This window comes from Burkholderia sp. LK4 (genome assembly GCF_001043615.1).
GTDB lineage: Bacteria > Pseudomonadota > Gammaproteobacteria > Burkholderiales > Burkholderiaceae > Burkholderia > Burkholderia cepacia.
Genome location: NZ_LDUL01000073.1, coordinates 1 through 56,339, shown reverse-complemented (window position 1 = coordinate 56,339; position 56,339 = coordinate 1). Strand labels below are relative to the sequence as shown.

Sequence of the window (56,339 nt, the reverse complement as noted above, 5' to 3'; positions counted from 1 at the left end):
CGCCGGTGGCCGCGATCCTACCACTTCTCGATGAACTGATCGAGATCACAAATAATGATGCGCTTGACGTTGAGTTCGCGATGGATGAAGCAGGAGTCGTGCTCCTGCAGGTCCGGCCGATGACGACCGTAAAATCCAGCCCGGCGCCGCGACTCCATGCCGCCTACATTCTCGAACAAATCAATTCGACCTTGCCGACGGTTAGCGCACGAAAGCACAACACGTTCAGCGTGATGTCGGACTGGAATCCGGCTGAAATGATCGGCATCAAGCCTCGATCGCTTGCATATTCTCTTTACCGCGAACTGATCACGCGGATGAACTGGGCCTCTGCTCGCTTTCGGTATGGGTATCGTGATCTTCGGCATCGCGAATTGATGATCTGTCTCGGTGGTAGTCCCTATATCGACGTGGCGTCTAGTGTCGAATCATTCATTCCAGCCGGCGTTCCAGCGGACGTTGCGCATCGCATCGTTGAACACTGTTCCCGATACGTCTCGGATCACCCGGCTTTGCACGACAAGCTCGAGTTTGCGGTTATCCCTACCTGTTACGTTCCGCACCTCAACGTCGACTTTTCCTCCTATCCCCACTTGGCCGACGCGCTGTCCCACATCGAACGAAAGGTATATCTCGACCAACTTAAGTCGCTGACCGAGCAGATCGTAGCACCAGGCAGCGTGTTTTATCGCGATCTCGATCTTTTGCCACTGCACGCCCGAAAACTTGCACGTTACAAAGCAGATCGAAGCGACACCGCTATCTCATTCTGGCAGTGCATCTCCGACGCAAGCGTGGTCGCCGAGACATTTTCCGGTCTCGCTCGAGCAGCATTCATCGCGACTGCATTGTTGAAGGACCTCGAACATGCCGACGAGCGACTTACTGGGTTGACTGATCAAGTGACGGCTAGCGTTCGTACGATAGGCAAGCAAATCGCGGATGACTATGCAGACCTGGAACTTCATGCGTTCTTGGAGCAACACGGACACGTCCGCCCCGGCACCTACGACGTCACTATCGAGCGTTACGATGAAGCTCCGGATCGATACTTCAAGCGGACGGAGGCGCGAAAGGACCCAAGCAGTCCCATCGCCGACGTAAGTCAATTCATCTCAAACATTACTACGCAGCTCCGCGCTTGCGAGTTGGGCTTCGACGCATTTCAACTGATCACTTTCGCGAAAGCCGCCATTCACGCGAGAGAACAGTCGAAGTATGTCTACGCCGGCTTAGTCTCTGAAGCGCTTTCCCGCCTCACTGAATGGGGTGCTGCCCGTGGGATAAACCGCAACTGCCTGAGTCATCTATCCCTCAATGATCTCCGTGTCGCAATGGAATCGTACGGCCGAGACGTCGACCTTCTGGCCAAGGGGCGGAAAAACGAGGATGTATGGGCGAGGGATTTGAGCGTGCGAACGCCCGCCGTGTTCAACCATTCCGACAATTTCTTCGCATTCGAGATAAGCGGAACGAAGCCAAACTACATCACCAGCAAGACAATCTCGGCCGCACCTATCGTGCTTACCGGCAGCGAATCAACAGACGCAGACCTGAACGGAAAGATCGTGCTCATAGAGAGTGCCGATCCAGGTTACGATTGGATTTTCACCCACCCGATTGACGGTTTTGTCACAGCATTCGGTGGAGAAAACTCCCATATGAGTATCCGCGCTCGTGAATTCGGCATCCCCGCCGCTATTGGGGTCGGCCCGGAGGTATTCCGAGCGCTGGCGCGTGCGAGCAATATCATACTGAGCTGCAAAGACCAGCGAATTCATTCTGCTTGACGAGAAGAAGCGCCCGAGAAGCCCTACCAAAAAAAATTAAATAAATAAGCAATCCTATGGAAAAGATATTTATTCTGATCGAGAGCAGCTCGACCGGCACTGGTCTCGCGATGATCAAGAAGCTCTGCGAACAAGGGTACTCACCGTGGGTGATCAGCAATAATCCGGGTCGATTCGACTTTCCCGATATCCCTCAGCTTCGGCTTCTTCATGTCGACACGAACGACGAAAGCCGATTGATCGAGTTTCTTCTTCAGCATGAGCGGCGCGATGAGTTCGTCGGCGTGTCAACCGTATACGATTTCTACGTTCCTGCGGTGGCCGGAGTTGCACGTGCACTGGCTCTGCCCGGCCCGCATGTCGACTCCGCGAGAAGAGCGAGACATAAACATAATCAGCGAACCGTCTTCGCTCATCACGGCCTTCCCCAGCCGAAGTTTGCCGTCTGTAGTACGGTGGATGAAGCACTTTCTGCTTCACGAGAAATCGGATATCCGCTTGTCTGCAAGCCCGTCAGCGGTGCTGGTAGCGTGGGTGTCAAGTACATCACGTCTGACGACGAACTGAATGTACACGCTGGAACCTGGCTGTCCCGTACAGAGACCCATAGAGGCGTACCGATCCAACAAAAGGTCCTGCTCGAGGACTTCGTCTGTGCCCCCGAAGTATCGGTTGAAGTCTTCGATGGCATGGCCGTGGCGGTCTGCGATAAATTCGTTAGCCCATTACCGGTTTTCCTTGAAGTTGGACACGAAGTGCCATCCGCCCTTCCAAGCGATCTTGCGCAATCGGCATGCAAACTCGCGGAAGACGCCGTCAAGGCGCTCGGTTTGGATTGGGGGTGCTGCCACGTGGAGCTCCATGTGACCCGCGATGGCCTCTCCGTGATCGAAGTGAATCAGCGGATCGCTGGTGATCTGATTCCCCTGTTGGTAGAAGAAGCCACTGGTGTTGACTTACTGTCGGCGGCAATTCTCAAGGCGGTCGGAGTAACTCCAAGTCTGAACGGAACGCGCAACCGAGTCAGCCGTATTGCATTCCTCGTTTCGGGTGAAATACCGTCCGCGATACGCGATACCTTCGAGACGATAGTTTCTGAAGGTGGTGCGCTGGATGCGCACCTTGGGATGGATCACGGTAAAGGCCTCCACTATGGCGACTCTCGCGATCGTATTGGTCATCTTATTGTGAGCGGGCCTAGTCGGTCGTCCGTCCGAGATAACCTCAACAAACTGCTTGTGAAGTTGTCCGGGAAAGAGCGTGTCTTAGCCTCCCCATCCCATAGCGACCAACCTCGGTACGCATCTGCATGCAACGTCAGCTGAGCACACTCTCCGGACATATCAACCTGACGACCATGGTTGAGCGCTGGGACCTGAAAATCCCATTTGTCACCGCGCGCGGCTCTCGCACTGAGGTGGAAGTGATAGTTGTCGAGATCGCTGCCGATGGACATACCGGCCGCGGCGAAGCAACCCCGAGCCGGAGCCTCGGTGAAAGCGCCAGCTCGTGTCTCGGTGAGATTGCAAAGGCCTTTGGTACCGGGGTGTTGACGGCCACCGACGTTGGGTGCCGCGTCGCGATGATGCCGTCGGGCGCAGCGCGAAGCGCGCTCGATAGCGCGATCTGGGACCTTGCTGCAAAACATTGTGGGACCCGTGCGTGGACTATGGCGTCAATGCAAACACCGACTACAAGGAAGACGATCCAAACAATCAGTGCTGGACCGCCCGACGAGATGGTGAGCCAAGCGCTGATGTTCGGCTCAGCCGAAGTGCTGAAGTTAAAGCTGAATGGGAGAGATGATGACCGAAAAGTTCGTGCGGTAAGACTCGCCCTACCGAACGCACGGCTTATTGTCGATGCCAACGAGTCGTGGACGATGAATCAACTCGCGACGTGGTCCGTGACGATGAGGGAGCTCGGGGTTGAGCTGATAGAGCAGCCCCTTCCCGCAGGATCGGATACTGCGCTATCGCACTTCAATCGCATCGTGCCGATCTGCGCTGACGAAAGTTTTACGGACCCGAATGACCTCTCGGCTATCGCCTCGCGTTATGACTTCGTCAACATCAAACTCGACAAGCTCGGGGGGCTTTCGTCCGCACTGGTAGCGGCAACGATCGCAGAGTCGCACGGTCTTGGGATCATGCTCGGATGCATGATTGGCACGTCACTCGGCATGGCACCATCAACGATGTTGTTCGATCGGGCCACGTACATCGATGTCGACGGACCGTCATTCCTCGCATCGGATCGCGAGCCGACTCTCTGGTGCGATGGCGTGGTATCCGCCCCGCGTCCGGCGCTCTGGGGCTGATCCGCATTTCGCCATACCACCACCTGAACTTACTGTCATCACCGCATCAATATGGACCCGCAACACCTGCAATCCCGATTTGCCGTTCGAGCGAACTTGACGTCGATTTTTCTTTTCGCCCTTGGAAATTATGTCTTGATCCCGTATTACGCCGTGTACACAAGCAAGAACCTCGGCTACGGAGTCGCATTTGCCGGCATACTTGTTTCGGTGAGAATGTTTTCCCAACGTGGCCTTACGCTATTCGGCGGAGTGCTAACTGATTATTTTGGGGCCCAGCTCATTAGTCAAGTCGGAATACTGCTCAGAGCAACTTCATTCCTGATTCTGTTCTTCGACCGCAGCCCGTCAAGCTTCGTAATCTCCGCCTTTGCAAATGGGACGAGTAGCTCCCTATTTAATATGGCTATTCGAAAGATGCTGTTTTTCGCCGTGCGAGAAGACGATTCACGTCTGACAGCAGTCATCAGCCTGCGAAGCGCGTTGCTCAATCTTGGGGCCGCAATTGGCCCACTTCTCGGCACATTCTTTCTGTACTGGGATTTCAGTTTGACGTGCCTTTGCGTAACCGTGATGTTCGTCGGCTTAGGTACAATTGTATGGGTTTCAAACCGAACGTTCGAAGCCGCGCGAATCTCTACAATCCGTCCGGCGGACTTTCTTCGAGTCATCCGACTTCCCGGCATTCAGCGGGTCATGTTGCTGCAGTTCATTTATTTCTATTTCTATTCTAATCTTGAATATTTACTTCCGATCTTCAGTACGGAGCAAGGTCATCAGGGATTGGTCGGAATACTTTTCACGACCAATGCGGTTGTTGTTGCTGGCGTGCAATTCACAAGCGCCCGTCGCATCGCCAATGCGGGCGTCAACCTTGGATTCTGGTGCTTCCTCGCGTTCTTTCTCCTACTTGGCTCGATTGCATACTTTTCTCCGGGCGTTGGCGTGTCAGTGCTCCTCGTGTTGGCCGTAGCACTATTCACTATCGCGGAAATTGTCGTCTCCTTCAGAGTCGAATACCTGTCGACAAAGCTCGGCGACAAATCGCTCGGCGGAACAACGTACGGATTGGTTTCGGTCGTCGGTGCAATTGGCATGTTGGCCGCCAACGCGCTGAACGAGCAACTATATCGGTGGCTTGGCCCGGCTAGCACGTGGAGTATCAATGCCCTGCTTGTTGTGGCTGCAATCGCCTATCTGTGGCGGATAAGGACTCCTTTGTTAGATCGCTTGCCGTCACCAGCAAAAGCTACTCCCTAGAGCACAGCGAACTCACGTCAAGCGATCATTTACTGTTCGCTCGTTGGCGCCAGCACAGTGTGACCCTGCCTCGATTCCACGTACAGCAGGAAGTTTGATAACTTTTCGCCCGTGAGCGGCTATTCGCATCGAAGCGGCTGGACGATCGGTGTCTGCCGCGTGCGCGATAAGTGGACCGTCGAGCTGTGGGATGGAACGTCTCTCATGCCGTCGTCGACTCGCCGGTTGCGGCGGTCAGGCTTCATCGCGAGTTGGTGACGGAGTCTGAGCCAGGCAGCTCTCCTGATCTCGAAGGGCAGCACGAGTTGTCGAGCTGACCCGGCCAAGCGATCGGTACGGCCGGCCCGGCCTGCGCCGCAATCCCCGCCGTAGGTGAGATCGTGCCAGCGTTGCGACGTCTGGCCACCCGACCCGAGCTGGCCGCGCGGCAGTCGCAAGATGACGATCTTGTGCGCGTGCGTCGCGCACAAGATCGCCCCAACTACGCGGCTCTTTCAGATAAGACAAGAAATGAGCTGACAAACCGCATGTCGCCTGATGCCCGTGCCGGGCAATCGGGATACCGTCATCTGTCATGGGCGCATCGTCTTCCTCGATGAAGTTCGGCGACACCTCGGGATGCTGCGGGCACGAAACACGATCGCCTTTGCGAGCGACAAAGCGGCCATCGAAACGCATTGTGCTGGAACCTGTTTCGACCTTGCCGCCATGGTCGGTCTCGTCACCGATGCGATTCAAGTTCATCATGATTTACGCCGTGACAATGCGCCCATAATTCAATTGCCTTGATTGACCAGGCTCAGGCTGCTGTCGATCCAGAACGGGCCTCGGCCTCGAGGTCGCTTTCCGCGCGTCTTGCTGGAGCGCTGGTTGCTACTTCGTGATCCGACGCATTTCCCGTCGGCGCACGGCGCCGCCCTCGGCTCCAGTTTCCCGGCGTCGCCACCGGCACGCCCAGCCGCCGGGCCGCTTCGTGTTGCCCTAGTCTCCGCAAGTTTCACCGCCTCGGACTTGAATTCTTCCGTGTACTGCCTTCTCGGCACTCCAGTTTCCGGCATCCCATCCTCCGTACATGCATCAAACTATTCAACTTTATGCTGTACGTGACACTTGGGCAGGATCATTCGACAGCATCGTAGAGATCGCAGACAATCTCTGGGATATGCAGGGCTGGCCTTGGCCGGTGCCACGAAACCGTGAAGCAAATTTCTCTTTCCGCGAAGGACTCCAGGTGTGATAAAAGCCATTTTTTTTGATTACGACGGGGTGCTGACGACTGATAGAACGGGTTCGCTCACTACGAACAGATATCTGAGTACAGTAACCGGTGTTGAGTATGAGACTGTTCGCAAGGCATTCGCAAAACACAACCCAGACCTGCTTGTCGGAAAGGTCACACATGCCGAAATCTGGGATGCAGTTTGCGCGGAGATACGTTGCAAAGTCGATTTTTCATTGCTCGAAGAGGCATTTCAAAGCACGCCGAAAAATGACGCAATGTTTGCTCTGGCGCGCAGCCTGAAGCCCGAGTATTCCCTCGGCATCATCACGGACAACAAGCGGGATCGGATCGATTCACTGAAGAAATCGCAAGGTCTCGATGTCCTGTTCAACCCGATAATTGTGTCAGCCGAGTTCGGCTCGGGAAAGGACGGTTCTGCTGTTTTTGAACATGCTTTACGATGTGTCGGAATAAGGCCTGACGAGAGTATCTTCATCGACAACAATCGAGGGAATCTGATTGCACCAAGAGCGCTCGGCATGGGCACGGTCTTCCATGACGATGAAAAAAACGATGTCGAGAAACTGATCGCAACCCTCAGGAACGAGTTCCACGTCTTGGAACGGTCGTGAGACGCAGCGCCATTTCGTGAGGCGCGAAGGAGCGTCCGAATGGCCGCTGTTTGGCGAGCTGATGGGCCGTTGAGGGTCGGCAACCGTCGGCCGCATCCGTCGGTTGGCGGCCAGGAGCAGCCACTCGCCACGCTCACTGAGATTGCCCGATCTGGCAGGAGCGGGTTCAATGGAGGCCGGCGGCCCTACTAGTCGGTAGTAGGGTAGGATGGCCGAGAGTCGCACCTCATCCCTACCTTTGAAAGGGAGCATCATGTGAGCGCAGCGGATAGATCTGAAATCCTTCGGCTGGTTGACGGCGGCCACGCGTTGGACCTTGTGGACTTGCTTCTTGGCGACTCCTCGTACCGGGTTTCCCCGACGATAGAATATTTTCCGAGCGACGATGCGCGCAACGCTTACGTAATGACGATTGAGCACCTTCGTTTCGTGAGCGCCCATGGCAAGCAAGACGGTTTCGTCAAGGTTGGCCAGCGTGTGCATTTCGCTTACCCGGAATATTTTCGCAACTGGCTGGACTGGGGAACCCGGACTTGACACAAGAAGACCTGCTCAACTATTTGAGAGGGAAAAGCATTACCAGCCAGCGCAGTCTGCTGCCGGCCAAGTGCGGTCACTGATATGCTTCGCAGACAAGAAACTCATACTGGGATTCTGGAAAACTCGGAGAACAATAGAGCATGCCCGATTTGGAGATCGCGGAGATCTATTACGAGAACGGTGACATCAAATATCGTTACTCTCGGTACCTCAATTCCGACGGCAGTCGGTGGATTAGGCATGGTCTCTTTGTCGCATATAGCGAGAATGGCACCGTAGTTTCCGAGGGAAACTATGATCACGGCGTCGAACATGGTCCATGGAAGGACTTCCATCCTAACGGCAGCATTGCTGCGTCCGGTAACTATGATCGGGGAACCGAGGTTGGAGTCTGGGAGTATTGGAATGCAGATGGTCAGCCCCAGACATAGCGCAAGCCTGCCCGGCAGCAACGGCCGTTGTGGGTGGTGGATTCAACCGGATGCAGTCCGTTCGACGCCGGCATCCGACAACGGCTCACCGTCGGGCTGCAGTCGGCCACTTTCAGACATCCGGCATCACCACCTAGATCGTCATCAATCGGGCTTCGGTCAGCTTCTCGAATAGTTGGCGCGATCGCTCCGATCAAGATGCCACCAAGGTGCCATCGTCGCCAACCCATATCACTGCGGGGATGCTGTAGAAGTAATCGAGCAGTAACAGATCGTGCTCATGGCATGCAGCCTCCGGCCACCTGTCTCGGAGGTAGGAGATGATCTCGTCAGGCGAAGCGTGCCACTGCGCTTGGTGATCGTTGATCGTAAATCGAGGATTCGGATGTTCGGGCGAGACATAGCAATCCGCTCCCGGGGCAATGAACTTGATCCTTCCCGTCTGAAGTAGATGCTCGACGACTCGAAAGAATGCATCTCTATGGCTATGGAAGGCCATACCCGGTGAATTGCCGCCGATCGCGCTGAAAAGACCCGTAATCCAAAGGCCAAACGAATCTTCCACGATTTTGTCGATTTGAGCGGAGTCATCCATGACAAAGCGGGCTCGAAAGAAAGCTCGATAGGGGAAGGTAAATCAAAGGCCAAGTGTAATGTTGAATGCCTGCTTCCGGCAAACCGGACCGTCTCTTCAGGTTCGACCACGGTCAACCAGCTCCGACCAGCCGCCCACGACCAATCGCTCGACGCCACGTGCCAGTCTGTTGATAATCAGGACATGATCCGCCGACGCAAGGCGTCAGTGGTAACCCAAACAATCGCGATCGACACGTCTTTTTCGCAATTCTTGCCGGAGTTACTTGTGTACATCGATGTCCCCCGCGGTCTCGTGTTCTTTGACCCAACTGACGCTTTCCTTCCCGAGCCGGCGTTAGTGCAATACGACCGTGATTCGAAAACGATTACATCGGTCGCGGGCGCGCAGACGGACGATACGGTGTGTGATGTATCGCGCGACGGCCGTCGCCTTGCATTGGCATCGGCGTCGTGGATAGTCGCACGCAATACCAACCGTAGCCGCTTGACCGTGGTTGCCGATGGCGCCGTCCTGCATCAGACCGACAAGTTTCTGTCGTTCTGGACGCGCCTGGATCCTTCCGGGCGCTATGCGCTGGTAAGCGTCTTCAAGAGCAATGACAAAGGCCGTCCGGTGGTGATCGATCTGGACACAGGCGAGCTTGGCGATCCTGTCGCGCGCGATTTCGATGCACGTTTCGGCGACGTGGATCCGGTCGACGGACTCCTGTGGGCTCCAGACGAACGAACCAGGAATTCGGTGCTGACCGTGAATTGCCGCAGCGGCGAGATCAACACGGTCAATCTCCCGGCGGGCGGCAAGGTCAAGCGCCTGCGCTTTGCGCGCGATGGGTCAGTCATGTTCGTCGCGAGCGACACCAATCAATTGCTGTGCTGTGACCGGAATGGCTCGGTGGTATGGTCGCGCGATATTGGCGAATTTGGCGAGGTTCTCTCGGCCAACATCCTGTTCAACGAGAGTGGCAGCCATTTGTGCTTACCCTTGCCGGAAACGGCACGCTGCAATTGGGGCGAGGATCTGGTGATCGACGCACATACCGGTGCGGTCGAACATGCCATTCAACGTCACCGTGGGCCGCCCGCGCGACTGGCAGCAGATTGGTTCGGCGACCGGCTGCTGACGCATGGCGGTGAAATCATCGATTTTTATACCGGCAAGGTGACGGACATGCTGTCGTTCAAAAACGGCAGTAGCGCGATCGCGGGGAACCTCGGCGGCTGACATATTGACACCCGACCGCCTCACTCGGTCAGCAATTCAACACCGCGACGCAACGAGATCCCGGCCAGCTGTTCAGCAGGCTGCGGTCGCGCGAACAGAAATCCCTGCACCTGGTGGCAGCCGATTTCCTGCAGGAACGCCAGCTGCTTCTCCGTCTCGACGCCCTCCATCACGACATCGAGCCCCAGTGCGCGCCCCATCGCAACGATCGCGCGCACGATTGCATCATCCGTGCTGCCCGAACCGCAGTCCGTCAGGAACGACCGATCGATCTTCAGCGTATCGACGGGCAGATCCTTCAGGTACACCAGCGACGAATAGCCCGTACCGAAATCGTCGATCGCCAGGCTGATCCCCCGTGTCGCCAGTTCGCGCAGCAGGATGCCGATTTCCTCGCGGGTGTTCATCGCCATGCTTTCGAGCAACTCGAGCTGCAGGCATTCGGCCGGCAGCGCGGTTTCGCTGAGGATGGTCGTCAGGTCGCTGAGGAAATGGTCGGTAAAGCACTGCCGCGCCGACACGTTCACCGACACCCGCCCGAACTCGAAACCCTCGTCGAGCCAGCGGCGCGCCTGCCGGCAGGCTTCGCGCAGCACCCACCGGCCGATCGGGACGATCAGCGCCGACCGCTCCGCCAGCCCGATGAAGTCGCCCGGCGGCACCAGACCCTTGCGCGGATGCAGCCAGCGCAGCAGCGCCTCCACGCCGACGATCCGGCCGCTGGCCAGATCGTATTGCGGCTGGTAGAACAGCCGGAATTCGTTCTGCTCGAGCGCGCGGTGCAGCTCGCCGAGCGTCTCCAGCTGCTCCATCGCCGACGATGTCATCTTGCTCTCGAAGAACTGGAACACGTTCCTGCCGCGGCTTTTCGCGCCGTACATCGCCTGGTCCGCGAGCAGGATCAGGTGTTCCGCCTCGGTGCCGTCGTCCGGATAGATGCTGATGCCGATGCTCGGCGTCACGAAGATCTCGCGACCGCCGACATCGATCGCCCGCGCCACTTCGTCCAGCAGCTTGCGTGCAACGCGCCCGACGTCGCGGACATCGTCGAATTCCTCGAGCACGAGCGCGAATTCGTCACCGCCCATGCGCGCCACCGTGTCGTTCGAGCGCACCGACGCGACGATGCGCTCCGCAACCTGCTTCAGCACCTCGTCGCCGGCGTTGTGGCCGAGCGTGTCGTTGACCAGCTTGAAGCGGTCGAGATCGAGGTACATCACCGCGACCTTGTGACCGAGCCGCTTCGCGTGAGCGATCGCGTGCGCGAGCCGCTCCTCGAACAGCGCCCGGTTCGCGAGATCGGTGAGCACGTCGTGCGTGGCGAGATAACCCAGCCGCTCCTCCGCCTGACGCCGCTGCGTGATGTCGGAGAAGATCGCCGCATAGTGCGAGATCTCGTCGTCGTTGTCGCGAATGCTGGTGATCGTCAGGTATTCCAGAAACAGCTCGCCGGTCTTGCGGCGATTCCAGATTTCGCCTTGCCAGTGGCCATCGGTCGTCAGCGAATGCCACAGCTGCTTGTAGAAATCCGGCGTCTGGCGCCCGGAACTCAGCAGGCCCGGGTTGCGCCCGATCACTTCGTCCGCGGTGTACCCGGTCAGGCGCGTGAAGGCCTGGTTGACGCGCTCGATCCTCGCGTGCCGATCGGTGACCATGATGCCTTCGAGCGCCGATTCGAACACCCGATCCGCCATGCGCAGGTTGAAGCGCGCGAGTCCCAGCGCTTCGTCGCGCTCGCGCACGGCGCTGCGCAACTCGTTCGCGTATTCATGCTCGATGCTCTGCAGCACGTCCGCGAAACAAAGCAGCCCGGTCAGCCTGCCCGCCTCGTCCCGAATGCCGACGTGCCGCATATTGTGCTCGGTCATGAAGCGCTGTGCTGTATACAGGCTCTGCTTCGCGCTCAGCATCTGCAGCGGCTTGCTCGCGTAGGCCCCGACCGCGCCCTGGGACGTGCCTTCCGCCAGGAGCCGGACGATGTCCCGCTCGGTCAGGATGCCGTGCTCACCGTCGTCGTAGCCGACCAGGATCGCATCGAGTCGTTGCGTGCGCATCCGTGCGATGACGTCGTGCAGCGCGACCTGCTCGGACACCACGACGGGCGGATGGATGCGGATCGATTCGATCGGCTTCAGGTGCAGGAAGAACTCCGGCCCCTGGTTCACGACGACGTCGGTCTGCGTCAGCACGCCGATCGGGGCGCTATCGCGGACCACCACGAAGTGCCGGACGCCCGACTGCTTGAACTTCATCGCGGCCTCACCCAGCGGCGTGTTGGCCTCGAGCGTCAGCACCGGATGGCTCATTACCTCGCTGACCGGCCGATCGAGCCCGTGCGGATCATCGCCGGCCGATAGTGCATCGCGCTCGGTCCAGATCCCGACGACCTGTTCATCCTCCATCACGACGATCGAGCTGCAACGCTCGATGAACATGCGTCGCGCGACCTCCCGCACCGACGTGGCGGGCGTGCAGGACAGAATCTGACGCGCGACGAGGCGCGCAATCGGAACATCGTAGCTGCTCGGATACATTCTCTAACCAAGACGAAAAGCCCTCGCCGGCGCGCTTCGATCCGGCAACCTTCAGGCTCGCCCGCCGCGACAGGCACGGTGCGATATCGCTTGCCTCGAATGGTTGCGTACTCATCGAACTCGCAGACGGGGCATTGACCCATCGCGTGAGGCGTCGCGGCGGCGGGCGTGGCACATGGGCCGCGACGTCGCATTTGACGATCCCTTGTCCGGCGGGTTCAGACGCCGGAGCGCCGCCCACTCGGAGGCAGCCGCCCTGAGTTAACGACAGATTCGTGGAAGAGTTGAGTGCCGTGACGACATTCGTGCTGCGCGCCGGCAAGTCGAGCGGCTGCGCGATCGATGAGCCGTCAATGCGGCCGAGACACCGCCGGCTTCAGCAGGCCTTTTTGCTACACGCGGGCGACAAGGCGTCGCATGGACCGGCGGCGGCGCTCATGGAGGAATGGAAGCCGGTCGCGGCTGCCGTGAAGTCCGGGCGATTCGTCGATCGAGACTCGAGATCGGGCGGCCAGCTGCGCCCCGGCCGTTTGCGGCCCGTTTGCAGCCCCGCTTGCAGCCGTCTGACACGAGCGCTCGAATCGTTGACGATCCGAGCGCTCATGGTCATGTGGAACCACCAGAATGCTGCAAGCCCGACGTATTGCACCCACAACGCCGGGCTTCCTGGCCTGCAATTTGAGGATCAGAAGCTATGGTGCATGCCGATGTTGACTTGAACCTGGTTACCGCCCGACGAGGTGTTGCCAAAGTCGGCAGCCGAAGCCTGAGCGCCCTGGGCATGGACGTAGGCACCGACGGCGTAAACCGACGTGCGCTTCGACAGTGCGTACATGGCACCGAGCGACGCCTGGTTGATCGAAGCCATCGTGCGGCCTTCGGCAGCCTGGCTGGGCGTGGCTGCGGAACCGTAGACATACGTGTACCCGGTGGCCAGCGACAATGCCGGGGTGACCTGGTACTGCAGGAGCGCGCCCAGCACGTTGAAGTGGATCGACGGCTGGCCGTTGTTGCCCTGGTACTGCGCGTTCGAGTACCGCAAGCCCGCCGTGTACGGACCGATCTGGTATTGGGTAGCGACCTGGGCGATGCCCGCGCTCTTGAACGCGTTGCCACCGTTATAACCCGAGCTTGGATAGCCCAACGCGGTACCGAAACCCGGTTGTGCCGTTGCGTTCTGCCACCCGTTCTCACCCTGGTTGGTCGCGCGGAAGTAACCGCCGGCGACGGTCAGGCCGCCTTGAGCGTAGTTCGCCGCCACCGACCACGATTGCCCCGAACCCATCGCACCGGCAACACCGCCGAATGAGTACGCGCCTTCAGCCTGGAAGCCGTTGATGACCGGCGAAATGTACTTCACGGCGCTGTTCTGGTTCGTCGTGTTGTCGTTGTTGTCGACGTCGCCCGGCGTCGAGAACGTCGATGCTGAAATGGCGTCGCCCGTCAGGCCCTGCACCATTTCCGTCACGGCGTCGAGCTGGCGCCCCATGCGCAGGGTACCGTACCGATCGGAAGCAATGCCGACGTAGGCCTGGCGGTTGAACAGCGAACGCGTGGAACCAATCGGCCCCTGGCCGTTTATCCCGCCTGTACCGATGTTGAAACCGTTTTCGATCTTGAATACCGCCTTGAGGCCGCCGCCGAGGTCTTCGTCCCCCTTGAGGCCCCACTTGTTAGAACCTACGGCACCGCCGTCGAGGCCGAACCGCTTGTGGCCATTGATGTTCGAGGTGTAGCCGATACCCGAATCGAGCATGCCGTACAGGGTGACCGACGACTGCGCCATTGCTGCCGAAGATGCGGCGAATGCGGCAACAGCGATAACGCTGACGTTGATGTTTTTGTTTTTCATCTGTATTTCACAGTCAGGAGTGGTTTTGGGATTGTTTGAAACGGGTTGTGTCGTATTCGAATGCAGATGACGGCGCACGGCCTGCGCGTCGTCTCGGCCGCAACGGCCAGCGTCATATTCGCCAGATCGGCATAATCAAATCAATCATTTCGTCATCCTCAAAATTGCATGCGGAGAGGTACCACGCATCTCGACCTGTCCGGCACGCTTTCGATCAGAACAATCGCGGCATCCCGATCTGGATCAAAGCCGCTTCCTTGCTTCCGTTGTCGCTCCGGCCATATGGCACCGTGAATCGAGAATGTGCCGGGTCGCCTGTTTGCCGCATCGATACCTTGCCTTCCAGCTCCGGCGAAACTTCACCGTCGATCACGCGAAGAAACTTGCCCCCTGCGCGGTGATTTCCGGGTACGCCTTGACCACGAGCGCGCACTAGAGGATTCATTCGAACTGACATCCTCCCGCCGTATTCATGATCCGGCGAACCGATGTACCGAGTCCGCGAAGCCGGACGACTCGAGCCGATCACCGCGCTCAGCCGAACTTTCCCCGATGGCATTTCGGAGCAGTCCGGCGTCGTCACGTCCAGCGCCCGTGCAATGCCCGCGAGCAAGGCCGGCGATGACGAAACCGGACCACGCTCCACCTGCTACAAAAGACCGTCTGGAAGTACCGGCCGCCATTGCAGGCTGCTTGAGCGTCCGGTTCAACCGCTGGCGAAGTACGCGAACCTATTCGCCGGGCACCAACGTGGCCGGATCGCGCTTAGCGAGTGCGAAAGACCATATCAGGAACATAATTTTGCGTCAAAAATTGTTTGATATAAGTTAATCTGGTTTGATGGCGTTGCGCCATGCCGGACTTACCCTTATAGGAACTGGCCCAAGGACACCGCGTCAGCAAGATCCGCGCCGTGACGTTGATCGACGATCAGACGAAAAACCGTTGTGGAACGGGAGCGCTTATGCGCTGACGGCAGACGCTCCCTATCCGACGTCGGGCCGAGGTCAAAATGGCAACGGAAAGCGAGGTATCCTGGCTCGCATCGCAGGGCACTACCCCGTTGAGACAGAAGCAGCGCGCCGTTCTCTCGAAGTGCTCGTTGCCATCGAGGTTTCCGTCGCTTCGGCATCCGCCGCCCGGGCCTTGATGATTCCGTGACCGCGTACGACGCCTTTCGAGAAATGCGCCTGACTGCGTCCGGTACCTGAATGAATTCATGCCCCCGTTCGACTCCGTGAACACGTACCGTCCGACATCGAGCGATTTTGCGAATTGCAGATGAGCTCGCAAGTGGCTCGCCATGTGTCGTGGCTCCCGCGCACGAGAGCGCAATGTCAACATGCGTTGGCAGACGCGGTCGCACAGCAACGATCCGCGACTCGGTTTCGGCTGATAGCCACGACAGGTGACCGATACGCCTTCGAAATCCACAAGGAAGAAGGCAATCGCCACAGCGTGAGGATGCGAACCTCTTGGGGACTTCGTAACCGCCAATAACGTGGCATCCGTGCTTACGTTGAAATATCAAATATTTCCACAGTCGATTGATATTGATGCCGCATGCAATGAATTTATTAACTCCTACCCGGCAGTCAAGGGGGAAATTTTTATTTTCAAACGTTGCTAATTGAATAATCTCCCCGAAAAGAGCCGGTATAATTTTTTGTCAAGCCATGACAACCCTCTTATCAAAGCAGCGATCTTCTCTGTACACATGGTCCACTTCACATTTGGTCTTTTGAGGGCGACATGGATGGAATAACCAAGGCACTTGTACTGGCCGTGAGGTACATCGATCAGCGGAGCAACTTGCACGCCGAGGACGACGACGTCAACGCGCTTGAGGAGATCGCAGCGGCACTTGCAGTTGCATCGACAACAGAGCAGGATGCCTTTGCCAGGATGGCAACGTCGCTTGGCTTCCCTGAGCTAGTGGAGCAACTCGGCCTGGATTCGCCACGATGACCGCCTTGCAAGCCCGCATTTCCTCTGAGTCAACGTCAAGGGCTGCGTGGTGCAGCGCATCGGGCGGCAGCCGGCCAAAAAGCGACAGCCGACCATTGTGTCAAGATTGATAACACTGCGAACCATTCCAACAAAGGCAAAACAATGATGACTTCCGGCGACGGCCTGACCAGTCCCGCGCGGCTCCTGCGACTCGCCTCATGGGTAATCGCGATCATCTTCGCCGTCTTTCTGAACATGCTCGGCAGCCTCGTGATCCGCGACATGGCGTTTGCCCCGACGGGCGGCCCACCCGCCATCGAGCAATTCGCCGATGCGCCGACGAAAGCGCGGCTGGACGCAGCGCGACGCAATCTGCAGGCGCAGCACAACGCGCTTGCCGACAAGGCCGACACCATGGAGGTCGCGCGCAGCCGCGCCGCGAAGGAGTATGCGGCCGAGAAGGAAAGCTTCCGCAACTGGCTGGCAACGCGCTCGGTGACCGGCGACAGTGCGAGGGACCCCGACATTCTGGCGAGAACTCGCAAGCTGGATTCGCTCCAGGCCGTGGTGGTCAACTGGCAGCATCAGATCGATGCGATCAACGACCAGCAACGGGCGCTGGCATCGCAGCAGACTCAAGTGGACACGCAGATCGCCGAAGCGGACGCGGCAGCCGAACGGCGCTTCGACGAAGCGACACGGCACTACGAGCTGCAAGTATTCGGGCTGCGGCTTGCGCTGACGCTGCCGATACTCCTGGTTGCGATCTGGTTGTTCATACGCTATCGCAAGATGCGCTACTGGCCTTTCATGTACGGTTTTGGCCTGTTTGCACTGAGCGCGTTCTTCATCGAACTGGTTCCGTACTTGCCGAATTTCGGCGGTTATGTCCGGGTCCTGGTGGGCATTGCGCTCACGGTGTTCGCCGGCCTTTACATGATGAAGGCCTTTCAGCGCTATACCGAACGCAAGCGGCTCGAATTGCAGCAGGATCAGGGAGAACGCGCGCGCACGATCGGCTACGAAAAAGCCGTTCGTTCGCTCGAAAAGAAGCGCTGCCCGTCATGCGACAAACAATGGAATCTCGGCGGCGACGACTCCACGTTCTGCGTGCATTGCGGATTACGACTCTTCAATGTCTGCGAATGCGGCGGCCGGAATTTCTTCTTCTTCCCGCATTGCCATCAATGCGGTGCGGCTCAGGGAAATGAGGTGCCGGCGTCGTCCGACTGACAGTCGGCGTGTTTTCAACACGCACCGGTGTCGACAGCCTTTAGCGGATCGGGTCACGTCAGTCGCGGATTGTCGAAGCAGGCAGTGACCGGGTTCGGCGGCGGATTCAATCGGTCGTTTGGCACGAGCCGCTCGATCGTTCACAATCCTCGGCCCGTCGCCCCCGGCGCGTCGAATCCGCAACCATCCGCGAACGCCGCCGATGCCGTCACGCGAGCGTTTCAGCAACAGCTTCGCCCGGCTTCACTGCCATTCACCGGGATGACAGACCACCCAGCCCGGATGATAGCTGTCCATGTCCGTGTGCCCCCAGCACCAGCCGTGCTGGCGAATGGTTTTCATCATCAACTCGCGTTGTGCGCACGCACTGCCCGGAGCATATTGCCCGTCAGGCAAGAGTTTCGGTGCCGCGCCGTTCCTGCATTGGCCATCGACCACTTCTTCCTGACGCATCAACGCCTGGACAGCGGGTGGAACGGTGCGGGCCAGCGTGTCCTTGTATTCGATGCAGGCGGCCGCCTTGGGGTCGTTGGACTTGCCGGCACATCGGGACTGGAGCTTGTCGATGTTTCTCGACACTTCTGGCGGATACGTTTCGGCGTGCGCCGCGGCAATACATCCCGCCAGCAACAGGCAGGCGGCGGCAAGAGATCTGAACAAAATCATTTCGTGAAGGACACGATGCGTCGGATAGCCCAGGAACCGGCGAATTATGGCACGTGTGCGTTTTCAACGACTCGCCGGGCAACGGTGTCCGGACATCCACCGGCGCCGCAACGGCACACTCACGAACCCGGCCGGCGCCCCACGGATTGCTCCAGTCGCGCGAGGTAAGCATCGCCCCATTGCTTCATCGCGTCGAGCACCGGGGCGAGCGTTCTGCCGAATTCGGTCAACGTGTATTCGACGCGGGGCGGAACCTCGGCGAAAACCGTCCGGGTCACGATGCCATCCGATTCGAGCTCGCGAAGCTGCAACGTCAACGAGCGCTGGGTCACCGCTCCGATCAAGCCGCGCAACTCGCCGAACCTTTTGGTACCGCCCAGCAGATAGTGCACGATCAGCGGCTTCCATTTCCCTCCCGCGACATCGACCGTCGCGGCGACCGAGCACGGATACGTGCTAACCGAAGATGTCATGCCGGCTCCCAATAGGATAATTTCTTTCCCTATATATCAAAGACGTGCCTTCTTGTGCAAAAGCGGCCGACCGCCGATAGTCCCGGCATCGTTACATCGGCCGCCGATAACCGGCGACCGGACTCATTCAAGGGATCAGATCGATGAAGGCCGCTTATTACGAACGTCAGGGCAACGCTTCGGAAGTATTGAGGCTCGGAGATTTTCCGGTTCCGCAACCGGGTCCGGGCGAAGTCCGCGTGCGCATCCACGCATCGGGCCTGAATCCCAGCGATATCAAGGCGCGTACCGGCTTCTCCGGCCCTTCCGCATTCCCGATGGTCATTCCGCATCAAGACGGCGCTGGCGTGATCGACGCGGTCGGTGCCGGCGTTGCGCCGACTCGGACAGGCGAACGGGTGTGGCTGTTCGAAGCCCAATATCGCCGCCCCTTCGGCACGGCCGCGGAATATGCGGTCGTGCCGGAAGCACAGGCCGTTCCCTTGCCCGACAACGTTTCGTTCGAGGTCGGCGCCTGCCTGGGCATTCCGGCACTCACGGCCCATCGCTGCCTCTTCTCCGACGGCGACATCAAGGGTTGCGCGATACTCGTCCAGGGCGGCGCGGGAGCAGTCGGAACCGCGGCAATCCTGCTCGCAAAATGGGCTGGCGCGTGGGTCGCGACAACCGTTTCAACGCCCGGACAGGCGGACGCCGCACGGCGTGCGGGTGCCGACCTCGTGATCAATCGACGGCTGCAGGATGTGGTCGCGATCGTGAAGTCGGCAACACGGCAGCGGGGAGTCGATCGTATCGTGGAAGTCAGTCTGCAAGACAACCTCGCCATCGATATGCGTTGCCTCGCCAACGGCGGCATCATCAGTTCGTACGCCGTAGGATCCGCTGCCGATCAGGTGCCGCTTCCCCTGCTCGACGCCATGATCGCCGGCTGCTCATTCCGGTTCGTCTACATTTACACCGTCCCGGCAGCCGCCAAGTCCGCAGCCGTTTCGGCGATCAGCCAATGCCTCGCGGACGGCGCCTATGCGCCGACCATAGGCATGCAAGTCGCGCTCGACGCCATCGTCGAAGCCCACGAGGCGCAAGAATCTGGCCAGGTTATCGGCAAGATCATCGTCAGGCCGTCGCTCGTCCGGTCGCATGGGCCGGGGGACATTCAGCCGAATGATTGATCACCGCGAGGACGTGTCGGCAAACCAGCGTCCCCGCATTCGCAAGCCGGGCACCTCCGGCGAAGGACGGCCGCGATTCATGAGCCCCCCCTGCCGCGAAATCGAACCGAAGACGCTCATGTTGGAACGTGTCGTGATCAGCGTCATGAAGCCCCCTCGAGAATGACGAAGGTCCCGGTTGCCGCCCCGGCGCGGAGCGCCTTGGCCGTCTGGTATTCGGGGCTCTCATAGAAACGCCTGGCCTCGGCGAACGAATCGAACTCGAGGACCACATGCCGCTCATGGGCCTCGCCTTCGAGGTTTTCATACTGCCCCCAGGCCGCAATGACCTTGGGGCCGAAAGCCTTGATTGCATCGCCCGCGGCTTCTGCATAAGCAGCATAGGCGACGGGGTCCGAAACGCTGACATGTGCGATTAGATAACCTTTTGGCATGTCGATCTCTCTTGGGTAGCAGGAACACGCAATTCAATGCGGGGGGCGATCTTCAACGACTTGCTTCGACCGGATTGAGGTGCATTAGCCGGTTCTATTCCGACGCGACGCGCCGGAAAGGTTGAGGGCGCCTGCCCGCCTCCTGACGCTCGATCATCCAGCCGGGATAGCAGGCCGGCAAAGCACTCTCGGCATCGAGACGCGCAAGCTCGGCCTCGGTCAGGACGACATCGACCGCGCCGAGATTGTCTTCAAGCTGTTCGATCCGTTTGGCGCCGACAATCACGCTCGTGACGTGCGGCCTCGCAAGCAGCCACGCGAGCGCGATCCGGGCGACCGAGACATCGTGCGCATCGGCGATGGCGCGCATCTCTGCCACGCACGGCCAGGCTCGCTCGCGATCGACCGGCGGAAAATCGAAATGGGTGCGCCGCGAACCGCTGTCGGTCGACGCACCGGGACCGAACTTCCCCGACAGCAACCCGCCGGCGAGGGGCGACCAGACGAGCAGCCCCATCTGCTCCTCGACGACGAGCGGCACCAGTTCGCGCTCGACGTCACGTCCGGCGATCGAATAGTAGGCCTGGAGCGTCTCGAAGCGCGTGGCTCGAAGCGCCGCACTCAGCCCGAGCGCCTTGCCGATCTTGCCCGCGCGCCAATTCGACACGCCGACATATCGCACCAGCCCCTGCCGCGTGAGATCGTCGAGGGCGCGCAGCGTCTCTTCGATCGGCGTGACAGGATCGTTGGCGTGAATCTGGTACAGGTCGATATGGTCGACCTGAAGCCGTTCCAGGCTTCTCTGCACGGAATCCATGATGTGGCCGCGCGACGCCCCCTGTTCGTTGGGCTTGCGGCCCGTCACGCCGGCCGTCTTGGTCGCGAGCACGATCTCGCTGCGCGGCACGCCGATGTCCCGGAGAGCCTGCCCGACGATGCGTTCAGACTGGCCAAAGGAGTAAATGTCGGCGGTATCGATGAAATTGATTCCGTCGGCAAGCGCGCGGGCTATCAGCTGGTTCGCCTCGTCCTGTTCGACGGCGCCGATCGCCTTCCACATGCCGGCGTCGGCGTTGCCGCCCAGCGTCATCGTGCCGAGGCACAACTCGGAAACGTACAGGCCGGTGCGGCCCAGTTGCTTGTATTTCATCACCCTTCCCTTCAAACGTGGCTGGATGGCATGCGGCGGCGTCCGTTGCGTTGCGTCACGTCCCGTCCCGTCGCGCATGCCGGGATTTCAGTTGCCTCGAGGTGTTCCGGACCGGAACTGTCCGGCGATCGTCGCGACGCGCATGCCATGGCGGCGTGCCGTCTCGAGGTCGCCTGGCGACATTTCCTCGGGCGACGCATCGGCAGGCGTTTGCGCCATCGGCCCGATATAGGCGCCCATGCGATTCAGGTCGTCACGCATCGAGGCTTTCACGTTCGCCGGCTTGATGTCCATGCTGACCCAGATACCGCCGTGCTGCCCGGCCAGCAGGAAGAAGTATTCGAGCGTGTTGAGCTTGTCGCCGTTGATGCTGGCGCTGTTGGTGAAGCCGCCAAAGATCTTGTTCCGCCATCCGCCTTCGAACCAGACCTTCGAGGATGCGTCGGCAAACTTCTTGAACTGCCAGCTCGGGCCGCCCATGTAGGTCGGCGAGCCGAACAGGATCGCGTCCGCGCCGGCGAGCGTTTCCCAGGCATCCGCCGGAATGTTTCCCTCGCTGTCGATCGCGACGAGCACGGCGCGGGCGCCTTCGGCGACAGCGCTTGCCATGCGCTCGGTATGCCCGTAGCCGGAGTGGTATACGACGACTGTGTTGACCGGAGCGGCGTGTGGTGTCATGGGTGCTTCCTTTCGTTCGGGTTGTCCGCGGTGGACAACATGGAAAGCCACTCTACCGAGCCGCAACTGAGTTATAAACGATGACAAATTGAACGTTCTGTTACTCCCTGGGTGAACAATGCAAAACCTCGACGCGCTTTTGATCTTTGCCCGTGTCGCCGAAATGACGAGCTTCACGCGCGCGGCCGAAAGCCTCGGAATTCAGAAGGGACGTGTGTCGATGGTGATCCGTGAGCTGGAGCGGGATGTGGGCGTTGCGCTCCTGCACCGGACCACGAGGCGCGTTCAGCTGACTGAAGACGGGCGCGCCTTTTATTCACGCGCGCGCGACCTGCTGGCCGAAGTACAGGAATTGCAATCGATGTTCTCCGGCAACGGCACACCGTTGCGGGGAAGGCTGCGCGTCGACATGCCCACCGAGCTCGCACGCAGCGTCGTGATTCCCGCACTCCCGCAACTGATGGCGGCGCATCCGGAACTGGAACTGGAACTTTCGAGCACCGATCGGCGTGTCGATCTCGTCCAGGAAGGATTCGATTGCGTGATCCGGCTCGGGCCGATCGTCGACGAGACGCTGATTGCCCGCCCGCTGGGAAAACTGCGGATGACCAATGCGGCGAGCCCGAGCTATCTGGCGCGGTACGGCACACCGCACACGCTCGATGACCTGCGCACGCAGGGACACCGGATGATCCACTACACGCTGACACTCGGTGCCAGGCACGCCGGATGGGAATACCCGGACGGCGACGGCTATGCGTCGCTTCCGCTGCCGAGCGCGATGCAGGTCAACAGTGTGCAGACCTATCATGCAGCCGGGCTGGCAGGCCTTGGGTTGATCCAGGCGGGATATCCGACGCTTGCGCATTACATCGAAAGCGGCGCGCTGGTGGAGGTGCTGCCCGACTTGCGTCCCGAGCCGCTCGCCGCGTCGCTTGTCGTGGCCCATCGGCGCAATCTGTCGCCTCGCGTCCGGGCCTTCATGGACTGGATCGAGGGGGTGTTGGAGCCTTATCTTGATTGAGCGGCGGGTGTGGTGGTTTATGTCCAGCGCGGGTCGTTCGGTCATTCGTGCAGATTCAACCGGTCGATGCAACAACTTGATGGAATCGTTCAGCAGGTGATCGGAGAAACGTTGGAACCGGGCATTGTCACGCACCCGCGTTGTCAGCGGATTCGCGAGTGACCGCGCGAACCACGAGCACGCCAGCACATAAAAGGCTTGAACCCAACCAGCCCCCTCCCTCTACTCCGCATGCTCACGATCGAACGCACGATTACTCGCCTCGATCGCCGCGAGCGCATTCTCCGCCCACGCCTTGAGATCGATGACGAGCGGAAGCAGCGTACCGGCCAGAGAACTCAGCGCGTACTCCACACGCAGCGGCAGTTCGTCATAGACATTGCGCACCACCAGTCCGTCGCGCTCCATCGCGCGCAGCGTCTGGGTCAGCATCTTCTGCGACACACCTTCCAGGCGACGCTTGATGTCGCCAAAACGCATCGGCCCATCCTTCATCGCGACCATGGCCAGCACGGTCCACTTCTGCCCGATACGCGCGAGCACCGCGCGTGACGGACAGACTTTCAGGAACGCATCGGGCGGCAACTCGATCTTCTTCGTCATGGTTACCCTCGGGTACCTAATTGATTGCAGAAACCGGAATTGAAAGAATGATGCCACCCAATCAATCGTGAGGTACATGCCATGAAGATCGCATTCCTGGGCGGTGGAAACTTTGGCGGGAATCTGGCCGAATTGCTGGTCACGGCGCGACATGATGTGGTGGTCGGCTTGCGCAATCCCGCGAGGGCGCGTCCGGGCGCCCGGCACCGAATCGTGTCGCTGGAAGAGGCTGCGGCGCATGGTGATGTTGTCGTCATCGCCGTCCTCTATCAGGCGTGCACCGAGGTACTTCCCTCCCTTGCACATCAGCTGGCCGGCAAGGTCGTTGTTGACGCAACGAATGCGCTGAAGGACGACTGGTCGCCACTTCCGCTGGGGGCCGACGGATCGGCAGCCGAGGCGATCGGCCACCTGCTGCCGGGCGCGCGTCTGGTGAAGTGCTTCAACACGGTGTTCGCCGACATCATGACGCCGGATCGCATCGATCGGGGCGGCCATGCCGTTACGGCATTCATCGCGGGCGACGACGTCCAGGCCAACACGACGGTCGCCGGGATCGCGGAAAGTGCGGGGTTCGCGCCCGTCGTGACCGGCCCCTTGGACAACGCCCGTTATCTCGAGGCCATGGCACACCTCAATATTCAGATCGCCGTAGGTCGGGGCGGCGGAACGAATGCCGGCTTCGTGTACCACCGCGCGCTCGCTTAGAAACCTGGGCGTTCAACCTCGACTCGGTCGCCAATGGAATCCCGGCCGCGCAGAAATGGCGCGGCGCCAGCGGGCTGGCGATCGCTTCGGCTCTCAAGTGCCACGCGCTCGCGACGCGTCGCCTGCTTCCCGTTGGTTCAGTTGACACATAGACACCAGCAACGCGTCGTTTCCTGTCGACATTCGATTCGCCACGAATCCACGATCGCTACCTGCGTTCGACTTCGCCCCCCGGCCCCGCACCATGCTCGATCAAATGCTCGACGAAACGAGTCAGCTTCGGCAATGGCCGCCGATCGTGCCGATACACGACATGAACCGGGTGCGGGGCCGGCAAGTACGCTTGCAACACCGGCACCAGCGCGCCACTCGCCAGATCGTGCGCCACCAGAACTTCAGGCTGCAGCAACAATCCCGCGCCCGCGATGGCGGCCATGCGCAGCCCGTTCCCGTCGTCGCACGTGAAGACCGGATCCTGCGAAACCTGCGGCCCGTCCCACCCGCCGAGCTTCCACCCGTTACGGCCGTTCCACACGGAGTGAGACAGGCAGTGATGCATGCCCAGATCCTGCGGCGTCTCCGGACGTCCATGCCGCGCGAGGTAACCGGGCGATGCGCAAATCACCATGCGATACATGGTCAACGGCTTTGCGATCAGATCGACGTCACCCAGTTCGCCAATTCGAACGGCGAGATCGAAACCCTCGTCCACCAGGTCGACGACGCGATTGCTCAACGCCAACTCGATGCGCACGAGCGGATGCATCTGCTGGAACGTCGCGGCCAGCGGCGCGACGACGCATGCGCCGAAGGTAATCGGCGCGCTGATCCGCAACGTGCCGGACGGCGACGCACGCAATCGCTCGACCGACGTCTCGGCGATCCGCACCTGTTCAAGCGCGCGCTTGGCGTCTTCGTAGAACACGCGCCCCGCATCCGTCAGGCTCTGCCGTCGCGTGGTGCGCTCCAGCATGCGCGCGCCGAGTCGCTCTTCGAGTTCGCGCACGTACTTGCCCACCATGACCGCCGACATGCCTAGCCGCTGCGCCGCCTCGGTGAAGTTGCCCCCTTCCACGACGGCAACGAAGGTTTCCATTGAACGCAGCTTGTCCATATTGCGAACTGGCGATTAGTAGTGTCGGAAATTAGAGCACATTTATCTCAATATTGGTTCGAAGAACAATGGCTGCTCCAACCTGAAACCGAAAAGGAGTGGTTCCATGAAGATCGTTGTAATCGGCGCCGGCGGAGACGTCGGTCGTGCCGTGGCAGATGAGCTTGCGCGTGACGGAAAACACGAAGTCGTTCGCGTGGGTCGCACTTCCGGCGACCATCAGGTCGACATCACCCGTGACGAGAGCGTGAGTGCGCTGTTCGAGAAGATCGGGCAAGTCGACGCAATCGTCGCCGCCGCGGGCAATGTCATCCTTGCCCCGATCGAGAAGATGACGGCGGCCGATTTCCACTAGGGATTGCAGGACAAGCTGCTGAGCCAGGTGCGCGTCGCACTGGTGGGCCAGCACTACCTGGTCGACGGCGGGTCGATCACGCTGACCTCGGGCATCGCGGTCGACGATCCGATTGCGCAAGGCGCCCATGCCGCCGCATCGAATGCCGGGATTGAAGGATTCGTGCGCGCGGCCGCGTGCGATTTTCCGCGCGGCATCCGGATCAACGTCGTGAGCCCGACGGTGCTGACGGAATCCATGGATCGGTTCGGTCCGTTCTTTCCCGGCTGCGAGAGCGTGCCGGCGTCACGTGTAGCCATGGCCTATCGACGCAGCGTGGAAGGCGTGCATAGCGGTCGCGTCTATCGGGTCGGTCATTGACGTTGCGGGCTCGCCCCGCGAGCCCGAATTCCTCGCGCCCCTGCCTGCCCCAGATTCCGCCACGCCATCACCGCACCGGCCACCAGCAACAGAACCGAAACGATCAACGCCCGCGCCATCCCGTGAACGAACGTCGCGCCGTCTGCCGCCCGAACGGATCTCTGGCTGGTCGTACATGCCGACCTCAGACATGCGCCGACGATTCGCGCGGCAATCGACTTCATCGTGGACGTGACGGGCAGGACGTCCGCGCCGGACGCCCGACCGTAGCGACTGCGACCAAGGTCGCCCGATCGCGCTGGCCGAGCCGGTCGTCAGCACACCACTTCAACGTCGAAAGCCGCCGGTCCCGCTCATCGTCAACCGCCCGTCCGCGGCGTCCGCGTGCCGTTCAGGCCACCGCCCTCAACCACGCAAGCACATCCGCCTGCGCACGGCCTGCCACCACCGGCTCCGGCGTCAACAGGCAGTAGTGCGAACCATCCTCGACGAACCCCATCGGCGCGACCAGCACACCGCTTTCGATATCGTCGCGAACGAGATGCCACGGGCCGATGGCGACACCCAGCCCCGCAACCGCCGCCTGCAGGCTGAAGTAGAAATGGTCGAACACCTGCCCGCGCCCGCGCACGGCCGGCTGATGCGCGGCAACCGCCCATTCCTTCCACGCGTCCGGCCGTGTCCGTGTGTGCAACTGCGGAACGTCCGTCTTCAACGAGTGACCACCGCGACGAGCGGAAAACCACGCATCGACCTTGTCCGGCCGGCACACCGGCCCCACCCGCTCCGCGAACAGACGCTCCGCGTGATAACCCGCCGGCCACGCAAAGTCGTTGCGTCGAATCGCCATGTCGATGCCGCTGTCGAATGAAAACGGGCCACCCGCGGCCGCCAGGTGAACGTCGATGCCCGCATGTCGCGCCTGAAAATCCGGCCAGCGCGGAATCAGCCAGCGCATCAGAAGCGTCGGCTCGCACGACAGGACCCAGCGCCGCGCCCGGGCGGCCTCGGTGCGCAATTCCTGCGCGGCGTGACGCATCAGCCCCAGCCCGTCGTGGACCGCCTGCGCCAGCTTGCGGCCCGCGTCGGTCAGGAACACGCGCCGGCTGCGCCGCTGGAACAGCGCCACGCCCAGGTCGTCCTCGAGCAGCCGCACCGCGCGGCTGACCGCGCCGTGGGTCAGGCACAGCTCGTCGGCGGCACGGCTGAAATTTTCGTGACGCGCCGCCGCCTCGAAGCAACGCAGCGCCATCAGCGAAGGCAGGTTCGCGCGCATCGATTGTGAATCCAACTCACCATTCTGGTCAGAAATCATCGCTATTCCGGATGAAACATGACCCATAAGATTGCGCCATCAAATCATCAATCGCAAGGACAGGACGATGACCGAACTGATAGTCGTAGTCACCATCACGCTGCTGGCCGTGATCAGCCCGGGCCCGGACTTCGCGATGGTCACGCGCAACAGCCTGATGCTGTCGCGCCGCTCGGGCGTGCTCACCGCGCTGGGTATCGGGCTGGGCGTCACGGTTCACGTGAGCTACACGCTGCTGGGCGTCGGCCTGCTGATCCGGCAATCGTTGTGGCTCTTCAATGCCGTCAAGCTGATCGGCGCGATCTACCTGGTCTACCTCGGCGTGAAGATGCTCATGACGAAGGCCGGCAGCGGGCAGACCGACGCGCCGGCCGCACCGCTGTCGGACCTGGCCGCGCTGCGCACCGGCTTCCTGACCAATGCGCTGAACCCCAAGACCACGGTGTTCATCGTCAGCCTGTTCATGCAGGCCGTGCGGCCCGACACACCGCTGATCGTGCAGATCGGCTACGGTGCATTCATCGCGCTGGCGCACGCCGGCTGGTTCAGTCTGGTGGCCGTGTGCTTCTCCGCGACGGCCGTCCGCGATCGCCTGCTGTCGCTGCGGCACTGGATCGACCGCACCTTCGGATGCCTGCTCGTCGGCTTCGGCGTCGCGCTCGCCATCGCGCGCGGCGGGCGCTGATCCGGGCGGCCGCGCCGCACGCCGACACAAGCGCCGGGAGCACACCGCCGGCGCACCGGATACGCTGCGCGGCAGCGTCAGAACCCGCGCGCGATCGATCGGGCTTCGTCGATCGCGCGGCTGCGATCGACCTTTCCGTCGGCACCGAACAACGTACGCTCGACGACGATGCCCGTGACGTCCGTCACGCCCACGAACCTGAGCCAGGTTTCCATGTACGGGCGCTGAAGATCGAACTCGGCGGCCGGCGTAAACGAACCCGGCGACTGATAACCGAGCCCGCGCGCGTAGACCACGGCCGCCTTTTTCCCGGCCAGCTTGCCGGTAAAACCCGCGTCGTCGAACGTGAACAGCACGTCCTTCTGCGAGATCGCATCGATCAGGTGCTTGAGCTTGTACGGAATACTGAAGTTCCACAGCGGCACGCCGAACAGGAACTTGTCCGCTGCGTGGAACGGCGCTGCGAGCTGCTCGATCCGCTGCCATGCCGCCGCCTGCGACGGTGTCAACGCGGTGCCGCTCAGCCCCGCATATTTCGCGGCCAGCGCGTCTTCGTCGAATTCGGGCATCGCCAGATCCCACACGTCGAGCTTCCGTATTTCATGATCGGGGTGCGCGTGCCGGTACGCGTCGAGAAACGCATTGCACACGTCGATGGATGCGGAATATGCCTTGTTGGGTGAGCCTTCGATATAGAGCACGCACGTCATGGAGCCGGTCCTTGCCAGGAGTGACGGCGACGCGCCGGATGCGCGGTCGCCCACTACGGTTCGCAGCGTATCGAGCCCGCTTATAATTTGGAAACGATATTAATTGATTGAATTAACCCGGATTTGTGATCAATGGAGAATCCTCTCGACACGGCGCTGCTTCAGACGTTCGTCGCCGTCGCCGACGTGCGGAGTTTCACCGGCGCCGGTCGCAGGCTGAATCTCAGCCAGTCCGCGGTCAGCGCCCAGATCGTTCGTCTCGAAGAACAGGTCGGCCAGGCGCTGCTCGTGCGCAATACGCGCAGCGTCACGCTCACCGCGCATGGCCAGACGCTGCTCGGTTACGCGCGCGCGATGCTCAATCTGAGCGGGGAAGCGAGGGCGCGGCTGGGAGCCGGCGACGCAGCCGATACCCGGCTGCGCATCGGCGCATCGGAGGATTTCGCGGAAGGCTGGCTGCCGGACGTGATGCGCCGCCACTCGGCCACGCGGCGCGGCTTGCGGCTGGACCTGACGGTCGACATCGGCGACAGTCTGTTTCGGCGGCATGCCAGCGGCGAATTCGATCTCGTGATCGGCAGCCGGTGCGCGCACACGGATCAGGGCGCGACGTTGTGGCAAGAGCCGCTCGTCTGGGCATTTGCGCGCCACGAGCGGTTGCCGGAAGGCGAGGTGCCGCTCGCGTGCTTCCCCGATCCTTGCCCGTACCGGGGTGCCGCCCTCAAGGCGCTCGCGCTGGCCGACCTGCGCTACCGGATCGCGTGCGAAAGCCCGAGCGTCAGCGGCATCCGGACATGCGTGCGCGCCGGCATCGCGATCGCGCCGGTGCCGCGCAGCGCGATCGACGGCACGCTCCGGGAGCTCGGCGTGGCCGACGGCTTGCCGGAACTGCCGGAAGTCGAATTCGTGCTGATGCATGACGCGCGGATGCCGGCCGCGGTCGAATTCGCCGCGACGATCTTCGACGAAGCCGCCGTTCGCACGGGAGCGGGCAAGCGCACTACACCCTAGCAGGCATCGTGCGGCGCCGTTCAGCGCTTGGCGCTCAATCCCGCGCGCACGTCTACCGGTTCCCGGCTCCGCCCAAGTAACGCCGCCAGCGAGAGATCCGCGAGCTTGCCGAACGGCGCGCGCAGCAGGCTCGGCAGGTTCCAGCGCCCCTGCACGAACACGCCCTTCGCGTGGCTCATCGCGCGGAATCCCTCGATGCCGTGATACGCGCCCATCCCGCTCGGACCGACGCCGCCGAACGGCAGGTCTTCCTGCGCGACATGCAGGAGCGTGTTGTTGATGCCGACATTGCCCGACGTGGTGCGCTTGAGCAGCGACTCGCAGTCGCCGTCCTGCGCACCGAAGTAATACAGCACGAGCGGACGCGGACGCGCATTCACATAGTCGACGACTTCGTCGATCGTGCGATACGTGCGCACCGCCAGGATCGGCCCGAAGATTTCTTCCTGCATGACGGCTGTATCGTCGCCGGCGCCGACGATCAGCGTGGGCGCAAGCGTCCGCTTGCGGGTCGCCGCCTGCTGCGGGCTCACGCCCGCCTCGATCACGCGCGCGCCCTTGCTGCGCGCCTCGTCGACGAGCCCCTTCAGGCGGTCGTAATGCCGGTCGCTGACGATCGACGTGTAATCCGGGCTCGCCGGCCCGTCCGGATAGAAGCGCGCGACGGCTGCATCGTATTGCGTGACGAACGCGTCCAGGTCGTCTTCATGCACCAGCGCATAGTCGGGCGCCACGCAGGTCTGTCCGCCATTCGACAGCTTGCCGAACACGATGCTCGACATCGTCCGGCCATCGACATGCCCCCGCGCGACGATCGCCGGGCTCTTGCCGCCGAGTTCGAGCGTCACCGGCACCAGGTTCTCGCTGGCCGCCTTCATGACCTTGCGGCCCACCTGCGTGCTGCCGGTAAACAGCAGATGGTCGAACGGCAGGCCGCTGAAGGCCGCACCGACTTCCGGGCCGCCGAGCACGACCGCGACTTCTTCGCTCGGAAAGGTCTCCGCGAGCATGCGGCGCATCACCTCGCTGGTGCGCGGCGTCAGTTCCGACGGCTTGAGCATCGCGCGATTGCCCGCGGCCAGCGCGGTCGCCAGCGGAATGAAGGTGAGCGAGAACGGGTAATTCCACGGCGCCATCACGCCGATCACGCCAAGCGGCTGGTACTCCACGTGAGCCTGCCCGGCCCGATAGAGAATTCCGACGTGCCGGCGCTGCGGCTTCGTGAAGCGGCGCAGGTTGCGCGTCAGGTAGTCGATCGCCTGGATCACGCCGACCAGTTCCATGATCGCAGTCTCGTGCCGCGAGCGATTCCCGAAATCGGCGTTGATCGCCTCCTCCACTTCGCGGCGATACGCGAGCACCACGGCGCGCAGCCGCGCGAGCCTGGCCTTGCGCTGCTGCAAGGTCGGCGGCCCCTCGCTGACGAACGCGTTGCGCTGGCGGGCCAGCAGCACCGCCGGGTCGAAGCTCGAGATGGATTCTGCGGAAACGGCCATGGTGCACCTCACGAGGTTGCGCGGATGTAGACACTGTCAACTTGCATGCGGCGGATCATAGGCCCACAATGTTTTCCCTGTCAACATAGGAGCAATACGATGTCGTCGGATGAGGATGCGGACGCCGGGCAAAAGGCTTATCACCACGGGGATCTGCGTCGCGCGATCATCGAAACGGCGCTCGACACGCTGCAGGAGCAGCAGGGCTGGCAGTTCACGCTGCGCGAAATCGCGCGGCGCGCGAACGTCAGCCACTCCGCGCCGTACCGGCATTTCCCGGACAAGGCCGCGTTGCTGCACGAGCTCGCACTGATCGGCTTCGATCGCCTGCGCGACGAGCTCGCCGCGTCCATCGATCCCGCGGCGAGCGCACCGGACGTGCTGCTGGCGCTCGCGTATGCCCATCTCGCATTCGGGCAGCGCAACCCTGATCTCTATCGACTGATGTTTGCCGCGGATGCCGGGGAGCCCTCGGACATCCATCTCGATCCACGCGTGCAGGCGCCTTTCCTGCTGGTCGTCGACATCCTGGAACACGGCCAGCGCGCCGGCACGATCCGCGCGCGCCCGGCGCTCGGCCAGGCGACCGCCTGCTGGGCGCATCTGCATGGCCTGACGATGCTGGCGATCGACAGGCGGCTGGTGCGCGAGAAAGTCGGCGATCACGCGATCGAAGATGCGCTGACAACCTTGCTGGACGGACTCGTACTGCCCGTCAGCCCTGCGCGGGCAGCGAAGACGAAAACAAAAGCGAAAGCAAAAGCGAAAGGGTCTTGACCTTCAACTTTGCTTAAGGGTTGTGGTTTGCCTCGGCAGCGTATCGAAGCCATCGGTATGTGTACTGCCATCCGACAATCCGGCGGCGGCCTCGCCGCCCTCCGCCGCCTTCCCCGGCGGGACCCGCGACAGCAATCGTTTCGCATGGGTCGCACAATCGACCGACGCCGGTTTCGCAGCGATTTCGGCGATCAGCGACAAGACCTGCGCCTTGCTGCGCGCCAGCCGCGCCTCCAGTGCCTCGATGTCCCGCACCTTGCGGTGCAGCGCTTCCAGCAACGCATCGCATGGCCACTGCGCGAGGCCGGCCGGAATCAGCATGCGAATCTCGTCGAGGCTGAAATCCGCCTTCTGCGCCGCCGTAATCAGGTCGAGCACCGTCACCGCTTCCTGCGGATAGGAGCGATAGCCGTTCGCTTCGCGCGCGACGAGCGTCAACAGACCGATGCGCTCGTAGAAGCGGATGCGCGAAGGAGTAAGGCCGGTGCGTTCCGCCAGTTCCCCGATCTTCATGTTCCGATCCTCCTTCGCCGGATCGCATCCGGCCATCCGGCCATCCGTCCCGTCGGGGCTGCAGGTTGTCTCCTGAAATTGATTCGCTATCCGATCTTTATCGGCTTCCTGTCGCAGTGCCGACGGCGCGCACGATCAAATCACGTCGAAACGCAGCCCCGCGTGGCGAACCAGGCGTTCGATGTAGCGCTCGTCGAACATCGTCGCGGGCGTCCAGAAGCCACCGCCACGGCCGGTCTTGACGCCTTCTCCGCTGCAGTCCAGTGCGAGACCGATCGCGGCCTGGCCGAGCATCTTGCCGGTAGAGCCATAACCCGGATCGCGGTCGCCGGTGACTTTCACGCGCAAGGTCCGCCCGTCGTCGGCGCGACCGAAGAAACGCAAATCGTAGCGGCCGGCCAGCTGGGCGGCCGCACTCGGCCCCTCGCCGGGCTTCGGCAGCAGAAAACGCTCCATCAGGCTGCGCACCGGTTTGATGAGGACACCGACCATGAACGCGCCGAGGCCGGCCACCATCGTCAGCGCCGTCAGGCGGCCCTTGAGGCCCGTGCCCGTGATCACCGCTTCGTCGTAGGTGAAGCGGCTGCCGTACGCGTTGCCGGCCAGTGCATTGGAACGATGCACGACACGCTCGTTGATCGCCGCCATCACGAACGGCGCAATCCACGCGTCGAAGTCGCGATCGAACGCCGCGGACCGCACCGCATGCTGGCGGACCGTGAAGCCGTGCCCCTTCGGGCACAGCGAATAAGGATCGAGCAGCTCCCTGCGCAACGCGGGATCGGCGGCCGCTTCGCGGACGACGTTGATCACGCTCGCCACCGTGCCGCCCGACGCGCCGCCCTTCAGCGTCCTGACGCGCATCTTCACCTGCGCGGCCGGCACGCCCCACCGCTGCCGCGCCTGCTGCTGCAGGAAGAACACGCCCATGTCCGACGGCACCGAATCGAAGCCGCAGCAATGGACGATGCGCGCGCCGGATTGCCGCGCCGCCGGTTCGTACCTGTCGATCATCCGTTTGATCCACTGCGTTTCGCCGGTGAGATCGCAGTAGTCGGTGCCGGTTTCCGCGCAGACCTTGACCAGCGGCTCCCCGTAAAGCGCATAGGGGCCGACGGTGGACACGACCACGCGCGTCTGCGCGCAGAGCGCTCGAAGCTGCGCTTCGTCGGCCGCATCGGCAACGATGATCGGCACCGACTGCCCCGCCGCACCCAGCGTATCCCTGACCTGCCTGAGTTTCGCTTCGGAGCGGCCGGCGATGGCCCAGCGCAGCGTCTCGCCGGAGCCCGACAGGTACTCGGACAGGTAGCGGGCCAGGATCTGCCCGACGAAACTGGTGGCGCCGAATACGACGAGATCGTGGGTCGGCTGGGTCATCGGCGGTTCCTCATGGGTGATTCCTTCGGCGCGGGCGTGCCGCGAACGGACGTGGCGTCAGCGTTGCTCTCCGGGTGCATCGAAGGCCTTCAACGGGGTCGGCAGGTTCAGGACCAGCTGCGCGTCCTTCACCACGTCGAGACGCAGGATGGTGGCCGCACCCAGCCCGTCGAGCAGCTGGCTCAACGGGCCGCCGTGCCGCACGAGCTCGACGTTGCGCGGCAACAGGCGTTGGGCGAACGATAGCGCATTCGTCTGCACCGATGTCTGGTGCCATTCGCCGTCGATGCGATTGATCATCGTCGTCGAGCCCATGTGCGACTGCGATGCGACGTGGGTCAGTTCCGGCAGCGGCGCGCTCAGGCTCAGGTCCGGCCGGCCGCCCGGGCCGGCGATGCGGGCGCGGGCGGTGGCGCCGAGGTCCACGTCGATGTCGGCGAGCCACTTGGGCAACTGATAACCGTGCACGCCGCGCACTCGCGCGATTTCCGTGGTGACCGGCAGCGCGAGCACGTGCGCGAAGAAGCTCCGGCGCCGCATCGAATCGATCAGCTCGCGCGCATGCGACCCTGTCGCGCCGGGCCGGCGGACGACCACCGCGACGGACACTTCGTCGTACGGATCGTTGTCGCACACCGAATACGAGAAGAAGGTCAGCGCGACCAGCCCGTACCCGGGCACCGCACGCAGCGGTTCGAGCGGCACCGGCAGCGTGGTCCGCAGGTGTTCGAGCGGCGCAAGGAACAGCAGCTGGATGCTGCTGGAACGGTAGTAGAAATTCGGCGCCCAGGTCGGGCCGACCCGCGAAGCAACCTGACGCTTCGGAATCCGACGGAAAAAATCGATGTTCCCCGCGGCGGGATCGCGCGCCACCTCGTCGAGGTCGGGATTCATCCGGAACCGGTCGTAGTACCCGCCTTCGGGCACGTCGACCGTATGCGGCCCGAATTCGACCTGTGTAAACCGCCTGTCCATGTTCGTCGCCTTTCGTCGATGATCGACCGTGGCAGGCAACACCCGAAGCCTGCTGACTCACCGCCGTCAGCAAGCACTCTAGGATTGAAGTCGACTTTAAGGTCAAGGACCGAAATAGAGGGGCACGTCGGATCGCGTCGGGACGACCGCCCCGTTCTGCGGCTACAACCGCGACGGCGCCAGACCGGCGCAAGACGTCATCCGGAACGGGTGGCGGCAGGGCATGATGGGCAGCGCGAAGGCCCACTGCGACGGCATCGTCGCGTTCTCGCAGACCGATTTCACCGAAGACCTGAAAAGCACCACGATTCCCGTTCTCGTGATGCATAGCGACGACGACCCGATCGTCCCGTATGCCGATTCCGGTCGCCTGTCGGCGAAGCTGGCGAGGAGTGGCACGCTGAAGACGTACCAGGGCTTCCCGCACGGCATGCCCACGTCCAACGCCGACCTGCTCGCGCTCATCCGCGGCTGAACACGGCAAGCGCCAGAGCGGCCTTCAGCGGCGATCGTCGCCGAAGGCCGTCTCCCCGCGCCTGTCCGCTCCCGACGGCAGCGAGTCGTGCCCGCGAAGAAAATCGGGAACCGCTTCTCCGATCGAGGCGAGATACCCGGCCATCGCGCCGGCGACCTTGCGCACGGCGGGACGTGCGGTCATGCGCTCACGCCACGCGAGCAGGCGCGGCGTTTCGTACGTCATCGGTGCGCCCTTGCGCGCGCCGAACAACTGCGCCATGTAGAACGCGATGTCGGCGTACGAATACGCGCCGGCCAGAAACTCGCGATCCGCCAGTTCGCGCTCCATGCGCCGATAGTACCGGGCCGCTTCGTCACGCGCGGCCCGCGCGGCCGGATCGTCCGGCGTCGCTTCCAGCCCCATCAGCCGGACGACGTGCGGAAAGTAGATTTCGTCGCTGCCGTGTTCGAGCTGGCGCGCGATCGCGCGCGCCGCCGGATGCGCCGGCCACAGCGCGGGAGCGGGCTTCAGATCCTCGAGGTACTCGAAGATCTGCGTGGAATCGAAGAGTTCCAGATCGCCGTCGATCAGCACCGGCACCTGGCGCTTCGGGTTGATGCGCACGACATCCGGATGTTTGGGGTCGTAGCCGCGACGCTGGCTGAAGGGCGCCATCACCAGCTCGAAGTCGACGCCCTTCTCGTGTGCCGCAATCTCGACCTTCGCTCCAAACATGCTCAGCGGCCCGGAAATTATCTTCATGGTTCGCACTCCAGTGAGGTCAGGCGCTACCCGCGTCGAACACCGGGCGGCGGTACCCGCATGCGCGCGTTCATGCCGGAACCCGGTGTCGATCAAGCGGATCGGGAATACGACACAGCATAAGTCCGATAACATGACACCTCATGTCAGGTATTCGAGGTAACGTGCGCTCATGAAAGCAAGCCGCCTGTTGTCGATCATGATGATGCTGCAAGCGCGCGGCCGGATGACGGCACCGGCGCTGGCCGCCGCGCTGGAAGTGTCCGAGCGCACGATCCTGCGCGATATCGACCAGCTTTCCACGGCCGGCGTGCCGATCTGGGGCGATCGCGGCCGCAACGGCGGCTTTCAGTTGAGCGAAGGCTGGCGCACCGACCTCACGGGGCTCACCGACCACGAGGCGCACGCGCTGATTCTGGCGGGCCTGCCCGGGCCCGCGCGAGAACTGGGACTCGACGGCCTGGCGGCCTCCGCCCGGCTGAAGATGATGGCCAGCCTGCCGCCCGGTTCGCGCGAGCACGCCGATCGTGTCGCTAGCCGGCTGCACGTCGACACCGTGGATTGGTACCGGGCGCAGGAAACGCCGGCATTCCTGCGCGAAGTCGCCGATGCGGTGTGGGGTTCGTACCGTATCGACGTGAAGTACCAGAGCTGGCGCGGCACGTCCCGCCGCGCGCTCGAGCCGCTCGGCCTCGTGCTCAAGGGCGGTGCGTGGTACCTGATTGCCAGGATGGTCGGCAAGCCCGGCGCACTCACGTTCCGGCTCGCGAACATCCTCGAACTCCATGCATCGCGTCGCCGCTTCAAGCGCCCGGCGCGATTCGATCTGGCGACGCACTGGCGCGACGCGATGACCCGGTACGAAACCGATCTCCATCGGCTGACCGCCCATGTCGCGGTGTCGCCGCGCGGCGAAACCTGGCTCGCCAACGCGCGAATCAGGACCGCGCCGGTCTTGCAGCATGCGGGCAGTGCGGAGGTACCGCCGGGATGGAAGGAGTATCTGATGCCGATCGAATCGATCGAGCACGGCGCGCGGACGCTACTGGGGTACGGCGCACACGTGAAAATCCTGGGGCCGCAGGCGCTCAAGGATCAGTTCATCGACGCGCTATCGCAGGTGAAAGCGCTTTATCAGGCGGGAGGCGATTGAAGCCTGGGTTTCAATTGCAGGGCAGCCGTTGCGCGATGCGCTTCCACGCTGCAGGCTCGCAAAAAAGCGACCTCTACGGTTCATGCGTTGGTAACGTCGATATTCGGCTCCGCGATGGACAGCCGTCTTGCCTGCCCGGTCGGGCGATACTCTCCGCGATGCGGAAGAGTCGCCGATCGTTCTTCGATGCATATCGGATCCCAACGGTAGCGGAAGGGTTTCATCGTGAAATCGTTCGCACAATGAAATGAAATGAATCGTCATTCCCGATTCCGGCCGACTGCTCATCCGAAGGCTCCGTCGACGAAATCAGATCTCGTCGGCGAACTCGTCGAGAAAGCGCTGCAACCGGTCGCGACGAACGATCGCCATCCGGGTACCGGTGACGGTCTGGAAACCGGTTGAAAGCCTCAGCAGTTTCGTGCGGAAGTGATCGATCGCGAAACGCGTGTCGTCGAGTTCCCGTTCCGATGCGTGCGGATCGGCCGGGTCGTACAGCGCACTGCCCATCCGGCCCGCGACATAAAAGCACCGCGCGACGCCTACCATCCCGATCGCATCGAGCCGGTCGGCGTCCTGCAACACCTTTGCTTCGAGCGTCGTCGGCGCGATACACGCCGAGAAACTGTGCGCCTCGACCGCGTGAGCAACGGCGTCGATCTTCGCGTCAGGCCAATCCAGCGACTTCAGCACCTGCCGGGCCTTTTGCGCCGACAGCCGCGATGCCTGCGCGCGAAGCGGAGAATCCTTCTCCACCGCCACGCAGTCGTGCAGCAATGTCGCGGCGAACAGCACCTCGGCGTCGCCGCCTTCCTCCGCGTGGATCGCGGCCGCGTTCTTCCACACGCGTTGCAGATGCGAAGTGTCGTGGGAACCGTCGCCGTCGGCGCCGCTCCAGTGAGCCAGCAGGGCCTTGGCCAGATCCTGAAAGGGTGTGAACGCAGGGAGGGTCATGAGGGGCGGCAGTCGAGGTCGGGATGCCGATTATCGCCGCAAGTGCCGCACGGCACACGATCGGCCGCCCGATCCGCCGTTGATCCCGGCGACTGCGCTTCGAACACAGTGCCGGGTTCGCCACACGATCGTGTGGATGCATCAGACCGCGGCGGTTCACTCGGTCATCGCCGGTCGAAAAACCATGATCCCAACGGATTCAATTCCACGCATGGCGCGCCGGGCGCACGCCGTTCAGGTAGTAGTTGCCGACGAGGTGATATTTCCAGCGCACCGGATCGTGCAGCGTATGCGTGCGTGCATTGCGCCAGTGCCGGTCGAGGTTGTGTTCGGAAAGCGTCGCCTGCGTGCCGGCCAGTTCGAACAGCTTCTCGCCCGCGAGCAGCGCGATCTCCGTCGTCAGCACCTTTGCCTCGCCCACCGCCACCGACGCGCGCGCGACGTCGTCCTCGGTCACGTCGCCGCGCGCCGCGATCTCGTCGAGCGTGCGCGCAGCGCGCTCGAGCAACGCCTCCGCCGCATGCAGCTGAATGTGCAGATGGCCGATCTCGCGGATCGTCAACGGATCGTCCACCGCACGCTCGACGCCGCTGTCGACCCACGGCCGCGTGCGTGTGCGCACGAACGCCAGCGTATCGTCGAGCGCGGCCCGGGCGATGCCCGCGTCGATCGCGGCCTGGATGATCTGCGACAGCGGGCCGTTCAGCGTCGGCAGGTCCGACACGCGTTGCGCCGGCAGCACGTGCGACGCAGGCACGCGTACGTTGTCGAGCACGACCGTGCCGCTCGCGGTGGTCCGCTGCCCGAATCCCGACCAGTCGTCGATCACGGTCAGCCCCGGCGCCGGCTGGCGGATGTATGCGAGCCACGCGCGGCGCTCGTCGTCGAGACCGAGCACCGGCACGTAATGCGCGAACAGCGCTCCGGTCGAATAGAACTTGGTGCCGTCGACGACGTAATCGTCGCCGTCCCGGCGCACGCGCGTCTTCAGGTCGAGCACGTGTTTCGTGCCCTTCTCGGAAAAGCCGTTGCCGAACCGCTTGCCGCTCAGCACTTCGGAGAAGAACAGGCGCTTCTGCGCGTCGGTGCCGGTCAGCGCGATCACGTCGACCAGCCCGAAATGATTCTGCGGCAACTGCCCGAGCGACGGATCGGCCGCGGCGACGATCTTCACCACCTCCGTCAGCGTCACATGCGAGACGCCCGCACCGCCGTAAGCCTTCGGCACCGTGATGGCCCACAGCCCCGACTGCGAGAACCATTCGATCTCGTCGCGCGGTAACCGGCGCTCCCGGTCGCGCTCGGCCGCGCCTTGCGCAAGCCGTTGCGCAAGCGCATGCGCGGCCGCGATGGCCTGTGCGTCGTCGGCGATCACGCTGGCCGCCTGCGGTTGCGTATCGGCTGGTCGTTCCTGGATCGTGGCGCTCGTCTCTGACATCGGGCTCTCCTGCTGGTTGACGGAAACGTTCAATCTAGCAGCGCACCGAGCGCCGGCAAACCGAGCGATTCGCACAACGATATTCCTTCGAACGACAAACGATGCGGCACGCCGCGCGCAAAAAGCCGCGCATCAGCAGCGACATCGACGCCCCGGCATCGATGCCACGGCGCGTCGCCCGCGTAATGCCCGGCAGCGATAAGGATGTACGAATCCGTTATTGGATCGTGCGCATCGTGCTTCCTATACTGGCCTGCCGGCATCGACGGCCCCCGCCTTTCAAGGACCACCGCATGACTTCATCTCCCGCCGCAACCGAACTTTCCACCGGCACCGACTATGACGCGCTTGCCAGCCGCTTCAGGCCGATCTTCGAACGCATCGCGGCCGGCACCGCGGAACGCGAACGCCGCCGCGAACTGCCGCACGAGGCGATCGGCTGGCTGAAGGCCGCCGGCTTCGGCGCCGTACGGCTGCCGGTGCGCGACGGCGGCGCCGGCGCATCGCTGCCGCAGCTGTTCCAGTTGCTGACCGAGCTCAGCGCCGCCGATTCCAATCTGCCGCAGGCCTTGCGCGGGCACTTCGCGTTCGTCGAGGACTGGCTGAACGCGCCGCCCGGCGCCGATCGACAGACGTGGTTCGACCGCTTCGCGAGCGGCCAGCTCGTCGGCAATGCGTGGACCGAGACCGGCGACGTGTCGCTCGGCCAGACCATCACGAAGGTGTCGGAAAAGAACGGCCGGCTCGTGCTGAACGGCCGGAAGTTCTACAGCACCGGCAGCCTGTTTGCCGACTGGATCGACGTGTTCGCGCAACGCGCGAGCGACGGCAGCGACGTGATCGTCGCCGTCGCGACCGCGCAACCCGGCGTGATCCGCGAAGACGACTGGGACGGCTTCGGCCAGACGACGACCGGCAGCGGCACCACGCGCTTCGAGGACGCGACGGTCGACGCACGGGACGTGATCGACTTCGCGCGACGCTTCAAGTACCAGACCGCGTTCTACCAGCTCTTCCACATCGCGACGCTGGCCGGCATCGGCCACGCGATCGTGCGCGACGCCGGCGAGCTGGTGCGCCACCGCACCCGCGTGTACAGCCACGGCAACGCACCGCGTGCCGGCGACGACGCGCAGCTGCAGCAGGTGGTCGGCGAGATCGCGTCGTGGGCCTACGCGGCCGACGCGCTCGCGCAGCGCGCCGCGCAGCCGCTGCAACGAGCCTACGAAGCGCACTTCGGCGGCGACGCGGCGGCCGAGCACGACGCGAACGTCGCGGCCGAGATCGAATCCGCGCAGAGCCAGCTCGTCGTGTCGGAACTCGTATTGCGTGCGGCGACGCACCTGTTCGATGCGCTCGGGGCGTCCGCCACGCGCAGCACGACGGCGCTCGACCGCCACTGGCGCAACGCGCGCACCGTGTCGTCGCACAATCCGCTCGTCTACAAGGCGCGGATCGTCGGCGACTGGGTCATCAACGGGCGCACGCCGCCGTTCGTCTGGCAGGTCGGCAACGGCACGGGCGCGGGCGCGGACACGCAAGCAGAAACCGGAGCCGCGCAATGAGCAAGACCGGCAAGACCATCCGCTTCAACGCGTTCGAGATGAACTGCGTCGGCCACCAGTCGCCCGGGCTGTGGGCCCATCCGCGCGACCGGTCGTGGCAGTACAAGGATCTCGACTACTGGACCGACCTCGCCCGCGTGCTCGAGCGCGGGATCTTCGACGCGATCTTCATCGCGGACGTGATCGGCTACTACGACGTCTACAAGGGCAGCAACTATCACGCGCTGCACCAGGCCGCGCAGATCCCGGTCAACGATCCGCTGCAGCTCGCCGCGCCGATCGCGATGGCGACCGAGCATCTCGGCATCGGCATCACCGCGTCGACGACGTTCGAACACCCGTACACGTTCGCGCGCCGGCTGTCGACCGCCGATCATCACACGAAGGGCCGACTCGCGTGGAACATCGTCACGTCCTACCTCGAAAGCGGCGCGAAGAACGTCGGCGATCACGGCCTGCGCACGCACGACGATCGTTATGCGGTCGCGGCCGAGTACGTCGAGGTGCTGTACAAGCTGTTCGAAGGGAGCTGGGAAGACGGCGCGGTAGTGCGCGACCGCGACGGCCGCGTGTTCACGCATCCGGAGAAGGTGCACGAGATCGGCCACAAGGGCCGCTTCTTCGACGTGCCCGGCTACCACCTGTGCGAACCGTCGCCGCAACGCACGCCGGTGCTGTTCCAGGCCGGCGCGTCCGGCCCCGGCAAGGCGTTCGCCGCGCAGCATGCCGAATGCGTGTTCGTCGCCGCGCCGACCCGCGCGCAGCTCGCGCGCTACGTGGCCGACGTGCGCGCGCAGGCCACCGCCGCGGGGCGTGACGCGAGCAAGGTATTGATCTACAACCTCGTCACCGTGATCGTCGACGAAACCGACGAGAAGGCGCAGGCCAAGTTCGACGAATATCGCAAGTACGTGTCGTACGACGGCTCGCTGGTCTTCATGTCCGGCTGGACCGGCATCGACTTCGGCCAGTACGCGCCGAACGATCCCGTCCGGCGCGTCGAGACGAATGCGATCGTGTCGGCGGTCGAGCACCTGTCGGGCGGCGACACCGCCTGGACGATCGAGGAACTCGCGGCCTGGGGCGGCATCGGCGGCCTGGGCCCGGTGTTCGTCGGCTCGGCGGCGACGGTCGCGGACATCCTGCAGGAATGGGTCGCCGCGACAGACGTGGACGGCTTCAACCTCGCGTATGCGGTCGCGCACGAAACCTTCGAGGACGTCGTGCGTCATCTCGTACCCGAACTGCAGCGGCGCGGCGTGTATCCGACCGGCTATGCGCCGGGCACGCTGCGCGAGAAACTGTTCGGCGGGTCGGCGCGGCTGCCGGACGAACATCCGGCCGCGCAGTTCCGCGACATCGAGCAGGTCAAGCGCGATGCCGAGCGGGTAGCGGCCTGAGCGGGCGGCATTGCGGCAGCTGGTCGGCCCGTGTGCGGGCCGGCCGGCTTCACGACAGGCAGCAACCGGTGCGTCGCGCCGCTCGCCCGACACCTCGCCCGATCGCTGCTCTCCTCCTCACTCGAAGAAGCCCGGCGCAGCCCCGCTGCGCATTCTGCCTGCGCACTCGCGCATCGACAGCAATGCAGATATCGCGGTAACGATGACGAGCGCACTGATAAAAGCGCGCGTTTTCCAGCGGACGAACATTCGCGCGATCTGATTCCGGACTGATTCATCACCGATTCGTCGCTGGCATCTCCCGACCCCGATCCGGCACACGTTCAACGCCAGGGCAACGCATCCGCAGTGTCACGCACGTGCGGCGAGCATCGCCGTCGTATCGGCGCCCCAACAGGGTGCGCGGGAGATCGAGCGTGCCCGCTCACGTCGCAGCCCCATGCAAGGCCGCGACGCGCCGGTGCACCGACGCACATCAACCGTGCTCAACCGTGCGTATGCCGCAATTCGCCGTCGATCGTCTGCGGCAGCGTCAACAGGTTGAAGATCGGGCACACGGCCTCGACCGCCTGATGCAGTGCACGAATCGTCTCCGGCGGTTCGGGCGACACGATATCGAGCGTGTAGCGGAGGTTGTGCGGAAACACCGGCACATGCTCGAAGCCCGGCTGCTGCGCGAGCGGATGCTGGTCGCCAGTCACCTCGACTTCGATCGAGTCGATCTTCAGGCCGCGCTCCGCGGCCTGGATCAGCGTGATGTGCGTCAGGCAACTGCCGAGCACGCCGAGCTGCAGCTCCGGCGACGCCGGCCCGAGGTTGTAGCCCGCAAAATCGGGCGGACTGTCGCTGATCACCTGGAAATCGCGAATGCGGATCTCGCGCACGCCGCTGCGGCCCAGTGCACGCACGGTCGCTTTCAGCGGCGTCGCCTTGAATTCCGGATCGTTGCGCGCGGCATCCTTTTTCGCGAGCCAGGCGTCGCGCTTCTGTTCGAGATAGTCGTTCAGTGTCGTCATGGTCGGGCCGGTACGGTCGCAATCATCGGCCTCGCATGCGACGGCCGGTTGAGGGGAGTCGTCATGCTATTCCGATCCGCCTCGGCCACTAAACGATCTTTCCAGCAAAGCAATTCGCGCCGCGCGATGTCACATTGCAACCTCCGCGTTCAGGAACGCGTCGGCAGTTATGCACCGGCCGCCGACTTATCCACAATTTCCGTGCATAACCCTGTGGAGAACCTGGCGGCAATCGCGCTGCCGCCCTTGCCGACAGGCGTCGCCGCGCCGCCGTCGCCGCATCGCGGGCACTGAACGAGAACAACGTCGCATCGGGTTCGACGCTCGCCTGGATCCGGTTCCTCATCGTGCCGGCGCATCGGTTGCGTCAATATCGGCAGTCAGGATGTCCGCACCAGAAGCGTGCTGCTTCGACGACGTCCGCACCGTGTCCTGCCGCGATCGCGGCCCGACGATCCGGTGCCCGTCGCCCGCGTCGAGGCATCACGCGAGCGCGTCGTCACGCAGACGGAACTGCGCGACCGCCGCACTCAGCCGCGCGCCTTGTGCGTCGAGCGACAGCGCGGCGGCCGCGGCCTCCTCGACCAGCGCGGCATTGCGCTGCATCGCCTGCTCCATCTGGATGACCGCGGCGTTCACCTGCTCGATGCCCGACGATTGCTCTTCGAACGCGTGGCTGGTGTCGCTCATGATCGTATTGACGCGCTCGACCGCGGCGACGAGCTCGGCCATCGCCGAGCCGGCCAGTGCGACGAGACCGCTGCCGTCCTCGACGCGCTGCGCGGAATGGCCGATCAGCTCGCGGATTTCCTTCGCCGCCGACGCGCAGCGCTGCGCGAGCCCGCGCACCTCGGTCGCGACGACCGCGAAGCCGCGCCCTTGCTCGCCCGCGCGCGCGGCTTCGACGGCGGCGTTCAATGCGAGGATGTTGGTCTGGAACGCGATGCTCTCGATCACGCCGACGATCCCGGAGATCTTCGCGGAACTGTGCGAAATCGCCGACATCGTCTCGACGACGCGCTGCATCGCGTCGCCGCCGCGCGACGCGATGCCCGCCGCGCCCTCGACATAGGTGCGGGCATCGCGCGCGTTGTCCGCGTTCTGACGCACGGCCGCCGTCAGCTGCTCGACGCTCGCCGCCGCCTGCTGCAGCGAAACGGCCTGCTGCTCGGTACGCGCCGACAAGTCGACGTTGCCGCTCGCGATCGTGCGGACGTCGCCGACGATCGTCTCCGTACTCGTGCGCACCTGGTTCACGGTGTCGACGAGGCCGTCCTGCATCCGCTTCAGCGCATGCAGCAGATACGCCATCTCGTTCTCGCCGGGCACGACGACCGTGCCGGTCAGGTCGCCCTTCGAGATCTTTTCGAACTGACCGACCGCGAGCCTGATCGGCTCGATGATCGCCTTCGCGAGCACGCGCTGCGCCACGAAGCCGACGACGAGCGCGAGCACCGCGACCGCGACCATCCCCCACACGATCCGGTGGAAAAGGATACCGGCCGCCTCGTAGCGCGCCTTTTCACGCGCAACCTGGAACGATTCGAGCGCATCGATCGCCTCCTGGTATGCGGTGAACAGGGCCGGCGGCGCGGTGCGTTGCGTGTCGAGGAAGCCGAACGCGTCGTCGCCGTCGAGTTGCGCGAGCGCCTTCAGGAACACGCCGTCGAGCAGGGCCCGACGGCGATTCTGCAGCGTATCGAACAGCGCCTGTTCGTCGGCGCTGCGCACGTGCAGGCGCGCGTAGGCATCCAGTTCGTCGTTGCTCTGCTTGAGGAGCGCGTGGACTTTCGCGACCTCCTCCTTCGCCGACCGGCCGGCGCTGATGACCTGCGCGACGTCGCTCATCCGTTCGCGCAGCACGAGCATGCGCTCGGAGCTGGTCTTCAGGTGCAGCAGCGACGCGGTGTCGTCGCGGTACATCGCCTCGAGCGAACCGTTGCCCATATAGAGGGCCGCGATGCACGCGCCGACCACCAGCACGAGCAGCACGGTATAACCCGCGATGGTCGCGACGAGACCACCACGGATAGTGAGTTGTTTTCGCATGACGTTCCCTTGCGCCGGCCGGGCGCGGCCAGCGGCGGATGTGGATTCCGGATCACGAAAGACGCGCGCCGTGTCGCAACACGCGGCGCATGGGCTGCGAACGGGTTAACGGCGGGTAGAACGGGGAGGTTTTATCCGCACGCGACGCGAATCTTGACGATTGCGACAAAGGAAGCGGAAAGATGCGCTCGACGCGTGCGCCAAGCAGTACCAACGATTGCGTGGGTCACTTTCCGCGAGCGTCGGGGAGAACACGAGAAACACGAGGCACGCGAATCGCTCGACGCGTCCCGACAGGTATCTAACCGCCGCCGGCCAGCCGTGAACGAATCTCGTCAACCGGGAGATCGCGCTGATGCGTCGCGATCTGCCATGTATTTCCCCATCGGTCTTTCACCATAGCCCGCCTGTCGCCATACGGCATGTCGGCCGGCGCTTCGAGTGGAATCGCGTGTGCCGCGAGCGCTCGCCGATAGGTCAGGTCGGTATCCTCGACATAGACGTACAGAAACGCGGGCATCGGATCGCGCAGGCCGTCTTCGCCGCTGATCATCACGACGGAATCGCCGATCCGGATTTCCGCGGGCAACCCGGGGCGGAACGCGCCCTGGGCGTGAAACACCGATCGCATGAATGCGATCAGGTGTTCCGGATCCGGCACCACGATGCGCGGCGTGACGGTATGCCATCCGTCGGGCTGGAATCGGGCCATGTCGGGCAGCCTCCGAAGGGATTTCCGCAGGTATTCTCCTCCGGCTCCGGCGCGCTGCAAAGGGCACGCCGCGGCCGGACGGAATGCCCTTGGGTCAATCGACGCTGAGCGGTCTCGCGCCCTTCCCGGTGGACGATCGACGGGCCCACCTCACGAACCCAGCCTGACGACGCCGGCTTCGTCATAAGCGACGATGTTCAACCCTTCCGTCGCCGTCGGCGCGACGAAGTACCGCGTCATCCTGTCGAACTCGGCGTCCGATGCCTGGAACGGATGATCGCCTCGCGCATTGCGCGCGCGCAGCCGCGCCTTGCAGACCGCATCGCTGACATCGACGTAATGCAGCCGATGGCCGCAGCCGGCGGCCTGCGCAACGGCGAGCCCCCATGCGCGCGCGGCGACGGTGTTGAACGGAACATCCAGCACCACCGACACGCCGGCCTGCAGCACTGCGCGGGCCTGATCCGCGATCACGTTGCCGACGCGCCGTGCACACCGGACGTAGTCGTCGATCGACAGGATCTCGCCCGGATAAAGATGCGCGAGCCACGCGTCTTCGCTGATCGAAACGACCGGCCCGGCGCTGGCAAGCCGCGCGACGAGCGTCGATTTTCCGGAAGCGATCTTGCCGCATACCATGTGGAGCAACACGGCATCGTTCGATGCGGTTGCGTGTAGTGACTCCGCTGTCTGCATTTCCAGGCTCTCCATCGCGTGCCCAGAAAGCAAAAACCCGCCTTCCGGGCGGGTTGTGACGATATCCATTCAGTCGATCGTTATCCCGCCGTCAACATTGCGGCGCGAATAATCGAACGGGTTTGCGAATGGGTCATGCGCATCAGAATAATCAACTGCCCGATCGCGAGCAAGCGGATTCGAAGCGGCATACTTCAACCGGCAGGCTTAAAACTGATACGCTTGCCGGAAAATGAACGGGGAATTCCGTGGCGACTCCGCGCCACCTCCATTCAGATAACAGAAAACCAAAAAGAGGGCATTCCGAAATGAAACGTAGTTTTGTATTTGCCGGCCTGCTGGCAATGTCGTTATTGGCCGCGCAAGCGGCACTGGCGCAGGAAAAGGCCGCGCCGCCCGTCTATACGTGGCTGTCCGAGCGTTTCCCCGATTACACCCGCTACGATTCCCCCGTATTGACCATCAGCGATTCGGGCTTGTCGGCGGACCAAGGCATCGTCGACGCGCAATTGACGCTCGTCCAGTCTCCGCAAGGCGTCGATTCGGTACTGGGGCTGGCCGTCGCGTTCCATACGACGCAGAAATGGAATTTCAATACCGTGCGCGATTACGGGACATACGGCACCCACTACCGGCAGCCGAAGATCCCGGTCGTGATTCCGACGCTGAACGGCGGCGGCTACGCCGACACCCCATACTGGAACACGTCAGCCGATGGCGCCAAGGCCTGGCCCGTCAACGGCGGCGTCTTCGTCATGCTGGACCGCCTCTACCTGAAGACCTACGAGATCAGCGGGACCGACCTCGTGCTCAGCCTCTCGGACTACGACCCGGTCGGCAAGGTCTTCCGGATCCGGATTCCGTCCGCGTACCTGTCGCGCTTTCTCACCAGCATTCCGAACGACCGCCGTCTGGTGCCGGAGGAACTGAAGGACCGTCCGATGGGCTTCGGCGTGCATTTTGTCGAGCTGGACGAAGGGATACAGGAGGGGATGAAGGTCCCCAGCAGCGCGATGCAGATCCTCGGCGTGTTGCCCGGCACCGTCGCCGATCGCGCCGGCCTGAAGAACTACGACGTGCTGATCCGGTTCGGCGATCGCCCGCTCAAGACGATGGCCGACCTGGCCGACGCCGTGCATGCGACCGCCAAGGGCACCGTGGTGCCGCTGACTGTCTGGCGCGATGCCAGGGCGGTCACGCTGCAGGCGCAGTTCTGAGCGCGCCGCCGGGCCGGTGCGCGAACGCGGCCTGACGCCGCGGCGCATGCGTCACGCGTCACGCGGCCCCGTCGCGCCCCTTCGGAAACTCGCCACGGCTCATCGCATCGAGTTGCCGCTCGATCTCCGCGCGCAATTCGGCGGAGATCTCGACGCTGTCGAGCAACTGCGAGATCCATAGCCCGTCGGCGGCGAGCCGGCAGATCATCAGCGTCGCGGCCTGCTCGAGCGGCACCGGGTCGGGGCGTGTCCATTCCCGCATCGGCACCGACCATCGTTCGCGCGTGTCCTGGTCGGTAATCATCGACGCGACGAGCACGCGCAGCACATCGGTACTCGCGACCGGCTGCGACTCGTCGAGCACCGCGTGCATGTAGGCCCGCGCCGCCGCACCGGCGCCGCCGGCATCCGCCGCCACCCGCTCGGCCATCTGCGCGGCGAACCGCCCGGTCGCCTGACCGAACAGCGCATCCAGCAGACCCTGCTTGTTCGCGAAGTGATACTGCAACGCGCCCTTCGTCACGCCGGCGCGCTCGGCCACCGCATCGAGCGTCAATGCGGCCACGCCGTGATGTGTCGCGATTTCCGATGCGGCCGCCAGCAGCTGCGCGCGCACCTGGTCCGGTGCTTTTTTTCGACGCACGCCGGCGGTGGCGACGGCCGGCGCCGACGAGGCTTCAGGCGCCCGCGCACCGGCCACGGCAGCCGGTTCGGCAGGCTCGGCCACATCGTGCGGCGCGGATTCGAGGTGCTTTTTCATGGTGCGGATGTTAGCACCGGGCGTCTCGATATAAACATTCCGGCTGGATGGTATGATCCGCCGCATGACTCAATCCACCCTCTCCCCCTGGTCCGCGCTCGACACCGCCATCGCCCGTGGACGCGACGCCCTCGTGCGTCTCCAGCAGCCCGACGGCAGCTGGTGTTTCGAACTCGAATCCGACGCGACGATCACCGCGGAATACATCCTGATGATGCATTTCATGGACAAGATCGACGACCTCCGCCAGGAGCGGATGGCGCGCTACCTGCGCGCGAACCAGCGGCTCGACACGCACGGCGGCTGGGCACTGTACGTCGACGGCGATCCGGACGTGTCGTGCAGCGTGAAGGCGTACTTCGCGCTGAAGGCGGCCGGCGACAGCGAGCACGCGCCGCACATGGTCCGCGCGCGCGACGCGATCCTGAAGCTCGGCGGCGCGGCACGCTCGAACGTGTTCACGCGCATCCTGCTCGCGACGTTCGGCCAGGTGCCGTGGCGCGCGGCGCCGTTCATGCCGATCGAATTCGTGCTGTTCCCGAAGTGGGTGCCGATCTCGATGTACAAGGTCGCGTACTGGGCGCGCACGACGATGGTGCCGCTGCTCGTGCTGTGCTCGCTGAAGGCGCGCGCCCGCAATCCGCGCAACGTCTCGATCCGCGAGCTGTTCGTCACGCCGCCGGATGAAGAACGCCGGTACTTCCCGCCCGCGCGCGGCATGCGCAAGCTGTTCCTCGCGCTCGACCGCACGGTGCGTCATGTCGAGCCGCTGATGCCGAAGGGCCTGCGGCAGCGCGCGATCCGCCACGCCGAAGCGTGGTGCGCGGAGCGCATGAACGGCGAGGACGGGCTCGGCGGGATCTTCCCGCCGATCGTGTACAGCTACCAGATGATGCAGGCGCTCGGCTACCCGGACGATCATCCGCTGCGGCGCGATTGCGAGAACGCGCTGGAAAAGCTGCTGGTCACGCGGCCGGACGGCAGCATGTATTGCCAGCCGTGCCTGTCGCCGGTGTGGGATACCGCGTGGAGCACGATGGCGCTCGAGCAGGCGCGCGGCGTGGCGGTGCCGGAAGACGGCGAGCCGGACGACGCGCGGCGCGCACTCGACGCACGCATCGCGCGCGCGTACGACTGGCTGGCCGAACGCCAGGTGAACGACCTGCGCGGCGACTGGATCGAGAACGCGCCGGCCGACGTCCAGCCGGGCGGATGGGCGTTCCAGTACGCGAACCCGTACTACCCCGACATCGACGACACCGCGGTCGTCACCGCGATGCTCGATCGCCGCGGCCGCACGCATCGCAACGCGGACGGCACGAACCCGTATGCGCCGCGCGTCGCGCGCGCGCTCGACTGGATGCGCGGGCTGCAATCGCGCAACGGCGGCTTCGCGGCGTTCGACGCCGACTGCGACCGCATGTACCTGAACGCGATCCCGTTCGCCGATCACGGCGCCCTGCTCGATCCGCCGACCGAGGACGTGTCGGGCCGCGTGCTGCTGTGCTTCGGCGTGACGAAACGCGCGGACGAACGCGCGTCGCTCGCGCGCTGCATCGAATACGTGAAGCGCACGCAGCAGCCCGACGGCAGCTGGTGGGGCCGCTGGGGCACGAACTACATCTACGGTACGTGGAGCGTGCTGGCCGGCCTCGCGCTCGCCGGCGAGGACAAGTCGCAGCCGTATATCGCACGCGCGATCGAATGGCTGCGTTCACGGCAGCATGCGGATGGCGGCTGGGGCGAGACGAACGACAGCTATATCGACCCGAAGCTGGGCGGCACCAATGGCGGCGAGAGCACGTCGAACTTCACCGCATGGGCGCTGCTCGCGCAGATGGCGTTCGGCGACTGCGAATCCGATTCGGTGAAGCGCGGCATCGCGTATCTGCAGTCGGTGCAGCAGGAAGACGGTTTCTGGTGGCATCGTTCGCACAACGCACCCGGCTTCCCGCGCATCTTCTACCTGAAGTATCACGGCTATACCGCGTACTTCCCGCTGTGGGCGCTCGCGCGTTATCGGCGGCTGGCGGGCGCGGCGGCGGCTGCGGCTGCGCCCGCGGCGGTCGATGCGGCCGACACGGCCGTCGCCTGAACGATCGCGCGCCGCGGTGCCCGACGGCACCCGGCGCGCTCGCTGTCGCTGTCGCTGTTGCATTCCCCTTCCCGCCGAATCATGCGGCGCCCTTCTCCCGCATCCTCGCAAACGCATCGCGCAAATCAGCGCAGAACGCATCGCCGATCATCGACAGCGGCTGCGACGCGGACGTCGCCAGATAGAAGTGATCGGGCACGGCCGGCTCGAACGGCCTGACGGCCACGCGTCCGCCCGCATACGCGGCCGTCACCGGATCGATCAGCGCGACACCCGCGCCGTTCGCGACGAACGCGACGATCGTCTGCGACAGCTGCGCCTCGATCGACAGCACACGCGACACACCGGCCTCGACGAACACACGATCGATCGCACTGCGCGCCTCGAAACTCGGTGGAAACGAGATGAACGGCTGGTCGCGCAGGTCGGCCGGCTGCAAGACGCGCTTGCGCGCGAGCCGATGCCCGCGCGGCACGATGCAGCACATCGCCGCTTCCGCGAGCCGCTCGCCGCGCACGGCCGGATGCGGCACGGGTTCGGCGATCAACCCGACGTCGCATTGCCCCGACGCGACCTTGTCGACGACGGTGGACGCGCTGTGCGCGAGCAGCGTGATGTCGACGCCCGGATGTGCGTGCGAAAAACGCGTGACGAGCGCCGGCAGCAGGTCGAGCGCGACGGCCGGCGAGCCGGCCACGCGCAGCGTGCCGCGCCGCATCGCGCGGATCTGCTCGGCGGCCTGCGCAACGCGATCGAGCCCGACGAACGCGCGCTCGACCTCCTCGTACAGCACACGCGCCTGCGCAGTCGGCGTGAAACGACCCTGCTGCCGCTCGAACAGCACGAAGCCGATCCGGTCCTCGAGATCGGCGATCAGCCGGCTCACGGCCGGCTGCGAGATATGGAGATCGCGCGCCGCGCGCGTGACGGTATGGCGCTGCATCACCGCACGGAACGCTTCGATCTGACGAATCCTCAGTGACGGCGTGGTCATAACACTGGATTATGGGTCGTTGATCAAGCTGTATTGGACAGCACATTTTGCCTGCCCGACCATCGGTTCCGCAACGTACTGAAAGCAAGGAGCCGCGTCGTCATGGGATATAACACGCAACCGCCTCACCCGCGATACCGGGGCCGCTCATGACCGTGCGCCGCTTCGACGTCGTCGTGGCCGGCGGCGGCCTCGTCGGCATGGCCATCGCGTGGGGCATCGCGCGGCTCGGCAAACGCGTCGCGGTTTGCGACGGCGACGACATCGCGTTTCGCGCGTCGCGCGGCAATTTCGGGCTCGTGTGGGTGCAGGGCAAAGGCGGCCGCTGCCTGCCGTATGCGCGCTGGTCGCGCGAATCGTCCGGGCGCTGGCACGCGTTCGCCGCGCAGTTGCAGCGCGCAACGGGCGTGAACTGCGGTTTCGAACGCCCAGGCGGCATCGAGCTGTTCGAACATCGCGCCGAACTCGACAGCGCGGCCGGCCTGCTCGAATCGCTGCGCCGGGAGGAAGCCGCGCTGTCGTACGAAGTGCTCGATCCGGCAGCGCTGCGCCGGCGCATCCCGTCGGCGTCCGCATCGCTGGCCGGCGCGCTGTGGTCGCCGAACGACGGCCACGCGAATCCGCTCCATACGCTGCGCGCGATGCTGCACGCATTCCAGCAGTGCGGCGGCACCTATCTGCCGCGCAGCGACGTGACCGAGATCCGCCCGCGCGCCGGGCGCTTCGAGATCGACACGCGCGATGCACGGCTCGAAGCCGGGCGCGTGGTACTCGCGGCCGGCCTCGACAACGCGCGGCTCGCGCCGATGGTCGACCTGCTCGCGCCGGTTTTGCCGTTGCGCGGCCAGATCATGGTCACCGAGCGCCTCGCACCGTTTCTCGACTATCCGACGCTCGTCGTCCGGCAAACGCCGGAAGGCTCGGTACTGCTCGGCGATTCGGCCGAGGATGTCGGCTTCGACGACGGGCAGACGCGCCCCGCGATGGTCGACATCGCACGCCGCGCGCGCACCGCGTTTCCGGCGCTCGCGCATGCGCGCATCGTGCGCGCGTGGGGCGCGCTGCGCATCATGACGCCCGACGGCCTGCCCGTCTACGAGGCGTCGGCCACGCATCCCGGCGCGTTCATCGCGATCTGCCACAGCGGCGTGACGCTCGCGGCGACCCACGCCGATCTCGTCGCGCCATGGATCGCGGGCGGCGCCGCGCCCGCCGACCTGTCCGCCTTTACCACCGCGCGCTTTGTCGCGCCCACGGAAGCCCGGCATGTTTGAATCCCTCATTCCCGCCGCCGCGCTGTCCGAGCGCGTGCGCATCCATATCGACGGCACGCCGCACGGCGTGCCCGCGCACTACAGCGTCGCGGCCGCGATGCTCGCCGCCGGTTCGGCCGCGTGCCGCGCGAGCGCCGTGAGCGGCGCGCCGCGCGGCCCGTTCTGCATGATGGGCGTGTGCTTCGACTGTCTCGTCGAAATCGACGGCGTGCCCAACGTGCAGGGTTGCATGACGCCCGTTTCCGACGGCATGCAGGTGCGCGCGATGCACGGCACGGCGAGGCTCGCATGACGCGCCGCCAGTGCGACCTGCTGATCGTCGGCGCCGGGCCGGCCGGGATGGCGGCGGCGGCCGCCGCGCGTTCGGCCGGGCTGTCGGTCGTCGTCGCGGACGAAGGCCGCGCGCCCGGCGGCCAGATCTACCGCAACGTGACCGACGTGCCGGCGCCGCTCGCGTCATGGCTCGGCGGCGACTACACGGCCGGCCGGCCGCTCGTCGACGGCATGCTCGCGAGCGGCGCGCATTATCTGCCGCGCAGCGTCGTCTGGCAGGTCGCGTTCGAACCGGAGCCCGTCGCGATGCTCACGCAAAGCGGCCCGTCAAGCGGCACGCTCGAAGTCGGCGCGCGTGCGGTGCTGATCGCGACCGGCGCGCAGGAGCGCCCGTGGCCGGTGCGCGGCTGGACGCTGCCGGGCGTGATGGGCGTCGGCGCCGCGCAGACGCTGCTGAAATCGTCGGGCCTCGCGCCGTCGGCCGATGCAGTGCTTGCAGGCAGCGGCCCGCTGCTGTGGCTGTTCGCCGCGCAGTTGCTGAATGCGGGCCGGCGCGTGCGGGCGCTGGTCGACACGACACCGCGCGATGCGTGGCGCCGTGCGCGCCCGCACGCGTTGCCGGCACTGCGCGGTGCCGACTATCTGTTCAAGGGCTGGCGCATGCTTCGCGCGGTACGCAACGCCGGCATTCCGGTGTATCGCCGCGCGACCGGGATCGGCATCGACGGTGACCAGCGTGCCGAACGCATCCGCTTTCGCGACGAAGACGGCATCGTGCAGACGCTCGATACGTCGCTCGTGCTGCTCCATCAAGGCGTCATTCCGTCGACACAGCTCGCGCGTTCGCTCGGCTGCGCGCATGAATGGGACGCATCGTCGGCATGCTGGCGCCCGCAGTGCGACGCACGCGGCCGCAGCAGCGTGCCGCACATCTGGATCGCGGGCGATGGCGCCGGCATCGGCGGCGCACAGGCGGCTGCACTCGCCGGCGAAGTGTCGGCGCTCGACATCGCCGCGCAACTCGGCACGCTCGACGCGCACCGGCAAGCCGCACGCGAACGTCCGGTGCGGCGCGCATTGCGCCGCCATCTCGCGGTGCGTCCGCTGCTCGACGCGCTCTATACGCCACCCGCCGCGTTGCGCCGCCCCGACGACGACACGATCGTGTGCCGCTGCGAGGAAATCACGGCCGGCGAGATCCGTCAGCTTGCCGCGCTCGGCTGCCAGGGGCCGAACCAGATGAAGGCGTTCACGCGCTGCGGCATGGGGCCGTGCCAGGGGCGCTGGTGCGGCACGACGGTTGGCGAACTGATCGCGGACGTGCAGCAACGCGGCGTCGGCGAGGTCGGGTACTACCGGATCCGCGCGCCGATCAAGCCCGTCACCGTCGGCGAGATGGCCGACGCCCTCGAGCTGTCGAACGATTTCCAGCGCGGTGAATTCCCGAGCTGACGCGCATGCCAACCTTTCCCCACACGAACGGAGCCTGACCATGAAAACGCGCCTCACGATTCTCCTTTCCGCCGCCGCGATGGCTTTCGCGTCGCTGGCGTCGGCGAAGGAATGGACGACCATCCGCATCGGGGTCGACCCGACCTACCCGCCGTTCGAGTCGACCGCGACCGACGGCAGCGTGAAGGGCTTCGACATCGATCTCGGCAACGCGCTGTGCGCGAAGCTGAACGCGAAATGCGTGTGGGTATCGAGCAGTTTCGACGGGCTGATTCCGGGGTTGCAGGCGCGCAAGTTCGACGTGATCCTGTCGTCGATGGCCGCGACCGAACAGCGGCGCCAGCAGATCGACTTCACCGACCGCCTGTATCGCAACCAGACGCGGCTGATCGCGCGCACCGGTTCGGGGTTGCTCCCGGAAGCGGCGAAGCTCGCCGGCAAGCGCGTCGCGGTCGAACAGGGCACGATCCAGGAAACCTACGCGCGTGAAAAGTGGGCGGCATCGAAGGTCGAGGTCGTCCCGTATCCGAGCTACGACCAGGCGTATGCCGACCTCGTCACCGGGCGCGTCGACGGCGTGCTGATGGATGCGGTGCAAGGCCAGCTCGGGTTCCTGTCGACGCCGCGCGGCAAGGGCTTCTCGTTCGCGGGGGGCGTGGTGTACGACCCGAAGATCATGGGCAACGGCGACGCGGCCGGCGTGCGCAAGGCCGACGGCGACCTGCGCGACGCGCTCAACCGCGCGATCGCGCAGATCCGCAGCGACGGCACCTACAACGCGATCCAGTCGAAGTATTTCGATTTCGACATGTACGGGAATTGACCGCGAACGCGGGTGCGTCCGACTGCCGGAACACCAGCGTTGCCTTAGAAGCTGTTGCGAAATTACG

General features: G+C 63.8%; 53 protein-coding genes and 3 pseudogenes (1 of these 56 running past the window's edge). 28 read left to right on the top strand and 28 right to left on the bottom strand.

All coding sequences use genetic code 11. The features are described 5' to 3' along the window. The 4 genes from VK92_RS31480 to VK92_RS31470 all read left to right on the top strand — a co-directional run. Nucleotides 1-1,790, top strand: partial view of a PEP/pyruvate-binding domain-containing protein gene (locus tag VK92_RS31480; RefSeq protein WP_048027588.1) — the 3' portion only. The gene continues 514 nt to the left of window position 1, outside the view; the window shows 1,790 of its 2,304 coding nt (coding positions 515-2,304); its start codon lies off the left edge, out of view; it ends in the stop codon at nt 1,788-1,790. Between the two features lie 56 nt (nt 1,791-1,846). Continuing rightward, nucleotides 1,847-3,115: an ATP-grasp domain-containing protein gene (locus tag VK92_RS40960; protein WP_082163769.1), complete on the top strand. Its 1,269-nt coding sequence runs from the start codon at nt 1,847-1,849 to the stop codon at nt 3,113-3,115. Next, nucleotides 3,100-4,110 (top strand): dipeptide epimerase, encoded by a 1,011-nt coding sequence (locus tag VK92_RS31475; protein WP_048027589.1) that lies wholly within the window; start codon nt 3,100-3,102, stop codon nt 4,108-4,110. The genes VK92_RS40960 and VK92_RS31475 overlap by 16 nt, the downstream gene beginning before the upstream one ends. 96 nt (nt 4,111-4,206) lie before the next feature. After that, entirely contained in the window at nt 4,207-5,370 is a 1,164-nt protein-coding gene (locus VK92_RS31470; protein WP_165589099.1) for an MFS transporter, read from the top strand. A gap of 494 nt (nt 5,371-5,864) precedes the next feature. Here VK92_RS31470 and VK92_RS40950 read toward each other — a convergent pair. Then, nucleotides 5,865-6,117, bottom strand: a pseudogene (locus VK92_RS40950) (PAAR domain-containing protein). Between the two features lie 486 nt (nt 6,118-6,603). Here VK92_RS40950 and VK92_RS31465 point away from each other — a divergent pair. From VK92_RS31465 to VK92_RS40945, 3 genes are all read left to right on the top strand, one after another. After that, nucleotides 6,604-7,224 (top strand): HAD family hydrolase, encoded by a 621-nt coding sequence (locus VK92_RS31465; protein WP_048027592.1) that lies wholly within the window; start codon nt 6,604-6,606, stop codon nt 7,222-7,224. Nucleotides 7,225-7,479: 255 nt separating this feature from the next. After that, nucleotides 7,480-7,761 (top strand): hypothetical protein, encoded by a 282-nt coding sequence (locus VK92_RS31460; protein WP_048027593.1) that lies wholly within the window; start codon nt 7,480-7,482, stop codon nt 7,759-7,761. A gap of 143 nt (nt 7,762-7,904) precedes the next feature. Next, nucleotides 7,905-8,195 (top strand): toxin-antitoxin system YwqK family antitoxin, encoded by a 291-nt coding sequence (locus VK92_RS40945; RefSeq protein ID WP_081066321.1) that lies wholly within the window; start codon nt 7,905-7,907, stop codon nt 8,193-8,195. Nucleotides 8,196-8,388: 193 nt separating this feature from the next. Here the strand turns inward: VK92_RS40945 and VK92_RS31455 are convergent, their stop codons facing one another. Continuing rightward, nucleotides 8,389-8,790 (bottom strand): hypothetical protein, encoded by a 402-nt coding sequence (locus tag VK92_RS31455; RefSeq protein WP_048027594.1) that lies wholly within the window; start codon nt 8,788-8,790, stop codon nt 8,389-8,391. Here VK92_RS31455 and VK92_RS31450 point away from each other — a divergent pair. Beyond that, on the top strand, nt 8,773-10,014 hold the full coding sequence (locus tag VK92_RS31450) for a YncE family protein (protein WP_197094500.1): 1,242 nt from the start codon (nt 8,773-8,775) through the stop codon (nt 10,012-10,014). The two genes, VK92_RS31455 and VK92_RS31450, sit on opposite strands and share 18 nt — an antisense overlap. A 20-nt stretch (nt 10,015-10,034) precedes the next feature. Here the strand turns inward: VK92_RS31450 and VK92_RS31445 are convergent, their stop codons facing one another. Next, on the bottom strand, nt 10,035-12,548 hold the full coding sequence (locus tag VK92_RS31445) for an EAL domain-containing protein (RefSeq protein WP_048027596.1): 2,514 nt from the start codon (nt 12,546-12,548) through the stop codon (nt 10,035-10,037). A 275-nt stretch (nt 12,549-12,823) separates the two neighbouring features. Here VK92_RS31445 and VK92_RS42130 point away from each other — a divergent pair, with 275 nt between their 5' ends. Beyond that, a complete protein-coding gene (locus VK92_RS42130) occupies nt 12,824-13,267 on the top strand; it encodes a hypothetical protein (protein WP_131723230.1) in 444 nt (147 codons plus the stop codon). Here VK92_RS42130 and VK92_RS31440 read toward each other — a convergent pair. Together VK92_RS31440 and VK92_RS43185 are read right to left on the bottom strand one after the other, a co-directional pair. Further along, nucleotides 13,234-14,400, bottom strand: coding sequence for a porin (locus VK92_RS31440; protein ID WP_042975541.1), 1,167 nt, complete (start codon nt 14,398-14,400; stop codon nt 13,234-13,236). The genes VK92_RS42130 and VK92_RS31440 overlap by 34 nt on opposite strands. Nucleotides 14,401-14,614: 214 nt before the next feature. Then, entirely contained in the window at nt 14,615-14,845 is a 231-nt protein-coding gene (locus VK92_RS43185) for a hypothetical protein (RefSeq protein ID WP_226193367.1), read from the bottom strand. 1,307 nt (nt 14,846-16,152) lie between these two features. On the opposite strand from VK92_RS43185, the gene VK92_RS31435 reads away from it, so the two are divergent. Beyond that, nucleotides 16,153-16,368 carry a hypothetical protein gene (locus tag VK92_RS31435; protein ID WP_042975539.1) on the top strand — a complete coding sequence of 72 codons (216 nt, stop codon included), beginning with the start codon at nt 16,153-16,155 and terminating at the stop codon, nt 16,366-16,368. 147 nt (nt 16,369-16,515) lie between these two features. Next, nucleotides 16,516-17,583 carry a double zinc ribbon family protein gene (locus VK92_RS31430; protein ID WP_048027775.1) on the top strand — a complete coding sequence of 356 codons (1,068 nt, stop codon included), beginning with the start codon at nt 16,516-16,518 and terminating at the stop codon, nt 17,581-17,583. Nucleotides 17,584-17,826: 243 nt separating this feature from the next. Here the strand turns inward: VK92_RS31430 and VK92_RS31425 are convergent, their stop codons facing one another. Then, nucleotides 17,827-18,249, bottom strand: a complete 423-nt coding sequence (locus VK92_RS31425; protein ID WP_042975538.1) for a hypothetical protein — start codon at nt 18,247-18,249, stop codon at nt 17,827-17,829. A 119-nt stretch (nt 18,250-18,368) separates the two neighbouring features. Further along, nucleotides 18,369-18,722 (bottom strand): winged helix-turn-helix transcriptional regulator, encoded by a 354-nt coding sequence (locus tag VK92_RS31420; protein WP_048027598.1) that lies wholly within the window; start codon nt 18,720-18,722, stop codon nt 18,369-18,371. A 143-nt stretch (nt 18,723-18,865) separates the two neighbouring features. Here VK92_RS31420 and VK92_RS31415 point away from each other — a divergent pair, with 143 nt between their 5' ends. After that, entirely contained in the window at nt 18,866-19,894 is a 1,029-nt protein-coding gene (locus VK92_RS31415; protein ID WP_048027600.1) for an NADPH:quinone reductase, read from the top strand. A gap of 143 nt (nt 19,895-20,037) precedes the next feature. On the opposite strand, the gene VK92_RS31410 is transcribed toward VK92_RS31415, so the two are convergent. The 3 genes from VK92_RS31410 to VK92_RS31400 form a co-directional block, all read right to left on the bottom strand. Further along, on the bottom strand, nt 20,038-20,328 hold the full coding sequence (locus VK92_RS31410; protein ID WP_048027601.1) for a DUF1330 domain-containing protein: 291 nt from the start codon (nt 20,326-20,328) through the stop codon (nt 20,038-20,040). Nucleotides 20,329-20,422: 94 nt separating this feature from the next. After that, on the bottom strand, nt 20,423-21,478 hold the full coding sequence (locus VK92_RS31405; protein WP_048027603.1) for an aldo/keto reductase: 1,056 nt from the start codon (nt 21,476-21,478) through the stop codon (nt 20,423-20,425). 87 nt (nt 21,479-21,565) lie between these two features. Then, nucleotides 21,566-22,156 carry a flavodoxin family protein gene (locus tag VK92_RS31400; protein ID WP_048027605.1) on the bottom strand — a complete coding sequence of 197 codons (591 nt, stop codon included), beginning with the start codon at nt 22,154-22,156 and terminating at the stop codon, nt 21,566-21,568. A 118-nt stretch (nt 22,157-22,274) separates the two neighbouring features. On the opposite strand from VK92_RS31400, the gene VK92_RS31395 reads away from it, so the two are divergent. After that, entirely contained in the window at nt 22,275-23,180 is a 906-nt protein-coding gene (locus VK92_RS31395) for a LysR family transcriptional regulator (protein ID WP_021160247.1), read from the top strand. 222 nt (nt 23,181-23,402) lie between these two features. Here VK92_RS31395 and VK92_RS31390 read toward each other — a convergent pair whose 3' ends face one another. Continuing rightward, nucleotides 23,403-23,783 (bottom strand): winged helix-turn-helix transcriptional regulator, encoded by a 381-nt coding sequence (locus VK92_RS31390; protein WP_048027610.1) that lies wholly within the window; start codon nt 23,781-23,783, stop codon nt 23,403-23,405. Between the two features lie 81 nt (nt 23,784-23,864). On the opposite strand from VK92_RS31390, the gene VK92_RS31385 reads away from it, so the two are divergent. Then, nucleotides 23,865-24,491: an NADPH-dependent F420 reductase gene (locus VK92_RS31385; protein WP_048027612.1), complete on the top strand. Its 627-nt coding sequence runs from the start codon at nt 23,865-23,867 to the stop codon at nt 24,489-24,491. 208 nt (nt 24,492-24,699) lie between these two features. On the opposite strand, the gene VK92_RS31380 is transcribed toward VK92_RS31385, so the two are convergent. After that, nucleotides 24,700-25,605 (bottom strand): LysR family transcriptional regulator, encoded by a 906-nt coding sequence (locus VK92_RS31380; protein WP_048027614.1) that lies wholly within the window; start codon nt 25,603-25,605, stop codon nt 24,700-24,702. Between the two features lie 106 nt (nt 25,606-25,711). Between VK92_RS31380 and VK92_RS31375 the strand changes: the two are divergent. After that, nucleotides 25,712-26,320, top strand: a pseudogene (locus tag VK92_RS31375) (short chain dehydrogenase). 391 nt (nt 26,321-26,711) lie between these two features. Here the strand turns inward: VK92_RS31375 and VK92_RS31370 are convergent. Continuing rightward, nucleotides 26,712-27,635, bottom strand: a complete 924-nt coding sequence (locus VK92_RS31370; RefSeq protein ID WP_048027618.1) for a LysR family transcriptional regulator — start codon at nt 27,633-27,635, stop codon at nt 26,712-26,714. A gap of 67 nt (nt 27,636-27,702) precedes the next feature. On the opposite strand from VK92_RS31370, the gene VK92_RS31365 reads away from it, so the two are divergent. After that, nucleotides 27,703-28,320: a LysE family translocator gene (locus VK92_RS31365; RefSeq protein ID WP_021160235.1), complete on the top strand. Its 618-nt coding sequence runs from the start codon at nt 27,703-27,705 to the stop codon at nt 28,318-28,320. A 77-nt stretch (nt 28,321-28,397) separates the two neighbouring features. Here VK92_RS31365 and VK92_RS31360 read toward each other — a convergent pair whose 3' ends face one another. After that, on the bottom strand, nt 28,398-29,030 hold the full coding sequence (locus VK92_RS31360) for an FMN-dependent NADH-azoreductase (RefSeq protein WP_021160234.1): 633 nt from the start codon (nt 29,028-29,030) through the stop codon (nt 28,398-28,400). A 132-nt stretch (nt 29,031-29,162) separates the two neighbouring features. On the opposite strand from VK92_RS31360, the gene VK92_RS31355 reads away from it, so the two are divergent. After that, nucleotides 29,163-30,041 carry a LysR substrate-binding domain-containing protein gene (locus tag VK92_RS31355; protein WP_048027625.1) on the top strand — a complete coding sequence of 293 codons (879 nt, stop codon included), beginning with the start codon at nt 29,163-29,165 and terminating at the stop codon, nt 30,039-30,041. 20 nt (nt 30,042-30,061) lie between these two features. Here VK92_RS31355 and VK92_RS31350 read toward each other — a convergent pair whose 3' ends face one another. Further along, on the bottom strand, nt 30,062-31,537 hold the full coding sequence (locus VK92_RS31350; RefSeq protein ID WP_048027627.1) for a coniferyl aldehyde dehydrogenase: 1,476 nt from the start codon (nt 31,535-31,537) through the stop codon (nt 30,062-30,064). Between the two features lie 45 nt (nt 31,538-31,582). Between VK92_RS31350 and VK92_RS31345 the strand changes: the two genes are divergently transcribed. Further along, nucleotides 31,583-32,314, top strand: coding sequence for a TetR/AcrR family transcriptional regulator (locus VK92_RS31345; RefSeq protein WP_226193376.1), 732 nt, complete (start codon nt 31,583-31,585; stop codon nt 32,312-32,314). Nucleotides 32,315-32,317: 3 nt separating this feature from the next. Here VK92_RS31345 and VK92_RS31340 read toward each other — a convergent pair whose 3' ends face one another. The 3 genes from VK92_RS31340 to VK92_RS31330 all read right to left on the bottom strand — a co-directional run bounded on the left by VK92_RS31340 (nt 32,318) and on the right by VK92_RS31330 (nt 35,182). Beyond that, nucleotides 32,318-32,827: a MerR family transcriptional regulator gene (locus VK92_RS31340; protein ID WP_048027776.1), complete on the bottom strand. Its 510-nt coding sequence runs from the start codon at nt 32,825-32,827 to the stop codon at nt 32,318-32,320. Between the two features lie 135 nt (nt 32,828-32,962). Further along, a complete protein-coding gene (locus VK92_RS31335; protein ID WP_048027629.1) occupies nt 32,963-34,207 on the bottom strand; it encodes a saccharopine dehydrogenase family protein in 1,245 nt (414 codons plus the stop codon). A 57-nt stretch (nt 34,208-34,264) separates the two neighbouring features. Further along, nucleotides 34,265-35,182 (bottom strand): acetoacetate decarboxylase family protein, encoded by a 918-nt coding sequence (locus tag VK92_RS31330; RefSeq protein WP_048027630.1) that lies wholly within the window; start codon nt 35,180-35,182, stop codon nt 34,265-34,267. A gap of 151 nt (nt 35,183-35,333) precedes the next feature. Here VK92_RS31330 and VK92_RS31325 point away from each other — a divergent pair. Further along, a pseudogene (locus VK92_RS31325) lies at nt 35,334-35,657 on the top strand (serine aminopeptidase domain-containing protein); the annotation flags it as partial. Between the two features lie 24 nt (nt 35,658-35,681). Here VK92_RS31325 and VK92_RS31320 read toward each other — a convergent pair. Further along, on the bottom strand, nt 35,682-36,401 hold the full coding sequence (locus VK92_RS31320; RefSeq protein WP_048027633.1) for a glutathione S-transferase family protein: 720 nt from the start codon (nt 36,399-36,401) through the stop codon (nt 35,682-35,684). A gap of 172 nt (nt 36,402-36,573) precedes the next feature. Between VK92_RS31320 and VK92_RS31315 the strand changes: the two genes are divergently transcribed. Then, complete coding sequence (locus VK92_RS31315) at nt 36,574-37,554, top strand: helix-turn-helix transcriptional regulator (RefSeq protein ID WP_048027636.1); 981 nt, start codon at nt 36,574-36,576, stop codon at nt 37,552-37,554. Nucleotides 37,555-37,634: 80 nt separating this feature from the next. On the opposite strand, the gene VK92_RS43565 is transcribed toward VK92_RS31315, so the two are convergent. From VK92_RS43565 to VK92_RS31305, 3 genes are all read right to left on the bottom strand, one after another. Beyond that, the gene (locus VK92_RS43565) at nt 37,635-37,778 is read right to left on the bottom strand and encodes a DUF2827 family protein (protein WP_122982893.1); all 144 of its coding nucleotides are present in this window, start codon (nt 37,776-37,778) and stop codon (nt 37,635-37,637) included. Nucleotides 37,779-37,863: 85 nt separating this feature from the next. Further along, complete coding sequence (locus tag VK92_RS31310) at nt 37,864-38,508, bottom strand: HD domain-containing protein (RefSeq protein ID WP_021160223.1); 645 nt, start codon at nt 38,506-38,508, stop codon at nt 37,864-37,866. A 199-nt stretch (nt 38,509-38,707) separates the two neighbouring features. Beyond that, complete coding sequence (locus VK92_RS31305) at nt 38,708-39,946, bottom strand: SfnB family sulfur acquisition oxidoreductase (RefSeq protein WP_021160222.1); 1,239 nt, start codon at nt 39,944-39,946, stop codon at nt 38,708-38,710. A 293-nt stretch (nt 39,947-40,239) separates the two neighbouring features. Between VK92_RS31305 and VK92_RS31300 the strand changes: the two genes are divergently transcribed. After that, nucleotides 40,240-41,511 (top strand): acyl-CoA dehydrogenase family protein, encoded by a 1,272-nt coding sequence (locus tag VK92_RS31300; protein ID WP_048027638.1) that lies wholly within the window; start codon nt 40,240-40,242, stop codon nt 41,509-41,511. Then, nucleotides 41,508-42,911 carry an LLM class flavin-dependent oxidoreductase gene (locus VK92_RS31295; protein ID WP_021160219.1) on the top strand — a complete coding sequence of 468 codons (1,404 nt, stop codon included), beginning with the start codon at nt 41,508-41,510 and terminating at the stop codon, nt 42,909-42,911. The genes VK92_RS31300 and VK92_RS31295 overlap by 4 nt, the downstream gene beginning before the upstream one ends. 485 nt (nt 42,912-43,396) lie before the next feature. On the opposite strand, the gene VK92_RS31290 is transcribed toward VK92_RS31295, so the two are convergent. From VK92_RS31290 to VK92_RS31275, 4 genes are all read right to left on the bottom strand, one after another. Then, a complete protein-coding gene (locus VK92_RS31290) occupies nt 43,397-43,927 on the bottom strand; it encodes an OsmC family protein (protein ID WP_021160217.1) in 531 nt (176 codons plus the stop codon). 483 nt (nt 43,928-44,410) lie between these two features. Then, nucleotides 44,411-45,976, bottom strand: coding sequence for a methyl-accepting chemotaxis protein (locus tag VK92_RS31285; RefSeq protein WP_048027642.1), 1,566 nt, complete (start codon nt 45,974-45,976; stop codon nt 44,411-44,413). A 301-nt stretch (nt 45,977-46,277) separates the two neighbouring features. Further along, the gene (locus VK92_RS31280) at nt 46,278-46,748 is read right to left on the bottom strand and encodes a VOC family protein (protein ID WP_231616486.1); all 471 of its coding nucleotides are present in this window, start codon (nt 46,746-46,748) and stop codon (nt 46,278-46,280) included. Nucleotides 46,749-46,838: 90 nt separating this feature from the next. Continuing rightward, entirely contained in the window at nt 46,839-47,384 is a 546-nt protein-coding gene (locus VK92_RS31275) for an AAA family ATPase (protein WP_048027779.1), read from the bottom strand. Nucleotides 47,385-47,632: 248 nt separating this feature from the next. Here VK92_RS31275 and VK92_RS31270 point away from each other — a divergent pair, with 248 nt between their 5' ends. Continuing rightward, the gene (locus VK92_RS31270; protein WP_124627826.1) at nt 47,633-48,601 is read left to right on the top strand and encodes a PDZ domain-containing protein; all 969 of its coding nucleotides are present in this window, start codon (nt 47,633-47,635) and stop codon (nt 48,599-48,601) included. 58 nt (nt 48,602-48,659) lie between these two features. On the opposite strand, the gene VK92_RS31265 is transcribed toward VK92_RS31270, so the two are convergent. Then, nucleotides 48,660-49,361 carry a TetR/AcrR family transcriptional regulator gene (locus VK92_RS31265; protein WP_048027645.1) on the bottom strand — a complete coding sequence of 234 codons (702 nt, stop codon included), beginning with the start codon at nt 49,359-49,361 and terminating at the stop codon, nt 48,660-48,662. Between the two features lie 52 nt (nt 49,362-49,413). On the opposite strand from VK92_RS31265, the gene shc reads away from it, so the two are divergent. Next, on the top strand, nt 49,414-51,456 hold the full coding sequence (gene shc, locus VK92_RS31260; protein WP_048027646.1) for a squalene--hopene cyclase: 2,043 nt from the start codon (nt 49,414-49,416) through the stop codon (nt 51,454-51,456). A gap of 79 nt (nt 51,457-51,535) precedes the next feature. Here the strand turns inward: shc and VK92_RS31255 are convergent, their stop codons facing one another. After that, nucleotides 51,536-52,450 (bottom strand): LysR substrate-binding domain-containing protein, encoded by a 915-nt coding sequence (locus tag VK92_RS31255; RefSeq protein WP_048027647.1) that lies wholly within the window; start codon nt 52,448-52,450, stop codon nt 51,536-51,538. Between the two features lie 149 nt (nt 52,451-52,599). Here VK92_RS31255 and VK92_RS31250 point away from each other — a divergent pair, with 149 nt between their 5' ends. From VK92_RS31250 to VK92_RS31235, 4 genes are read left to right on the top strand one after another with little or no spacing between them, the layout of a single operon-like run. After that, complete coding sequence (locus VK92_RS31250; protein WP_048027648.1) at nt 52,600-53,724, top strand: NAD(P)/FAD-dependent oxidoreductase; 1,125 nt, start codon at nt 52,600-52,602, stop codon at nt 53,722-53,724. Beyond that, on the top strand, nt 53,717-54,016 hold the full coding sequence (locus tag VK92_RS31245; protein WP_048027649.1) for a (2Fe-2S)-binding protein: 300 nt from the start codon (nt 53,717-53,719) through the stop codon (nt 54,014-54,016). The genes VK92_RS31250 and VK92_RS31245 overlap by 8 nt, the downstream gene beginning before the upstream one ends. Further along, the gene (locus VK92_RS31240; protein WP_048027650.1) at nt 54,013-55,449 is read left to right on the top strand and encodes an FAD/NAD(P)-dependent oxidoreductase; all 1,437 of its coding nucleotides are present in this window, start codon (nt 54,013-54,015) and stop codon (nt 55,447-55,449) included. The genes VK92_RS31245 and VK92_RS31240 overlap by 4 nt, the downstream gene beginning before the upstream one ends. 40 nt (nt 55,450-55,489) lie before the next feature. Beyond that, a complete protein-coding gene (locus tag VK92_RS31235; protein ID WP_048027652.1) occupies nt 55,490-56,272 on the top strand; it encodes an ABC transporter substrate-binding protein in 783 nt (260 codons plus the stop codon). The last annotated feature ends 67 nt before the right edge of the window (nt 56,273-56,339 follow it).

Excerpts from the sequence above, each read along its gene's own strand:
- VK92_RS31430 (WP_048027775.1), top strand. The coding sequence starts at position 16,516 with ATGACTTCCGGCGACGGCCTGACCAGTCCCGCGCGGCTCCTGCGACTC.
- VK92_RS31350 (WP_048027627.1), bottom strand. The coding sequence starts at position 31,537 with ATGGCCGTTTCCGCAGAATCCATCTCGAGCTTCGACCCGGCGGTGCTG.
- VK92_RS31310 (WP_021160223.1), bottom strand. The coding sequence starts at position 38,508 with ATGACCCTCCCTGCGTTCACACCCTTTCAGGATCTGGCCAAGGCCCTG.
- VK92_RS31385 (WP_048027612.1), top strand. The coding sequence starts at position 23,865 with ATGAAGATCGCATTCCTGGGCGGTGGAAACTTTGGCGGGAATCTGGCC.
- VK92_RS31360 (WP_021160234.1), bottom strand. The coding sequence starts at position 29,030 with ATGACGTGCGTGCTCTATATCGAAGGCTCACCCAACAAGGCATATTCC.
- VK92_RS31435 (WP_042975539.1), top strand. The coding sequence starts at position 16,153 with ATGGATGGAATAACCAAGGCACTTGTACTGGCCGTGAGGTACATCGAT.
- VK92_RS31240 (WP_048027650.1), top strand. The coding sequence starts at position 54,013 with ATGACGCGCCGCCAGTGCGACCTGCTGATCGTCGGCGCCGGGCCGGCC.
- VK92_RS31330 (WP_048027630.1), bottom strand. The coding sequence starts at position 35,182 with ATGGACAGGCGGTTTACACAGGTCGAATTCGGGCCGCATACGGTCGAC.
- VK92_RS43185 (WP_226193367.1), bottom strand. The coding sequence starts at position 14,845 with ATGAATCCTCTAGTGCGCGCTCGTGGTCAAGGCGTACCCGGAAATCAC.
- VK92_RS40945 (WP_081066321.1), top strand. The coding sequence starts at position 7,905 with ATGCCCGATTTGGAGATCGCGGAGATCTATTACGAGAACGGTGACATC.
- VK92_RS31365 (WP_021160235.1), top strand. The coding sequence starts at position 27,703 with ATGACCGAACTGATAGTCGTAGTCACCATCACGCTGCTGGCCGTGATC.
- VK92_RS31395 (WP_021160247.1), top strand. The coding sequence starts at position 22,275 with ATGCAAAACCTCGACGCGCTTTTGATCTTTGCCCGTGTCGCCGAAATG.
- VK92_RS31380 (WP_048027614.1), bottom strand. The coding sequence starts at position 25,605 with ATGGACAAGCTGCGTTCAATGGAAACCTTCGTTGCCGTCGTGGAAGGG.
- VK92_RS31335 (WP_048027629.1), bottom strand. The coding sequence starts at position 34,207 with ATGACCCAGCCGACCCACGATCTCGTCGTATTCGGCGCCACCAGTTTC.
- VK92_RS31250 (WP_048027648.1), top strand. The coding sequence starts at position 52,600 with ATGACCGTGCGCCGCTTCGACGTCGTCGTGGCCGGCGGCGGCCTCGTC.
- VK92_RS31290 (WP_021160217.1), bottom strand. The coding sequence starts at position 43,927 with ATGACGACACTGAACGACTATCTCGAACAGAAGCGCGACGCCTGGCTC.
- VK92_RS31340 (WP_048027776.1), bottom strand. The coding sequence starts at position 32,827 with ATGAAGATCGGGGAACTGGCGGAACGCACCGGCCTTACTCCTTCGCGC.
- VK92_RS31245 (WP_048027649.1), top strand. The coding sequence starts at position 53,717 with ATGTTTGAATCCCTCATTCCCGCCGCCGCGCTGTCCGAGCGCGTGCGC.
- VK92_RS31475 (WP_048027589.1), top strand. The coding sequence starts at position 3,100 with ATGCAACGTCAGCTGAGCACACTCTCCGGACATATCAACCTGACGACC.
- VK92_RS31415 (WP_048027600.1), top strand. The coding sequence starts at position 18,866 with ATGAAGGCCGCTTATTACGAACGTCAGGGCAACGCTTCGGAAGTATTG.
- shc (WP_048027646.1), top strand. The coding sequence starts at position 49,414 with ATGATCCGCCGCATGACTCAATCCACCCTCTCCCCCTGGTCCGCGCTC.
- VK92_RS31390 (WP_048027610.1), bottom strand. The coding sequence starts at position 23,783 with ATGACGAAGAAGATCGAGTTGCCGCCCGATGCGTTCCTGAAAGTCTGT.
- VK92_RS31445 (WP_048027596.1), bottom strand. The coding sequence starts at position 12,548 with ATGTATCCGAGCAGCTACGATGTTCCGATTGCGCGCCTCGTCGCGCGT.
- VK92_RS31235 (WP_048027652.1), top strand. The coding sequence starts at position 55,490 with ATGAAAACGCGCCTCACGATTCTCCTTTCCGCCGCCGCGATGGCTTTC.
- VK92_RS31300 (WP_048027638.1), top strand. The coding sequence starts at position 40,240 with ATGACTTCATCTCCCGCCGCAACCGAACTTTCCACCGGCACCGACTAT.
- VK92_RS31355 (WP_048027625.1), top strand. The coding sequence starts at position 29,163 with ATGGAGAATCCTCTCGACACGGCGCTGCTTCAGACGTTCGTCGCCGTC.
- VK92_RS31305 (WP_021160222.1), bottom strand. The coding sequence starts at position 39,946 with ATGTCAGAGACGAGCGCCACGATCCAGGAACGACCAGCCGATACGCAA.
- VK92_RS31315 (WP_048027636.1), top strand. The coding sequence starts at position 36,574 with ATGAAAGCAAGCCGCCTGTTGTCGATCATGATGATGCTGCAAGCGCGC.
- VK92_RS31405 (WP_048027603.1), bottom strand. The coding sequence starts at position 21,478 with ATGAAATACAAGCAACTGGGCCGCACCGGCCTGTACGTTTCCGAGTTG.
- VK92_RS40960 (WP_082163769.1), top strand. The coding sequence starts at position 1,847 with ATGGAAAAGATATTTATTCTGATCGAGAGCAGCTCGACCGGCACTGGT.
- VK92_RS31265 (WP_048027645.1), bottom strand. The coding sequence starts at position 49,361 with ATGAAAAAGCACCTCGAATCCGCGCCGCACGATGTGGCCGAGCCTGCC.
- VK92_RS31410 (WP_048027601.1), bottom strand. The coding sequence starts at position 20,328 with ATGCCAAAAGGTTATCTAATCGCACATGTCAGCGTTTCGGACCCCGTC.
- VK92_RS31420 (WP_048027598.1), bottom strand. The coding sequence starts at position 18,722 with ATGACATCTTCGGTTAGCACGTATCCGTGCTCGGTCGCCGCGACGGTC.
- VK92_RS31370 (WP_048027618.1), bottom strand. The coding sequence starts at position 27,635 with ATGATTTCTGACCAGAATGGTGAGTTGGATTCACAATCGATGCGCGCG.
- VK92_RS31275 (WP_048027779.1), bottom strand. The coding sequence starts at position 47,384 with ATGCAGACAGCGGAGTCACTACACGCAACCGCATCGAACGATGCCGTG.
- VK92_RS31400 (WP_048027605.1), bottom strand. The coding sequence starts at position 22,156 with ATGACACCACACGCCGCTCCGGTCAACACAGTCGTCGTATACCACTCC.
- VK92_RS31345 (WP_226193376.1), top strand. The coding sequence starts at position 31,583 with ATGCGGCGGATCATAGGCCCACAATGTTTTCCCTGTCAACATAGGAGC.
- VK92_RS31295 (WP_021160219.1), top strand. The coding sequence starts at position 41,508 with ATGAGCAAGACCGGCAAGACCATCCGCTTCAACGCGTTCGAGATGAAC.
- VK92_RS31255 (WP_048027647.1), bottom strand. The coding sequence starts at position 52,450 with ATGACCACGCCGTCACTGAGGATTCGTCAGATCGAAGCGTTCCGTGCG.
- VK92_RS31455 (WP_048027594.1), bottom strand. The coding sequence starts at position 8,790 with ATGGATGACTCCGCTCAAATCGACAAAATCGTGGAAGATTCGTTTGGC.
- VK92_RS31285 (WP_048027642.1), bottom strand. The coding sequence starts at position 45,976 with ATGCGAAAACAACTCACTATCCGTGGTGGTCTCGTCGCGACCATCGCG.
- VK92_RS31320 (WP_048027633.1), bottom strand. The coding sequence starts at position 36,401 with ATGAAGATAATTTCCGGGCCGCTGAGCATGTTTGGAGCGAAGGTCGAG.
- VK92_RS31425 (WP_042975538.1), bottom strand. The coding sequence starts at position 18,249 with ATGATTTTGTTCAGATCTCTTGCCGCCGCCTGCCTGTTGCTGGCGGGA.
- VK92_RS31440 (WP_042975541.1), bottom strand. The coding sequence starts at position 14,400 with ATGAAAAACAAAAACATCAACGTCAGCGTTATCGCTGTTGCCGCATTC.
- VK92_RS43565 (WP_122982893.1), bottom strand. The coding sequence starts at position 37,778 with ATGAAACCCTTCCGCTACCGTTGGGATCCGATATGCATCGAAGAACGA.